Here is a 41,451-nt window from a genome sequence, read left to right on the forward strand (position 1 = left end):
CGCCCGAGGACGGCCTCGGCGAAGACGCCCTTGGTTGCGATGGCGACGGTGTTGGTCACCGGCGTCCCGAAGGTGTTGTCGCTTGCCTGGCGGGTCTTGGTCCACGCCTCGCGTTCCTGCTCGCTGGCAAAGTTCCACCGGAAGCCGAGGTAGTTGCCGGTGGCGGCGATCGGCTTGGGGTCCAGCAGCATGCCGAGCGGAACCGCCGGCGCGGTCGAACCGGACGGCGTGTAGGAGTAGTTGGCGAGGATGCGGCTGAGGGTGAGCTCGTCCGCGTTGGCCCACACGGCCTGGCTGTAGTGGCGGCGGTTGTCGTTGAGGTGGTCCAGGACCGCCTGGGAGACGTTGCCGCCGCGCACGTAGAAGCCGAGGGACTCGATGTAGGTGCGGCTGCCGAGCTTCACCGTCGTGCCGAAGAGTCCGCAGATGGCCGAGGCGCCGCCGGCGTCCTCGGTCAGATCGGGGGCCACGGTGGTGGTCTCGGCGATTCCGAAGTTGGCCACCCCCGAGGTCATCGTCAGGCGCAGACCGGCGAGGCTGCCGCGGGCGGCGGTGCCGGACCAGGCGTCGACGGAGATCAGCTTGTCCGCGCCGCCGAAGGTGTAGGACGCGCGCTGCTGGACACCGGAGCCGCCGGTGTCGCCGAAGCGGAACGTGTGGCCGGGGAAGACCATCTGGATGCTGCGGATCCCGGCCTCGTCGTACCAGACGTCGATCCTGGAGGCGTAGGAGGCGTCGGCCTTCGGCTGCGCGTCGAAGGCCACCGGCGTCTCACGCGGCGTCGTCCCGGTGCTGAGGTTCCGGCCCAGCGACCCGTCACTGCGAAGCAGCCAGACATCCGCGCTGGCGGCCGAGGCAGCCTTCGTCGTCGTCACGACGCTGCCGGAGGGAGCAGTGCTGCCGGTGACGGCCCAGGCCGTTGCACCGGACGGCAGCAGCGCGGTCCTGCCGTCGGCCAGGGACGCCCAGAGCATGCCGTCGGCACCCGCGGACAGACGCTGCACGGTCGCCGGTGACGGGGACAGCTCCTGCCAGCCGGTCTCGGTGCGCTCGTACGTCTTCCCCTGGCGCAGGTACCAGACCTTGCCCCTGCTGGTCACGGCGACCTCGTCGGCCTGGGGAACGTTCAGAGGCTGCCACACGGTGTTCAGGGTGCGCTGCCAGAGCGAGCTGTCCCCGCCGACGATGTAGAGCGTGCCGTCCGGGCCGCAGGCGATCCCCAGCCCCTTGAAGCCCTGAGAGTCGGCCTTCCAGGTGGTCCCGTCGAAGTGCACGACCGTCCTGTCGGCCCGAAGCCCCCAGACGACGTCCTTACCGGGTGCGATGCGGTTCAGGCCGCCGCCCGGCAGTCCGGTGGTGGGTATCGGGTTCCACTGTCGGGCCACCGGATCGAACCGCACCGGGCTGCCGTCGGCCTTGCGCACCCCGTACACACCCATGGGGCCGCCGGCGATGTCGATCAGGTCCACCCCCTCGAAGACCTGGCCGCTCGGCGTCTCCGGTGCCACGCAGGCGTCGAGCTTGCGCACGGTGGTGTCGAAGGGGTTCGCCGCCCGGATCTTCGCCGCCCACTCGCCCGGCGCCACCGACGCGAGCACCTCCTTGTAGCGCTGCAGGCTGGAGTAGGTGAAGGTCAGTTCCTGCAGTGGGATGAACAGACACCGCTCCAGCTTGGTCGGCCTGGTCGTCACGGTGTACGCCTGGACGACCTCGTAGTACTGCACCGACATCGCGTGCATGTGGTTGTAGTTGGTGACGACCCGGGTCATCACCTGGTCCTTCTCCGCCTGCGACGTCTCGCGCACCACCGTCATGTTCCGGCTGCGCGCCGCCGTCGCCAGCTGCTGGGTCCGCGCGCTGATCCGTTGCGTCGCCTCCTCCGCCACCGACTTCACCCCGGTGGAGCGCGACACCGCGGTGGCGAACCCCGTGTTCTCCGAATTGCTCCAGTTCCCGCCGATACCTCCGAAACCGAGTGCGAAGCCCCCGCTGCCACCGCTGCTGGACGACTTGCTGAACTGCAACGCCTGGGAGTTGCCGTGCTGCTCCTCGCGGGCGATCGCGTTCGCGACCTCGTTGATCGAGCGGTTCTGGTCGCTGGTCGACGAGAGGGTATCGGCCTCGGCCGTCGTCTCGGTGCCGGTGGCCTTGGTGGTGCGCTGCCAGTCCACGACCGCGACCTTGGTGCTCTCGCCGGGGGCGAGGGCGAGGCTGTGCAGGAGGCGGCCGAGCGTGACGCCCTGGGCCGACCAGCTCTGCTCGGTGGTGACGATCATGCCCTCGGCCGGGCGGTCGTAGAAGGGGAGGTTCTCCTCGCCGAGGTCGATCGCGCCGGTCAGCTTGCGGGTCGGCTTCGCGTTGGGGATGTCGGTGAGCACCACCGAGCGGTACCGGACGATCTCCGTCGGGTAGTTGCCGGTGGACGGGAGCAGGTCCTTCGGGGTCGCGCCGTCGAGCATCGCCGTGTCCACCTGGATCGCGGGCGACGCGCTCGCCGGGGTGGTCGTGCTCGTCGGTGTGGTGCCAGCTGTTCCGGTGCTCGGGGTGGTCATCACGATTCCCGTCTGCGAGGAAGATGAGGGAGTGGCCGACAGGGCCGCCAGGGCGCGCACAGCGCCTGGCCCAAAAGCGAATGACGCTTTCCGGTTCGCGCTCGAAGCTACACAGCGCGCTCACAACAGCGACACGCTTTGGCGAACTTGGCCAGAAACGGTGCGCAGCTCAGCGCCTCCGCCTCATCCGCCTCATTCGCCTCACCCGGATCGCCCGGGTGGCCGGGACCGGATCCTCACGGACGGATCGGTCACGAGGCCGGGTCGGCGGTGCGGGTCTCGGCGGGCGCGGGTGGCCGGGGCTCGGCGTTGCGACGGTGGTAGCGGCGGTCGGTCGCGGTGCAGGCGGCGAGGACGAAGGCGGTGGCGGCGGCCGCGGCGGTGACGGCGAACGGGGAGCCGGGGGCGCCGTGGTCGGCTGCCCAGCCGGCGAGGAAGGTGCCCGCCGACTGCGCCAGGATCAGCGCGCTGACCAGGGCCGCCATCGCCTCGCCGAGCCGGGTGGCGGGCACCGTGCGCTCGACCAGGCCGAAGACGGTGATGATCTGCGGCGCGACGGCGACGCCGAGGAAGCCGATGGCCGCGGTGAGCGCCGCGAGACTGCCGTTCGTGGGGCTGTCGTCGATGAGGTCGCCGCTCGTGAGCAGCAGGACGCAGGAGGCGGCGAAGAGCAGTGCCGCGCCGGCCCGGAGGCGGGCCGGCAGGCCCCGACGGGCGGGCAGCGAGGCGATGACGACGCCCGCGAGGGAGCTGGTGCAGCCCAGGAAGCCGTACACCAGCCCGGCGGCGCCCGGCCGGCCCAGCGCCTCGGTGGTCGCGGTGACGCCGACCTGGACCGAACCGAAGCAGGCGCCCAGCAGGGCCGTCCCGGCCAGCAGGAGGACGTACGGCGTGCTCAACAGCCGCCCGACGGAACGGTCATGGGGGTGGGACGGCGCCGGGACGCCCGGTGCGGCGGTGGGGTGCAGCGCGAACAGGACGGCGCAGACGCCGGAGAGCACGGCTGCGGTGAGCAGGGCGACGGCGGGGGAGGCGGCGCCGGCCAGCACGCCGACCAGGGCCGGCCCGGCGGTGAAGGCGAACTCGTCGACGATCCCGTCCAGCGACAGCATCGCGGAGGTCAACTCCGGTTCACCGGCGGCCAGTCGGACCCAGCGGCTGCGCGACAGCGGGCCCACCAGTGGGACCGACAGACCGGTCAGCGCGGCGGGCGCGATCTGCCAGCCGAGCGCGAGCCCGCGCTCGGAGGCGGCGACCAGCACGACCAGGGCCGCCGCGTTGGCCAGGGCGGCGGCCAGCCCGACCGTCCGATGCCCCCGGCGGTCCGCGAGCCGGCCGACGATCGGACCGCCGATCGCCTGACCGCCCGCCAGCGCCCCCGCGACCAGCGAACCCGACCACACGCTGCCGGTGTTCCGGCTGACCAGCAGCAGGGTGCCGATCGGGCTCATCGCGGTCGGCAGCCGGCCGAGCAGCGACCACAGCAGCACCCGGCCGCCCGTCAGCTGCTTCGCCATGCGGAAGTTCCCGGTCACGGACACGGTCCACGCCCCTCTGCGGAGCCGGTCCGGGCGCCCGCCTCCCGCAACCGGCCCGACCAGGCGACAGCGACCTGCGGGTGACCCCCCGACCGTAGGGGCGGGGGCGGGGCGCGGGTAACCGTCCGATCGTCCGGCCGCGCGGGGCAGCGGGAAGGGGACGGTCGGAGGAGTCACCAAGGGCGGGGGCGGGCGGGTGCGGGGGAAGGGACCCGTCCGGGGAGGCGACCGGCGTCCTGCCGCCGCGGCCGCGGACGTCACCGGGAGTGCCGGGCGGCAACCTGATCGCAGTAGGCCCGGTGGTCGGATCGGTGCGCCGGGGCAGAGGGTGGTGCGGAGGAGGGTCGGGCCGCTGGGTGTCCGGCCGTGAGGTGAAGGCAGACCAAGATGTCACGTGGCCGCGGAAGGCTGGGGAGCACGTCGAATCGCACGGACCGCACGGACCGCACGGACCGCACGGACCGCACGGACCGCACGGGCTGCACGGGTCGCACCGGCCGTACGAGCCGGCGGGTCGGTGTCGCCGCCGTGGTGCTGGGCTGCACGGTGCTGGTGGCCGCCGGCTGCAGCTCGTCGAGTACGTCGTCGACCAGCTCGCCGTCGCGCCCGTTCTCGCCGAACGCGAGCTCCTTCTCGGGCCAGCTCCCCTCCTCGATCGCCTCGGCCAAGTCCTCGTTGCTGGAGTCGGCCTCGGCGGCGGCCTCCTCGGCGGCGGCCGCCGCCTCCCAGGCCGTGTCCTCGCTGTCAGCGGCGGCGTCCTCGTTCGAGGCGTCGGTCTCGGCCCAGGTGGCCGCGGGCCGCGCCAAGGCGCAGGAGGTGCTGTCGAAGACCCAGGGCACGGGCAACGCCCTGTCGGACGTCACGCTCACCGGCCTGCCCAAGGCGCAGGCGGCGGGATTCAACGCCGCGCTGGTGACGGTGGTGAACAGCACGAGCTCGACGGCGTCGTACGCGATCAAGGTGGAGTTCCTCGACGAGACCGGCAAGGTCGTGGACACCTCCTACCTGGGCGTCACGGACCTCGCCCCGGGCGCGAAGGCCACCCCGACCGCGTTCAGCCCGATCGACCGGGACCAGGCGCTGGTCTCCAGGGTCGCCCAGGCCCAGCGCTACTGACCCGCCCGCCGACCGGCGGGACCGTCCGGCTGCGTCGGGTGCCGCGGTCGGGTCAGAAGGTCCCCCGCAGGTCGGCGAGGACGGACCCGAGGCCCGTCAGGAGGCCGTACCCCTGCCGGACCAGGACCTCCCCGATGACGGTGAGGTCGTCCTCCCAGCCGAAGTCGGTCCGCAGGACGCGCCACCGCTCGCACACCGGGTCGGTGCCGGTCTCCGGCTCGTGGCCGAGCGCCCGCAGGCGTTCCTCCCACCGGCGCACGACGTCGCCGTCCGTCTCGCCCGCTCCCGGCCGCAGCAACTCCTCGACCTGGTCGCGCCGTACGTCCGCCACCGCTGTGCCGGACCCGTCGGTGAGGAGGTAGAACGCGGTCGCCAACCCGGCCGCCCCGTCGGCGATCTCACCGCGATGGGGGTCGCTCTGGAAGGCGAAGCGCTTGTCCGGCACGACGGGGACGAGCAGCTCCCGCGTCCGCACCCACGCCGCCTCCCACCCCGCCGGTCCGCCGGCTCCCTGCCACCGCCACGAACGCTCTTCCAGAATGGTCATGCTGCGCATCGTGCCACCGCCCGTCGCCACACTGAAGCCCCGGGCGCGGGCCCCGGGGCCACCAGCCGGGGGAGGGCGGCGGTCCGGTCAGCCGCCGTCGGTGAGTTGCCGCCCGGAGAGGTAGCGGAGGTGCCGGGTGAAGACGGCCTCGGGGTCGGCGCCGGTGCGGGCGATGAGGATCAGGGCGGTCACGGCGGCGTCGCAGGCCTCGGCGTGGACCTGCTCCAGAGTGTGGGACCGGCCCTTGCGCGGGTTCATCCCGAGCACGCCGATGACGGCCTCGGCGACTTCGCCGCTCTCCTCCGCGAGCTTCAGCGCCTGTCCGAGCATCACCTGTTCGGGTGGGCAGTCCGAGAGTGAACTCAGGCGTTCGGCAAGGGACTTGATGATCATCCAGGTGTCCGTCACGGCGTTGGATCCTGCCCCTGTTCGATCGGCTCGTTCAACCCCGGAGGTTCCGGGCGAGCCCGGGGCGAACAGCCCGTTTTCGATTCCGACGGGAAGTCGGGGGCGAGCGGTGTGGGGCCACCGTCCGCGCCCGGGGCGGCAACCGCCCGGGTGGTTGGCATCCCATCCACAAGAGCTCGGACGGCGATCGAAAATTAAGTGTCACCGATCAGTTGGAGACTGGTAGCGTCCCCGACGTGGCAAAGCTGAACCAGATCATCGCCGTTGAAAAGGGCGTCAAGTCCAAGTCCTTCCAGGAGCTCACGCAGGCCCACCAGGACCTGCAGAAGCCCGCGCTGCTGGCCGGCATCTCCCGGACCTACCAGCCCAAGGACGAGGAGGGCGAGCAGCTGCCGCCGGAGTCGACCCGGGTGCAGCTGAAGGCCGAGGACATCCTGCGCTCCACCGCGCAGACCCTCACCCGGCTGTTCGACGTGACGGCCACCAAGGACTGGGCCAACATCGGGGCCAGCGCGGATATCGTGGTGGACGGCCAGGTGCTCCTCGCCCGGGTGCCGGTGCCGTACCTGCTCTTCCTGGAGAAGCAGCTCACCGACCTGTTCACCTTCGTGAAGAAGCTCCCGGTGCTGGACGCCTCGGAGTCCTGGAACCTGGACCCGTCCACCGACTCCTGGAAGACGGAGCCGGTGCGCACCATCCGGACCAAGAAGGTGCCGCGCAACCACGTCAAGGCCGAGGCCACCGAGAAGCACCCGGCCCAGGTCGAGGTCTACTACGAGGACATCGCGGTCGGCTACTGGACCACGGTCAAGTTCTCCGGTGCGCTGCCGGCCCGCCGGGTGAACGAGCTCGCCGAGCGGGTCGAGAAGCTCCAGCAGGCGGTCAAGTTCGCCCGCGAGGAGGCCAACGCCGTCGAGGTCACCGACCAGCGGGTGGGTGACGCCGTCTTCGGCTACCTGTTCCGGTAGCCCCATGATCGCCCGCCCGGGGAGCCGGGCGGGTGCGCCGGGCACGTCACCTCGTCCGCGGAGTCGGACGGGTGCGTCGCACGGCGCGAAAAGCTGACACTGATGTTGAAGCTGACCCAGGGGTCACAGTGGAGGTTCGAATCCTTCCCCCGGCGCCACAGGCCGGGGTAGCCCAAGCGGCAGAGGCAGGCCCCCTGAATCTCAGACTCTCGCTCCAGTCTCAGCATTCGCCGCCGAACACCGGATCGACCGGGTGCGGACGAATATCGACGAATGCGGGTTCAAGTCCCGTCTGTGCCGCTCCGTGGCACGGTAGTTCAAAGGCAGAACGCGTCGGTTTCAATCTGATCCGCGACCCTTAAACGTGTCGGTGTGAACAATTGGGCGGCACACAGGGGCCCGGGAGCAGGCTACGCTCCCGGGTCCTCTAGCTTCCGCGATCACGACGAACCGTCACCTATGGTGATGGGGTGATTGCTGCACGTGGCCCGTCGGGCCGGCAAGGACCGCTGGGAGGGACGCGACCCCCGGCGCCCGGCGACGCGGTGATGTTCGGAACGGAGACCGCCCGGGAAGGCGAGCTGCGGGAGGCCCTGCAACGGCTGGCCGCCGGCACCTGCGCCGTCGTCCGGGTGCCCGAGCTGCTCCGGGCCGACCTGGCCGGCCTTCTCACCCGCATCGAGCAGACCGACTTCGAGGCCTACGACGAGGAGCGGCTCGACCCGCCCATCCTCAAGTTCGGTCCCGCGCTGTACGACCACTACACCCGGGGCCACGTCCGGGACGCCTACTGGGAGAAGGCGGAGCGGGCCGGGAAGGCCGTCCGCGACATCCACGGCGGGAACGACCCGGCAGCGGCCGTGCTGCACCGGCTGAGCACCGAACTGGGCATCCCGGTGCGCCCTGCGACCATCGGCGGGCGCCCGCTGCACGTCGGAATCCTCCGCGAGTTCCCGACCGGCTCGAAGATCCACTACGACGAGGTGGTGCGGGAGTTCCCCGGCCGCCTCGACGACCCGCCCATCGTGCAACTCGCCTTCAACCTGCACCTCACCGTCGCCGAGCACGGCGGCGCGCTGACCGTCTGGCGGCACCGCTGGGTCCCCGCCGACGACGCCCGCAAGGGGACGGCTACGGCTGGGCCCCCGAGGTCGTCGCCGATGCGCCCTCGGCCACCACGACGGCCGAGCCCGGCGAAGGAGTCTTCTTCGACTGCCGCAACTTCCACCGGGTGCAGGACTTCGAGGGCGGCCGCCGGATCACCCTCTCCTTCTTCCTGGGATTCACCATGGCCGGCGAGATGGTCGCCTGGTCCTGACGCACCCCGCCCCGGGCACGGGCACGGGTGCGGCCCCGGGCCGCGACCGCCGGCGGCCCGCTGCCGGTCTCTCCGCCGCCCGTCGTCCCCGGCGGCCGGTGGTCGGCGGGAACGACGGAGGGCAGGGTGCCCGGGTCGGTCACTCGAAGCGCGTCGGGTCGCCGGCGCCGATGCGGACGATCTCGGCCGTACCGCCGGAGAAGTCGACGACCGTCGTCGGCTCCGTCCCGCAGTCGCCGGAGTCGACCACGGCGTCCAGCACGTGGTCCAGCCGCTCCTTGATCTCCCAGCCCTGGGTCATCGGCTCGTCCTCGCCGGGGAGGGTCAGGGTGCTGGAGACGAGCGGCTCGCCGAGTTCGGCGAGCAGGGCCCGGGTGACGACGTGGTCGGGGATCCGGACGCCGACCGTCTTCTTCTTCGGGTGCAGCAGACGGCGCGGCACCTCCTTGGTGGCGGGGAGGATGAAGGTGTAGTTGCCCGGCGTCGCCGCCTTGACGGCGCGGAAGACGTTGTTGTCGATCTGGACGAACTGCCCCAGCTGCGCGAAGTTCTCGCACATCAGGGTGAAGTGGTGACGGTCGTCGAGCCGCCGGATCGTCCGGATCCGTTCGATGCCCTCGTGGTTGCCCATCTGGCAGCCCAGGGCGAAACAGGAGTCGGTCGGGTACGCGATGAGGGCCCCGGAGCGGAGGCTGTCGGCCACGGTGCTGATGGTGCGGGCCTGGGGGGTCTGCGGGTGCACGTCGAAGTACTTCGCCATCCGCCGACCCTACGGGATCCACCCGGCTGGGGCACCGCATCGCGCACCGGTGCGGTGTGGGGCGGCCGGGCGCACCGACCGTTCGGGGTCGGCCCGATGGCCGGCGCACCGCACCCGGGCGCCCTCCGACCGGGCTCAGATCCGGGCGATCACGGCGTAGCGCTCGTCGTCCACCGGACCGCCCCACAGGTCCGCGTTCCCGCTGAGCGGCTCGATCCGCAGATCGGCGACCAGCGGACGCACCACGGACGCCAGGTGCTCCGCGGCCACCCCGCCGTTCCACGGCAGGAGTTCCGCCCCGGCCACGTACGGCACGCCGGCCTGCCCGGATTCGCGCCACCGGCCCTCGACCAGCACCAGTCGGCCGCCGGGCCGCAGCCGGTGCACCCACTCCCGCAGCGCGGCCTCGGGGTCGGGCAGCGTCCACACCAGATGGCGTGACAGCACGACGTCGAAGGCCTCACCGCCGGTCGGCGGCGCAGCCGCGTCACCCACCAGGAAACGGCCGGACAGGCCGGCACCGGACAGTTTCCTCCCGGCCTGCTCGACCATCCGCGGAGACAGGTCCACGCCGGTCACCCGGTGCCCGGCCTCCGCCAGGAGGAGGGACAGCGAACCGGTTCCACACCCGACGTCGAGGACGTCGAGCGGGCCCGACGGCACCCACGTCCGCAGCAGCCGCGCCCACGCGGACCGCGTGTGCCCGGCCCTCAGCCCGTGATCGGGCTCCTCGTCGAATCCCGCCGCGGCGGCGTCCCAGTACTCGGCGATGGCGGCGCGCGGGTGCCGACCGGCGTGGTCACTCATGACCGGCATCCTCGCACCCGGCACTGACACACCGCCGGACGCCGGGCCCGGGACCGGGACCTCCGTTCCGCTACGGGACCGGCCCTCGGCGAACGGCGCCGCCGGTGTCCGGTGATCCGAACATCGGCAGGCAGGGCGGCAGACCACGGATCGAGACGGGGACCCGCCGGTGCGCCTCCCAGTGGGCACGCGTGAGTCTCAGGCGCCTGTTGACCGCCGGTCGGCCACGGACCACGTGGCGCTCGGTGCCGTCGGGTTCGTAGCCGTGCTTGCGGGACACGGCGAACGAGGAGGCGTTGTCCTCGAAGGCGCCCGACCTCGCCTCCCGCGCGTTCAGGCCGGCGAAGGCCAGGTGCAGGACGGCGGCACGCATCTCGGTGCCGATTCCCCGTCCGTGGTGCCGCGCGCCGAGCCAGGACGCGGTGGTGACCTCCCGCAGGACGGCGAAGTCGCGGGCGGCGACGGTCTGCAGGCCGACGACCCGGTCGTGCTCGAAGACGGCCAGGTTCAGGGCCCAGTCGTCCGGCGACCAGTTCCCCCGGCGCAACCAGTGGTGCTGCACCACCGAGCGCGCCCGTTCCGCCGGCGGGAGATCGGTCCACGGCACGATGAAGGGCATGCGGTCGGGCTCGTGGACGCCGTCGGCCGCCAGCGCGGCCAGGGCGGCCAGTTCCTCGCCGTCGGGCAGTCGGAGTTCCAGGCGGGCCGTGTTCAGGCGCAGCCCCAGCAACGGCCAGTGGTCGATCGGCATGCGCCATTGTCGGAGACGACGGCCGTTCCGGTCACTCGGTTTCCGGGCTCGGCCGGGCCCGGCCCTGTGCGTCCGCGCCCGGACGCAGGCAGCGTCCCCGCCCGACGACCCGCTACCCGGCGTCGCCCAGCGGTGGCCCGGCCCGGCGCCCGGCCGAGGTTCCGCCGCTCGGGTGGGCGCCGGTGGTCGGTGTCGTCAGTGGACCTGTTCCGTGGCGCCGGTCGCGGCGGCGCGTTCGATGGCTGCGAGCAGCCGGTGGTGGGCGGCGGCCGTGTGGAAGTCGGGGCGGGGCGGGCGTCCTTCGGCGATCGACCGGGCGATCTCCTCGTAGACGGCCGCGACGTTGGCGACCGGACCGGCGGCGGGGTCGAAGGGGACGGTCCGGCGGTCGGCGGGCACCTCGACCTGCTCGCCGTCGATCCTGATGTCCCAGTCGGTCCAGTGCATGTACGTGTCGGGCCGGGTGGGAGCCGCCGTCAACGTGCCCTCGGAGCCGACGAGTTTGACGAGGAAGCCGTCCGGGCTCCCACTGCCTCCGTGCACCGCGACGGACGCCGTCGCGCCGTTCTCCAGGATGCCGTGGACCAGCACCTGCGCGGGCACCCCGTTGGGCACCGTCCGCCCCGTTCCCTCGACTTCGACGCGGTCGTGCGGGCGGGGCAGCCTCGCGGAGACCTCGACCAGCCGGCCCGCCATCCGGTCCAGTGCGGCCAGGAAGTGGCCGGCCATGATGGTCAGGAGCGAGGTGCCCGCGGCCGGGTCGGTGGTCCACGCCAGGTCCGGTGCGATGCGGGCGCCGCCCAAGGGGGCGCCCGAGGCGATCAGTACGGCCGATTCGAGCCGGCCGATCCTGCCTGCGGCGACCAGGTCGGCCACGTGGCGGGCGTCGGGGGACTGGTATCCCTGCAGGTTGACGGCGTGGACGACGCCGGCGTCGGCGGCCGCCCGGGCGAGGTCGTCCGCTTCGGCGGCGTCGACGCCCAGCGGCCACTCGGAGAGCACGTGCTTGCCCGCCGCCAGCGCGGCCCTGATCACCGCGGCGTGGCCGGAGGCCTTGACCGACACCACGACGAGGTCCACGTCGGGGTGGGCGGCGAGCGCCGCGGCGTCGGCGAAGGCGAGTGGCACGCCGTGGGCGGCCGCCGCCCGGTCGGCGGTGGCCTGGCGGGTCGTCGCGACGGCGGTCACCTCGAACCCGGCGAGTCCGGCGAGTGCGGGCAGGTGTGACGCGTCGGCCCAGCCGCTTGCTCCGACGACCCCGACCTTGATCATGTGTCCTCCCTCGTTTAGTACCGATCGATACAAAACTAGAGCGGGCGGCAGGCGGAGTTCAAGGGGTAATGTACCGACAGGTAAAAAACTTGAGGAGGTACGGCATGCCAGGCGGTCGCCCGCGCGCCTTCGACGCCGAGGCCGCGCTCGACCGGGCGCTGGAGGTCTTCTGGCGGCAGGGCTACGAGGGGACGTCCCTCGCCGACCTGACCGCGGCCATGGAGATCAACAGGCCCAGTCTTTACGCGGCCTTCGGCAACAAGGAGCAGTTGTTCCACAAAGTGCTCGACCGCTACTTCACCAGCCCGGGAGCCTTCGCCACCGAGGCCCTGGAGGCGTCAACCGCCCAGGGCGTCGTCGAGCACCTGATCCTCGGGGCCGTCGAACTGACCACCGGGCCGCAGAGCCCCCACGGGTGCCTGAGCGTCAACAGCGTGCACGCCTGCGGGCCGGACTCCGAGCCGATCCGCCGGGAAGTGATCGCCCGTCGGATGGCCGGCGAGGCCGCGCTCCGCCGCCGCTTCGAGCAGGCGGCCGACCTGCCGGCCGACATCGATCCGCGCGTCCTCGCGCAGCTGGTGTACACCGTCACCGACGGCATCGCCGTGCAGGCGGCGAGCGGCTGCACCCGCGAGCAACTGCGCGAAGTGGCCGACCTGGCGATGCGCACGCTGTTCCACTCGCCGGGCTGATCCGGTCCGGGAAAGGACGAGCCCGGCTGTGTCGTGCGCGGGTTGCGAGTGTGGACTCGTGCGCGTTGACTGAAATTTCAGTTAGGGGCAGGATGTGGGCGTCCCGCCCGCCCTGCCCCGGGCGCGTGCCGACGGTCCCGCCCGATCGGCCGCAACCGACTGCCCGGGGCGGCCCGACCCCGCACGAGGCACCGATGGACAAGCCCGCAATCACCCGACGCCGACTCCTGCGCTACGGCGCCGCGGCCGTACCCCTGGTGGCGTCCGGCCCGCTGCTCTCCGGCGCCGCCCGCGCCGCGAGCCCCGCGCCGGCGCTGCGCATGCCCGCAGAGACCGACCCGCACACCCGCACCTTCATGGCCTGGCCCGAGCCGACCTCCGCCTGGGGCGCCCAACTCCCCGCCGTGCAGCGGGACATCGCGAACCTCGCGAAGGAGATCTCCCGCTGGGAGCCGGTCGTGATGGTGATCAACCCGGAGTCGGTGGCAGCCGCCACCCCGCTCTGCGACACCGGCGCGACCCCGTCGTCCCGGGGCATCACGTTCCTCCCGATCTCCAACGACGACCTGTGGATCCGGGACTTCGGCCCGACCTTCCTGGTCGGCCCGGGCGCCATCGCCGGCCTGGACACCAACTTCAACGGCTGGGGCAAGACCGGCACCGGCTACGAGCAGGCCTTCGCCAACGACGCCAAGGCGGCCGCCGCGCTGCTCGACCGGTACCGGATCGACCGCGTCCGGGCCCCGTTCACGGGGGAGGGCGGCTCGCTGGAGACCGACGGGCAGGGCACCCTGCTCGCCACCGTCAGCTCGCTGGTCAACCCCAACCGCAACCCCGGGCTGAGCCAGAGCGACGTCGAGCAGCGGCTCAAGTCCTCGCTCGGCGTGGAGAAGGTGATCTGGCTCGCCGGCCTGGCGGGCCAGGACATCACGGACAGCCACATCGACTGCGTGGCCCGGTTCAGCGCCCCCGGGCGGGTCATCCTGGACAGGCCCGGACCGGGCTCCACCCCGATGTGGGTCACCGTGTACAACCAGGCCAAGCAGGTGCTGCAGAGCGCCACCGACGCCCAGGGCCGCCCGCTGACGATCATCGAGCTGCCCGGCCCCGACCACGAGAAGATCCAGGGAACCGGATCCGCGTTCCTGGCGAGCTACACCAACCACTACACCGCCAACGGCGCCGTCCTGATGCCGCGGTTCGGGGACGCGGCCGCCGACGAGGCGGCGCGCGCGATCCTGGCGGCGGAGTACCCGGGCCGCGTGGTCGTCCCGGTGAACATCAACGCCATCGCCGCCGGCGGAGGCGGCATCCACTGCGCGACCCAGTCCCAGCCGGTCGTGCCCGCGGCGGTCTGACGCCCGCGACCCGGCCGGGACCCGCCCGCGACCCGGCCGGGGATCCGGCCGGGTCGCGTCGGGGTCAGGCCTGATCGGCCGCGGTGGCGATCAGGAGGGCCTCCAGGTCGTGGAGGAAGGCCGCGACCGTGGTGCGCCCGAAGTGGAGGGTGTCCGCGGTGAGCCGGAAGTCGATGGCGCCGTCGGCGTCCTCCAGGCAGAGGAAGAAGGCGTCGAACTGGCCGTCCGGCTGCTCGGGCCAGGACAGTTCGCTGCTGTCGCGCAGGGCCTCCAGGCCTTCGGCGGGGACGGTGTCGGGGGCGGGTCGGTGGTCGTAGCGGCGGTCGTTGAAGCAGTAGCGGAAGGTCTCCTCCCGCTTCCTGCCGTGGTCCAGGAACATCCGGTCCAGGGCGATCGGATGGCCACCGCAGTGGGAGTAGGCGCGGACCGTCGACTTCCAGGTGCGGTCGAGCACCTCCAGGGGGCTCGCGTCGGCGAGGTCGAGCGCGAAGAAGGCCTCCTGGAACTGGTTGCCCACCATCCGGCGGGTCCGGCGGTTCAGGCGCCGCCTGGAGATCAGGGAGAGCGAGACGACCTCGGATCCGGCGAGCGGGCCGATGAGCCTGCAGACCGTGCCCAGGATCACCGTGGTCGTGCTCAGGCCGGTGCGGCGGGAGATCAGGCCCACGGCGTGGTACGCGGCCCGGGAGCGGAGCCTGCCGCCGAGGAACCTCGGCGACTCCGGTCCGTCCGGATTGTCGGGGAGCTTCTGCAGGTCGGCCGACCGCAGGAGGCCCGACGCGTAGGCGACGGTCCTCGCGGTGAGGTCGGCGGCCTCCGCGGTGGCCTCCCAGGCCGCCAACTCGGCCGGCTGCCAGGCGTCCTCGGGCAGTGGCGGCACGGCCTCCGGGCCTTCGGTGAGGTAGGCCGTGAACTCGTCCATGAGCGGGACCCAGCCGGCGCCGTCGATCGACATGTGCGAGATCACCAGCAGCATCGACCGGACGCCCCCGTCCGCCACCACCAGGCCGCAGCGGACCGGGAGTTCGTCGTGGTAGTCGAAGCTCTCCCGCATGAACTCGTCGACCAGGCGGTCGGTGGCGGCCGGGACCTCCTCGGCCGGGACGTCCACCCGTACGGCGGTCACCGCGCCGGTCCGCGGGGCGCGCTGCAGGAGGGTTCCGTCGGGGGCGGTCTCGAAGGTCGTCCGCAGGGACTCGTGGCGGCCGGTGAAGAAGGCCAGCGCCTGGACGCAGGTCTGCGGGTCGACCCCGTCGAGCTGCAGGACGGAGTGGTTGTTGAACGCCGCGTCGTGGGGGGCGGTCTTCCGGATGCAGAGCCAGAACTCCAGCTGCCCCCAGGTCGCCGGCGCCCGGACGGCCCGTTCGGCGGCGAATTCGGCGCTGAGGAGCGTTCTGTTCACGTGGTCTTCCTGTTCGACGTCGGTCGGAGCGGTCGGAGCGGTAGGGGCGGTCGGAGCGGTCGGAGCGGGGCGGGCGGAGCGGTAGAGGCGGGCGGGGCGGTCGGCGGTCAAGGCCGTCGGAGCGGCGGTCAGCGGCGGTAGGGCTTGCGGTAGACGGAGTCCTCCAGGATCAGGAAGTCGAGGTCCATCGCCCGGAACGCGCGGAGCGCGTCGTCCGCGCTGTCGACGATGGGCTCGCCCTTGCCGTTGAACGAGGTGTTGAGCAGCACCGGCGGCGCACCCTGCCGGTCCAGCTCGTCCAGCAGCGCCCCGACCACGGGCGCCTCGTCACCGGCGAGCAGTTGGGGCCTGGTCGTGCCGTCCACGTGGACCACCCCGGCCGCCGTCGCGCGGCCCTCGGGCGTCACGGGGGCCGCGCCCAGCATGTAGCGGGAGAGGTGTCCGACGTCCCCCCAGAAGCGCGGGCCGTGGGCGGCCCGGGTGACTCCGGCGAACGGCCGCCACCGCTCCCGGTCCTTGATCCGGTTCACCCGGTCCGCGACACCCGCGTCCCGGGGCACGGCGAGGATGGAGCGGTGGCACAGCGCGCGGGCCGACCTCCGCCCGCCCCTCGGCGATCGCGCCCACCTGCCCGTCCAGCAGCAGGCCCGCGACCTGCTCGACCGACAGCTCCGCGCGGACCAGGCCGTACGCGGCCGGCGCGGGGCCGTGCGGGTCGCGCACCGGGCTGCCGAGGTACGGGTCGAGCGGGGCGGGGGCGGCCGTGGGCGGGCGCACGCTCCAGGCGGCGCCGAGCGCGACACCGGCGTCGTGCGGCACGGGCGGTACGAACACCGGCCCGGGCAGCAGACCGTTGGTGGAGCAGTTGAGCGCCACGCCCCCGGCCAGGCACAGCTCCTCGACGCCCGCCGCCTTGCGGGCCAGCGCCGCCAGCGCGGTGACGCACTCCTCGACGGCCCGCTGGGCGGTGTAGGCGACCAGCACCGCGCGGGGGTCGTCGGCCAGCCGCTCCTCGGGGAGGTCCGGGCCGGTGGCGCCCGCGATCCGGGAGTACAGCCCGCGCCACGCGGCGACGGTCGTCTCGTACTCGGCGCGGATCTGCGCGGCGGTGGCCCGCTCGGAGCCCCCGAGCGGGCCGGAGCCCCCGAGCGCGCCGCCCGTCCCGAGCGCCCCGCCACCCCCGAGCGCCCCGCCGCCCCCGAGCGGTCCGGGGAGCGCCAGGCGGAACCCGTCGCCGTCGACCTCGGCCAGCGGGCCCGTGGACAGGCCCGCCGCCCGGCCGTACGCGGCCAGCCCCATGGTCTTGCCCGCGTTCAGGAACGAGAACCCCAGCCAGGTGCTCGCCGCGTCGTACAGGTAGCCGAGGGACGCGCTGCGCGGCCAGGCCCGCTCCAGGCGCGGCGGGGCGTCGCGCGCGAAGGTCCACACGCTCGACGACTCGTTCTCCCCGTTGCCGTCGACGACCAGGACCGCGGCCCTCTCGTACGGCGACGCGTGGAACGCCGAGGTCGCGTGCGCCAGGTGGTGCGGCACCCGGACGACCTCCGGGAGCCGGTTGCCGAAGGCGAGTCCGACGGTGTGCTCCAGGAACTCCCGGTCGTCCCGGAACCGTCCGGGGAAGAGCTGTTCGGCGTCCCAGCCGATCGCGACCACGTCCAGGTCGGCCGCGGTGATGCCGGCCCGGGCGAGGCAGGACTCGGCGGCCAGCCGGGGCTTGCGGTAGATCGAGTGGCGGCGCCTGCTGAGCCGTTCCTCCTCGCAGAAGGCGACGACCTCACCGGAGCCGTCGACCAGGCATGCCGCGGCGTCGTGCCAGCCGGTCGGGGGCGCGTTCACGCCGAGGATCCACATGGCTGCCCCCTAACCGGCGTCGCTCTGGAGGGCGTGGCTGTTGGAGAAGCCGCCCATCGTGTAGTTCACGGTCGCGCGTTCGGTGCAGACCACCTCGACGCCGGCGCGCGCGAGCTGCAGCGCGAAGACGAAGTCCTCCGTCCACTCCAGCTTCTGGCGGGCCGGCGAGAAGGTCTCGGGGAAGCCCGTCCCGGCGTGGAAGCGGCGGCGCACGAGGTACTCGCTGGTGTCGATCCGGGCCAGTACCGTCCCGCCGGAGGCGAACCTGTCCCGGACGACGTTCGAGCCGGGCGTGAAGACGCCGTGCTCGCACAGGTAGCGGTAGCTGAGCGCGCGCCGCTCCGGGTCGGGGTCCGGGTGCCAGGGGTCCTCGCCGTCCGGGACGTAGGGCTGCCCCGCCGGGTCGACCAGCAGCCGCCAGCTGTGCGCCACCTCGACGTGCGGGTTGTCCGTCAACGCCCGGACCAGGCTGCTCAGGTGGTCGGGCGCGAAGGTGTTGTCGTCGTCGAGCTGGCCCACGAACTCCCCGGTGGCCAGGGCGATCCCGCGGTTGCGCAGCCGTCCGAGCCGGGCGGAGCGGTACTCGGGCGCGGCGGGCCTGGCGACGTTCTCGATCACGATGCCGGGCAGCACTGCCCGCAGCTGCGCCAGGTGGTCGGGGTCGCGCAGGTGGTCGGCGTCGTCCCCGACCACGATCTGCTCGACCGCGACCCCGGTCTGGGCGGCGACGGAGCGCACGGCCCGCAGCAGGGCATCGGGACGGTCGCGGGTCAGCGTGACGACGGAGACTTCGGGGAGGGTCATGGTGCGGTCCTTCGCATCGGGTGGGGGGTGGTCGCCTGCGGGCCGGGTGCGCGCAGGAGGGAGATCGCCCGGTCGGTGGCCCGGAGCACCCGGGCCACGGCGGCCCGGCTCATGCCGATCTGGCGCATCCGCAGGACCGCCTCGGCACGCAGGAGTTCCGCGACCGCGACGACCTGCGCGCGCTGCTCGGCCGGCATCGGCTCCTCGGCCTCGACGCAGACGGCGAGCGGCATCGCGGTGACGAGGACGTCGGTGATCGCCTCCTCGTGGCCGCGGCTCAGGCCCTCCCGCAGGGCCTGCATCCCGAAGGCCACGTGGCGGGACTCGTCGCGGGTCATCGCGACGAAGCCCGCCCGGATCCCCGGGAGCGTGCCGCCCGCCCGCAGCGAGCCCACGAGCGTCCGCTGCGCGTGCAGGGCGAGAATGCCCTCGGTCACCAGGTGGAAGACGGTGACGGCGCGCAGCCAGTCCTCGTAGCCGGGCATCGGCCGGGCGATCCGGCCGATCAGCTCGGCCTCCAGCGTGCTCAACTCCCTTTGAGCTGGTGAGAGTTGACTCCATCCCTCGGGGAGGGCCGCCTCCAGGTCGGCGGGCATGCCGAGCACGTCGACGGCGATCCGCCGGACGAGGTGGGTGTGCCGGGACTCGTCGGCGAGCTGGGTACCGACGTACACCAGGGAGTCCTCGTCGGGGCAGCCGGTCAGGATCGGCCCGAGGAGTTCCAGGCCGGTGTACTCCCCGATCAGGAAGTTGACGATCAGCTTGTGCACCCGCTGCCGGACGGGGTCGGGCAGCCGCGACCAGTTCGCCGCGTCCCGCTCCAGCGCGATCTCGTCGGCGGCCCAGTGCTGGCGCTCCCAACTCCGGTACAGGGCGCGGCTGCTCGGGCGGGTGTCGATCACCGAGTCGGCATGCCCGAGCACCGCGGGCAGCGGCAGGTCCGGCATCGTGCGCAGCTCGGCCTCGTCGAGCAGCATCGGACTCCAACGGGTCATGACCACTCCGCCTCTCTCGATTCGTCCCCCGCGGGGTCGTGCCGCGCACCGGGCTCCGGTCCGGCGGGCACCCTGCCGTCGGGCGCCGGGCCGCCGGGAACCCTGCCGTCGGGCGCCGGGCCGCCGGGCACCCTGCTGACCACCAGGGAGGCGTAGTTGCCGTAGAACCCGAAGCCGTCGACCAGCACGTGCCGCGCCCGGCCGGTGCGCACCGGATCGACCGCCACGTGCATCCGCTCGGCGGCGATGGGCTCGGTCAGCCCCGGTGTGCCGGGGGCGATCCCGGTCCGCAGGAAGCCCACCGCCGCCGCGACGGCGGGCATGGTCGAGGCGTGCAGCAGGTGCCCGATCGCGCCCTTGTGCGAGCCGACCGGCACGCCGGACCAGCCCAGGCGGGCCGCGGTGGCGTCGAGCGCGGCGAGCTCCGCGGCGTCGCCCTGCGGAGTCCCGGTGGCATGGGCGTGGACGTAGTCCACCTCCGTCGTCCCGGCCTGGTCGAGCGACTCGGCGACGCACGCGCCGATGGCCTCCGCCTGCGAGTCGGCCACGCTCCCGCCGCTGATCAGGCAGGCCGCGCCGGTCAGCGCGATCCCGGGGTCGATCCCCCTGGCCCGGGCGTGCGCGAAGGTCTCCAGGACCACCGCCCCGCCGCCCTCGCCCAGGGTCATGCCGTCCCGGCGCACGTCGAACGGCGCCGCGCCGCGCCCGCTCTGCGCCCGGACCAGATCCATGCTGGAGAAGTCGTACGGGTTGAGCGTGACCACCCCGACCACCAGGGCGACGTCGGCGCCGCCCGACAGCAGCCAGTCCCGGGCGAGCGCTAGGCCGAACGCGGAGGAGGCGCAGGCGTGCGGCACCTGCACCACCGGGCCGGTCGCCGCGCCGGGCCGCGGGCTCTCGAAGTCCCGGGCGAAGGCGGTGGGGGAGGCGCTGACCGGGGTCTGCCCGGCGATCACGGTGAGCGCGCCGTCCGGGAGCCGGGGCAGCCGGGCCCGGCGCAGCGCCTGGGCGACGACCGTCTCGGTCAGCCGGCTCTTGAGCCCCCCGACGGGCGCGCCGCACACCGACCCGTCGATCTGCGCGGCGACGCGCTCGCGCGGGTCGCCGGCCCGGGCCGGATCGGCGAAGCGGGTCAGCGGGCCGATCGCGGACGCCCCGGCGAGGAGCCCCGCCCGGAAGGCGCCCGGCCCCACCCCGAACGGGGTGACGAGTCCCAGCCCGGTGAGGGCGACCCCGGTCACGACCCGGCTCCCAGCACGTCCGCGTACAGGGCGCGCAGCCCGCGCCGTTCCACCTTCCCCGAGGCGGTGCGCGGGAGTTCGGCCGCCAGGTGGACGGCCCGGGGCCGCAGTTGCGGCGGCAGCGCGCCGCGGCAGGCGGCCAGCACCCGCGCCCGGAGCGCCGCCCGGTCCGCGGCGCCGTCGGCGGGCTGGACGAACGCGTGGATCTCGTCCCCGCGTGCCCGCCCGGGCCGGCCGAGCACGACGGCCTCGGCGACGCCGGGGACGGTGCGGATGACGTCTTCGAGGATCGCGGGTGCGACCGTCTCGCCGTGCACGATGAGGACCTCCTTGATCCGGCCGGTGATGGTGAGGTGGCCGTCCGGCGACACGGCTCCGGTGTCCCCCGTGGGGAGCCAGCCGTCCTCGGTGAACGGCGCCGGGAGCAGCGCACCGGTGGCCGGGTCCACGTAACCGGTCATCAGGCTGGGGCTGTTGACCTGGACCTCGCGGTCCGGGCCGTGCACCCGCGCCCTCGTCCCGTCGAGGAGGCTGCCGACCGAACCGGGCCGGATCCGGCCGGGCACGTTGATCGCCACGTTCGGGCCGGCCTCGGTGAGCCCGTAGCCGTCGTGCAGCCCGACCCCGGTACGGCCGACGAACCGCTCGTGCAGACCGGGGGCGAGCACGTCGCCGCCGCAGCCGCGGATCCGCAGGCCCGCCAGGGCCGCCCGGGTCTCCGGGTGGGAGCCCGCGTCGGCCGCGAGGGCGCGGTACATGGACGGCACGCCGTCCATCGAGGTGATGCGGGCGTCCCTGATCCGCCGGATGATCCGGCGCACCTGGAACCCGCTCTCGACGTACAGGTGGGCGCCGGTGCTCCGGCACACCTGCAGCACGCTGTAGGCGTAGGAGTGGTGCAACGGCAGCGGCAGAAGGAGCCGGTCCCGGGCCGAGATCCCGAGGTGGGCCGCGGTCGCGTCGCCCTGGTACGCCAGCGCCTGCCGCGACAGGGCGACGGCCTTGGGGCGGCCGGAGGTGCCGGACGTCCACAGCACCGCGGCGGTGCGCTCGGGCAGCGGGCCGCCGGGGCGGTCGTGCGCGGCGCGCACCCGCGCCGTCGCGTCCACCACCGCCCAGGCCGGCTCCGCGTCCGTCGCGGCGTGGCCGCCCAGCAGCACCGGGGCGTCCAGGCGGTCGGCCGCCAGCATGGTGGCCACGGTCGTCACAGGATCACCCGTCGCGGGCATCACCGCCCGCCCGGCGCCCACGCCGTGGCCCGAAAGCTCCGCCGTCAGCCGGTCGGTGAGTTCCACCAGGTGGGCGCGCGGGACGTCGGCGCCGTCCACGGTCAGCGGGAAGAAGGTCATCACGGCCGCTCCGGGGAGTCGGGGACCAGGACGGGGGTCGAAGCGGAGGCCGAGCCGAGTGCCGAGCCGGAGGCCGAGTCGAGTGTCGAGTCGAGTGTCGAGTCGGGGGCCGGGTCGAAGATCCGGCGTACGGCGGTGGGCACGTCGCTGTCGTCGACCCCGATCGTCAGCAGGGCCATCCGTCCGTCGACGTTGAGCCGGCGGGCCTCGTCGAGGGCGGCGACCAGTTCGGCCGGCGTCGTCGGCCGAGCCGTCCACCCGCCGAGTGCGGCCACCGCCGCGGTGGCGTGGGAGGGCGCCGGGAACCGGGTGACCTCGGTGGAGGCGCCTTCGAGGTCGCGCAGGTAGCGCGGCCAGCCGAACCCCCGGTTGTCGAACACGAGCACGGTGAGGCCGCAGCCGTTCTCGGCGATCGTCGGCAGCGCGGCCAGGCTCATCTCGAAGGCGCCGTCGCCGCAGACCAGGACGGTCGGCCGCTCAGGCCGGGCCACCGCCGCCCCGAGGGCCGCGCCGAGGCCGAAGCCGACCATGGTCTGCTCGCCGGGCACGACCAGGGTGGTGCGGTCGCTGACCGTCAGGACCGGGTACTGGTAGCCCCAGATGTCGTGCAGGCCGTTCTCCTGCACCAGCGTCAGATCACGTCCGAAGACCTCGGTGAGGGCGCCGAACGCGTGCCGCGCGGTGAGGCGCTGCGGCTCGTCCGTCGGGGGTTCGTCCGTCGGGGGTTCGGCGGACCGGGGGACGGTCGGCTCGGCCACGGCCACCGGCCCCGCCGCCGCCGCCGCGACGAGTTCACCGAGCCGCCCGAGCGTGAGGGCGGCGTCGCCGAGCAGCGGCACCGCCGGTTCGACGACGGTCGAGAAGACCGCTGACTCGCAGTCCACGTGGACGAACCGCTTGTCGTCCAGGCGGGTCCAGCCCGTCCTGGCCGTCTCCTCCAAGCGGGAGCCGACCAGCAGCACCACGTCCGCGGCGTCCAGGATCCGCTGCGCCGACGGGCCGGCGTAGAGCCCGACGAGCCCGCGGGCCAGCGGGTGCTCCTCGTCGATCACCCCCCGGCCGGACGCCGTGGTGAACACGGGGGCGCCCAGCCGCTCCGCCAGCGCGCGCAGCGGCGCGCCCGCCCCCTTCGCCCCGCCGCCGGCGACCACCACCGGGGCGGTCGCCGCGCTCAGCAGCGCCGCGGCCCGCTCCAGCGACGCGTCGTCGGCGACCGAACGCACCCGGGCGACGGGCTCGCCGGTCGGCGCGTCGTCCACCGGCTCCGCGGCGAGCACCTCGGCGGCGATCTCCACCAGGACGACGCCCGGCGTCCCGTTGACCGACAGGTGGACCGCCCGCCGCAACGCCCAGCGCAGCTGCTCCGGGCTCTCCACGAGTACCGACCACTTGACCAGCGGGCCCGCCATGGCGGCCTGGTCGAGCTGCTGGAACCCGCCCCGGCCGAGCCCGGCGACCGGGATCCGCGTCGTCACCACCACGACCGGACAGCACAGGGAGGAGGCTTCGAGCAGCCCGGTGAGCGCGTTGCTGAAGCTCGGCCCCGAGTCCACGGCGACGACGGCCGGACGGCCGGAGACCGTCGCATGGCCGATCGCGGCGCAGGCGGCGACCCGCTGGTCCCGCACCGGCAGGGCGGTCAGCCCCGGCCGGCGCCCGGCGGCGTCCAGCAGGCCGGGTTCGTCGGACGGCAGTCCCGTCACCAGGGCGCAGCCCGCGTCGGCCAGGACGGCGGCGACCGCGTCCCACTGGCTGCGGTCAGCCATGACCGGCCTCCTTCGTCGTGAGGGTGGTTCGGGTGGTCCGGGTGGTTGGGGTGGTTCGGGTCGTTCGGTGGGGGACGGCGCCGAGCGCCGCCGGGGCACCGGCTGCGGTGGCGAACGTCGTCAGGGCGCTGTCCGGGGGTATCGCGTCCGGCGTGCAGGAGTCCGCCGCCCAGGGGTTCGGTGTCCAGGGGTCGGATGTCCAGGGGTCCGCGGCCCAGGGGTCCGCGGCCCAGAGGTCCGGCGCCCCGGAGTCCGGTGCGCAGGGGTCCGGCGCCCGGGAGGTCGCCCGGTCGGTCGGTGCCGCGGGGGGCGCCGCTGCGCCGCCCCACAGCCGGACCGCGACCGCCCAGTAGGCCCCGTGCTCGTCCCGGGGCAGGTCGCAGACGACGACCGAGGGCGCCCGACCCGCTCCGACCAGGGCGGTCGCCCAGCGCAGTGCCTGCCCGGCGGCGTCGTCCCGGCTGGTGACGAGGTGGCAGCGGCCCTGCCAGCCGGAGGCCGTCAGGAACGGCTGGAGCACTCCCGAGGGTTCGAGCCCGGTGGAGTCGGAGGGCCGCATCCGGTGCCCGGGGTCGTCGTGCCGGCCGGTGAAGCGGTCGGCCGAGGCCCGGGCGTACTCGGTCAGGGCCACGATGACGGGCACCGCGCTGTCAGCCGTGCCGTCGAACGCGCGGGTCAACGCGCAGGCCAGGGTCCGGGCGGCGGCCGGGTCGACGATGCCGAGCCGGACGGCCGCGGGCACCTCGAACGGGCCGGTCGCGCAGGCGTGGCCGGGAGCGGCGGTGTGCAGGGAGGTCGCGCGGAGGTTCATCGCCGGCCCGTTTCCGCGGACACCAGGAGCGGCCTCGTCTCGATGCGGCCCCCGCGCCGGACGCTGTTGGCCTGCCGGCCGTACCCGCCGAACGGCTGGTTCCCGTCCTCGATGTCGAAGGTCGTCCGCTCGTGGCAGGTCACCGAGGTCCCGATGCGCTCCCCGCGCAGCCCCGGCTCCCCGAAGACGGAGACGTACATGCCGCGGGCCAGCTCGGCGGGCGAGTTCAGCCAGGCCTCGACCTGTTCGGCGCGGTCGTACTCCATGAGCACCAGGACCGGGGAGAACAGCTCGGGCGGGTGGAAGGCCTCCTGCCAGGGCAGGCGCAGCAGCGTCGGCTCGACGGCGCCCGTGGCGGGGTCGACGCGGCCGCCGCGCAGCACGTGTTCCCGGTGGGCGTCGAGGAACTCCGCGGCTCCGGCGACGGCGTCGGGGTACACGAGGGGGGCGACGACCACCTCCGGGTCCCGGCGGTCGCCGACCGGCAGTTCGGCCAGGGCGGTGCCGAGCCGGTCCGCCGCCTCCCGGGCGACCGACCGGTGCACGAAGACCAGGTCGGGGGCGAGGCAGTCCTGCCCGGAGTTGTACGTCCTGGCCTCCAGCACCGCGCGGCAGCCGCGATCGAGGTCGGCCCGCGGGCCGAGGACGATCGGGTTGGGGCCCGAGCCGAAGGCGAGCAGGGTCGTGCCGGGGCCCAGGGCGGAGCCCACCGCCTCGGCGTTGTCCGGCTGCCCGGTGAAGACCACCAGGTCCGACCGGGCGCATTCGCCGGTGAAGGCCCGCTGGGAGGCCCCGGTGAGCTCGACCCGGCCGGCGAGCCGCGCGAGGTGGGGGCGCAGGATCTCGTGAACGGCCGCGGCGGTGTCGCCGGTCCGGGCCGAGGGCCGGATGAGCACCTCGTCGGTGTAGAGGGACGGGATGATCCCGAAGAGGACGTAGGAGTAGAGGACGTTGTTGGACGGCAGGAACGTCGCCAGCCGGTTCAGCCGGCGGGGCGCGTACTGCTGGAGTTCCCACGCGGCGCCGGACAGCGCCCGCACCGATCGGAAGATCTCGTCCTCGGCGCTCTGCCGGACCGCGAGGTCCGTCAGCACGTCCGCCAGTTCGTGGCGGGCGCCGAGGAAGGCGTGGGTGAATGCGGCGACGTCGGCCGTGCGGGCCACGGTGGTCGCGGTGGTCGCGGTGGTCGCGGTCAACGGAGTTCCCCTCCCCGAGGTGTCGTCGGCCGGTCGGGCACCCCGGCCGGAACGGCCCGGGCCAGGGACTGCTCGACCCAGGAGACCGTCGCGGCCAGTCCTGTTCCGAGGTCCACCCCGGGCTGCCAGCCGAGTTCCGCCCGGGCCCGGGAGATGTCCGGCCGCCGGATGTACGGGTCGTCCTGGGGCCGGGGGACGAACGTGATCCCCGAGGCCGTCCCGGTGATCCGGCGGACGAGCTCGGCGAGTTCGAGGATCGTGGTCTCGACGGGGTTGCCGAGGTTGACCGGCCCGGTGGCGGTGCCGTGCACGGCCCGGACGAGTCCGTCGACCAGGTCGTCGACGTAGCAGAACGAGCGGGTCTGCCGGCCGTCCCCCGCGACGGTGAGCGGCTCGCCGCGCAGCGCCTGGTGGATGAAGTTGGGGATCGCCCGGCCGTCGCCGGGGCGCATCCGGGGGCCGTAGGTGTTGAAGATCCGCACGATGCAGGTGTCGCCCCCGAGTGCCCGCCGGTACGCGGTGGTGGCGGCCTCGGCGAAACGTTTCGCCTCGTCGTAACACGACCGGGGGCCGACGGGGTTGACGTTCCCCCAGTAGGACTCCGGCTGCGGATGCTCCGCCGGGTCCCCGTACACCTCCGAGGTCGACGCGAGGACGAACCGGGCGTCCTTCCGCACGGCCAGCTCCAGGCCGTGGAAGGTGCCGAGCGATCCCGCCCGCAGCGTCTCCAGCGGGAGCCGCAGGTAGTCGGCGGGGGACGCGGGCGAGGCGAGGTGCAGGACGGCGTCGACCCGGCCGGAGATCTGCAGCGGGTGTGCGACGTCGGCCTCGACGAAGGTGAAGTTCGGGGCTCCCACCAGGTGTTCGACGTTGGCCGGGGAGCCGGTGGAGAGGTTGTCGACGCAGACCACCTCGTGCCGGTCACCGACCAGGCGGTCACACAGGTGGGAACCGAGGAAACCGGCACCGCCGAGCACGACGATACGTGTACGCATGATCCTCCTTGTCTCCAGTCCGGCCCGTGTGCCTCGGCGGCACCGGACCTGGCCGTTGCGGTGTTTGCTGTGCGTGCTGTTGCACGTGTTGCGTGTGTTGCCGTGTGGGCGCGTGGGGCCGCGCGTGTTGCCGTGGGTGTCGGCGGGACGGTGTCGCGGCGGCCGCCGTGCGCGGCCTACGGACGGACGAGCCGGTGCGGGAAGGCGTCCGTCCCCACCAGGTCGCCCTCCTCGACCAGGGCGAACCGCCCGTCGGGCCCCGGGCGCAGACCCGCGCGCAGGAAGACGTCACCGGCCGCCGCGTTCCGCCCGGTCGGGACGAACCGGCCGCCGACCCCGGGGCGCGCGCGGCCCGAGCGGTGCAGGGCGGCGGCCAGGAACACCGGCCCGATGTCGAGCCCGATGACCCGGCAGCTCACCGCCAGGCAGGTGACGTCGTCACCGGTGAGGGCCAGCACACCGGTCAGCCCGTAGTCGGCGAAGCGGTCCCGCACCCGGCAGACGAACAGCGCGCCGTCCGGGCCGCCGAGCAGTGCCTCCAGCTCCCGCGCACCCGGCCGCCAGGCCGTCGTCGTGTACTGGTTGGTGCGGTTGAACAGCTCGGCCAGCCTGGGCAGGTCGGCCGCGACCGCCTCCCGCACCTCGACCTCCACGTCGAGCTCCCGGATGAACTCGACCGGGTCGGCGGCCTCGACGCTCCCGCGGGCGAGCATCGCCCGGGTGGTCTCCGACCGGTTCCGCGCCTCCGCGCCGGCCGGGGGACGGTCCAGCAGCGGCGAGTCGAGGAGCTGCCGGCGGAAGGTGTGCGGCTCGCCGTCGAGGATCCGGACGTCCGGCAGGGCGCGGGCCACCTCCCAGCGCTCCACCGGATTGTCGTCCAGGAACAGCAGCGCACCGGGGGCGAACCCGAGCTCCGCCGCGATGTCGGCGACGTTCGCCGACTTGCGGCTCCAGTTGATGCGGTGCGTGACGAAGTCGTCCGGGCCGAGCAACATCGGGTGCTCCGCGGCCCGCCACGCGTCGAGGGTGTACCGCTCGGTGCCCTTGCTGCACGTCGCCAGCAGCAGCCCCCGCGACTTGAGCAGCCGCAGCGTCTGGTGCAGTCCGAAGTGGACCCAGCTGCTCGTCGAGTCGGAGTCCGTCCAGCCGAAGCCGTCGTCGGCCGCGATCCCGGGCCACAGCGTGCCGTCCAGGTCGGTCACCACGCACTTGATCTCGCCCTGCCGGGTCGCCGCCTCGTACAGGTCCAGGTACTCGGCCGCCAACACCCTTCCCAGCGCCGGGCGTTGGTTGGCGATCTCGATGCGCGGGTCCTGGTCCCCGCCGTGGTGCCCGAACGGCACCAGGTGGTCGTCGAACAGCGTCAGCGCGCCGTGCCGGGCGACGAGCCGTTCCTCGTCCAGGAGCAGCAGCCGAGGGTCGGCCCGCAGCAGCTCGTCCACATGGCCGTTGAGCTCGGCCAGCACCTCGCGGGTGTTGAGGTCGACCGCGTGCTCGAACCTGCCGTACGGGGACAGCGCCGACGGCGCGACGTTGTGCACGACGGCGAGGCCCGAGTCGGGAAGGCTCTCGGTCAGGGCGGTCACCCAGCGGGTGAACAGCTTCTTGATCCGGGTGAGCGCGACCCGGCGCTGGGCCGGATCCTGGGCCGGCGCGGCGTCCCACAGCCGGGTGAGGTGCGGGAAGATCCCCAACTGCAGGATCACCAGATCGGCTTCCACGCTGCGCAGCCGGGCCGTGCTGTCCGGCCAGACCGTCTCGAAGGAGATGTCGAGGCCGCGGGCGTATCCCTCGTGGAGGAGCTCGTCGCGCGCGAAGTCGAGCACGCAGCCGCCGAGGCCGACGACCCGCACGGGGCGGACGGCCCCGGAGTCCGTGCGCCCCAGCCGGGCCAGCGTCGGCGCGTCGAGCGGCCGTGCGCTCCAGAACGTCGACCGGTCGTACGGGCCCGCCTCGGGGAGGCCGTCCCGGAGGAAGAGCTCCCAGCGGCCACGCTCGTCCTCGTCCGCGTCCACGACCAGGTGGCGGGAGCGCAGCAGCCGCAGCAGCCCGGCGCGCTCGTCGTCCCGGCCGAACTCGGCGCCGCCGCGGGGCTCGCCGGCCCGGACGCACGCGTCGCCGTTGCCGGGCTCGCCGGCCCGGACGCACGCGTCGCCGTTGCCGGGCTCGCCGGCCCGGACGGACGCGGTGCCGCTGCCGGGATCGCCGGCCCGGACGAACTCGTCGTCGGTGAACTCCCGGCCCGCGAAGGCGTGCAGCCGCTCCGCGACCGGCCCCGGCAGCGAGATCCGGGCGGCGCTGACCGCGTGGGAGACGACCGTGAGCCCGGCGAAGCGGCTGAAGGTCGCGTAGTTGCTGAGCCTGTTCACAGGGCCGCCCCCGCGGGGATCCGGTACCAGCGCGCGGTGAGCAGCACCGGGACGGCGATGAGGGCCGCGGCGCAGACCGCCGCGGCGGACCCGGACCAGGCGGCGACCGTCGCGCCCAGCCCGGCCCCGGCGAACCCGAAGGCCTCGGTGAGCGGGATCAGCGCCGCGTAGTAGTAGCCGGCGACCTCCTCGGGCACCCTGGTCTGCGCCTCGGCGAAGAACACCGTCGTCGCGATCGACTCCAGCACGCCGGCCGCGCACATCATCAGCAGGGCCAGGACCGTGGAGCCGGTGGCGGCCACCGCGACCCAGGCGACGGCTTCGAGGACGTTCCCGGCGACGTAGAGGGAGCCGTTGCGGAACCGGGTCAGGCGCCCCGCGACCAGCCCGCCGACGACGCCGCCGAGCGCCATCGCCCCGGCGAGGTAGCCGTAGAAGCCGGGAACGTCGTGGAACTCCACCGCGCCGAGCTGGATCAGGGCGAACCGGCCGACCGACACCGCGCAGACGTAGGTGAAGGCGGTGAGGGTGAGGCCGCGCATGAAGCGGTCCTTGCCGATGGTGCGCAGCAGGCTCCGGGTGTTGTCGACGTACGCCTCGCGGGCGAGGGCGCGCCAGCCGGTGGGGCGCGCCGGGTCGCCCTCCGCTGCGGCGTCGCGGTCCGCCGCCGCGTCCGGTTGCGCGGCGGGGCCGGGCACGGCGTACATGAGGGCTCCGGCCAGCAGGCCGAGGAGGGCGGCGGCGAGGAACACGACGCGGACCTCGCCGAGGGCGAAGGCCAGGGCGACCAGCAGCGGGCCCAGGACGGAGGGGACCCGTTCTGCGGTCACGATCAGGCCGTTCCCGCGCAGTTCGTCGCCCTCCTCGATCACCGACGACCGCAGCACCAGCCGGACCGGGCCCTCGATCATCGTGGCGATGCCGACGGCGACGCCCAGCACCTGCAACTGCCAGAGCGCGTCGGCGAACGGGATGACGGCGACCAGGACGGCGGAGCCCACCGCGCTCACGACGGCGAGCCGCCGCGGTTCGAACCGGTCGATCATGCTGCCCGCGATGGGCCCGAACAGGACGCTCGGCACCACCTGGAGCGCCAGTGTCAGGCCCACCGCCACGGAGAAGCCGTAGTCCTGGACCAGGAGCAACGGCAGTGCGATGGTGCACATCGCGGCGCCCAGGTCGACCAGGAACAGGCTGCCGACGAGTGCCGCGAGGCCCCGCGACCGTGGTTGTGCGGACACAGCGCCGCCGTTCATCGAACCCCTGCCTTCGTCTCGGCCCATTGCGATGGTGGCGAGCATGTCCCTATCTGAAATTTCAGTCAAGAACTTTCCGGGTATGGATCTCCGAGATCGACTTCGACGGGCCCTCAACTGACGAGATCGGCAGTACAGATGGGCCGGAACGACGAAAACCGAAGCTGCGACCCGCTGCCGCCATCGGATCGCTTGACGGCCTGACGTGAGCTCAGCAATGATCCACTCCAGCCGGGTTCGCCCTGCGCTGCGGACATCTCCGTCCCGCAGCGGCAGGGCTGACATGTCGTCAGAATCGGACGAAGCCGTGTCGTCGGGCGCGAACGGCCCGGTGGCGGGGTCCAGCGGGCTCGGGGGCGAGGTCCGCCGCGCTCGGGGGCAAGTCGCTGTCGCGTACGGTTCGTCCACGCCCCGTTGTCCTGAACGGCGCGTGCCGGGCCCGCCCCGGCGCGCCTAGGTTCACCGCCATCCGCACGACCGGCGACCTCAGGAGCGATCCACGTGAACTGGCTGATCCACGACTACCGCGAGGACGACCTGGCCGCCGTCGTCCATCTGATCGACAGCACCGCCGGGCTCGGGCAGGAGTCCGTGTTCTCGCTCGCCGAGTGCATCGCCGCGCTCACCGCGCGCCAGCCCGCGGTCGTCGCGGTGCACGACGGCGCGCCGATCGGGGCGGCGCTCGCGCAGGTCGCGGCGGCGGGCGAGCGGGCCTGGGTGATGCGCGTGGCGATCGCCCCGGCCTGGCGCGGGCGCGGCCTGGCCAGCGCGCTGCTGCGGGAACTGGAGCGCCGGCTGGTCGAGGCCCGTGTGCGGCGGATCGCCTACGTACTGCCGGAGGAGGAACTGCTCGGCGAGGGGCTGCGCAACGCCGGGTACGAACGGCGGCCCGCCGCCGCGTACTTCGAGAAGACCGAGCCCGCCGCGGGGCCCGCTGCCGGCACCCTGGACGAACTCGGCGGGCGCGTGCTGAGCGGCGACCTGTGGGACCGGGTGGCCGGGATGACCGCAGAGAAGGAACTGATCGAGCGGCGGGTCGTCCTGCCGCTCGCGCAGCCCGAGCGCGCGGCCCGGCACGGCGTCCGGCCGCCGCGCGCGATCACCCTCTTCGGGCCGCCCGGCACCGGCAAGACGACCTTCGCCCGCGCCATCGCCTCCCGCCTCGGCTGGCCGTTCGTCGAGCTGCTGCCCTCCCGCCTCGCCGACGAGGGCAACCTCGCCGCCGCGCTGCGCAGCGCGTTCGCCCGGATCGGCGAGCTGGAGCGGGTGCTGGTCTTCATCGACGAGGTGGAGGAGATCGCCCCCGTACGCGGCGGGGCCGGTTCGGCCGGCGCGATGCACGGGGTGACCAACGAACTGCTCAAGCTGATCCCCGGCTTCCGCGAGCGGGACGGCCGGCTGCTGGTCTGCGCGACCAACTCCGTGCGCTCGCTCGACCCGGCGTTCCTGCGCACCGGCCGGTTCGACTACGTCATCCCGATCGGCACCCCCGACCCGGACGCCCGCGCCGCGATCTGGTCGCACCACGCCCTCGACACCGACCGCCTCGACGTGGACATCCCCGCCCTGGTGGCCGCGAGCGAGCGCTTCTCTCCCGCCGACATCGAACACGCCGCACGCCTGGCGGCCCAGACCGCCTTCGAGCGTGACGACGCCGTCCCGGGGGCGACCACCGCCGACCACCTCGCCGCGATCGGCGCCAGCCGCCCGACGGTCACGGCCGCCATGATCGAGGACTTCCACACCGACATCGGCACCCACGCCCGTCTGTGACCCCCGGCCGGGGGCCGGGCGGAGCCGGGTCAGTCCTGCGGCTCGGGACCGTCGGAGTGGGTCCGCGTGGGGTGGGCCCGAGTGGACGTGGGCATGGACGTGGACGTGGACGTGAACGTGGACGTGAACGGCCCGGCGGCCCAGGGCGGCGCCTGGCCGGGCGGGGCGATCGGCCCGTCCGGGATCCTCACCTCGGCCACGTCGTCCAGCGGGGCGACGGTCAGGGCGACGCCCTCGTCGTGGACGAGCGCGCCGAGCTCGTCCGCCGCCAGCCGGTAGGCCACCGCGTCGCCGACGGTGTGCTGGTAGCCGAGGACGTCGGTCAACTGCCGTGCCCGTTCGGCACGTTCGTCCCCGAGGTGCTGCCACAGGTCCGGCGGCAGCAGGACCTTGGACTTGGCGAACCGCTGCCCGATGTCCACGAAGTTCCGGATGCAGGCGTCGCGCTTGTCGTAGAGGTCCTGGGAGTAGCGGTACTCGTGGCCGCTGAACTCGATCCACGTCCGGTCGTCCGCCGCGCCGAACGACGTCGACACCGTCGCCGCGACGTCCAGCTGGTACGTCTCGTCGTCCGGCCGGTTGGTCAGGCGCAGGCGCGACCCGGCGGCGATGGGCTCGATCGCGTAGGACACGACGACCTTGCGCGCGGCCGTCTGCAGGTCGAGCCGGGGGTTCGCCACCTCCACCACCTCGGTGAAGGTGTGCTGCCCGGACGCTCCCGTGAGCGGCACGCCGTCAACGGTCCAGGTCACCGTCACGGGTACGCCGCCGGGCGGGTAGGTCGCTTCGAGGACGGCCTGCTGCCGCCGCGCCAGCTCGCGGTACTCCCAGGTGCCCTCGACGCACAGCTTCTGGCCCGGCCCCCAGGTGGTCGCGCCCGTGCTGCGCACCTCCTCGCCCACGGTGTCCGTGCGGTTGGTGAACCCGATCGGCACCGGGCCGACCCTCCCCGGGCGCAGCCGGATCGTCACCGTGTGGTCCTCGGGGGACCGGCCGACCACCTCCATCCCGAAACCCGGGCCGTTGAAGACGCTGCCCCAGGACCCGAAGGCGACCGGCAGCCGACGCAGCCCCAGGTAGGTCGTCGCGAAGGTGCCGGGGTAGTGCGTGTCGCCGCTGCTGCCGCGGCCCCGGGCGACGATCAGGGCGGGCGACCCCTGGCCCCGGTCCCAGTCGGCGTCCTCCCGGTACTCGATGACGTAGTTCGTCCCGTCGGCCGCCAGCACCTCCACCGCCTGCGGCGCCGTCCGGGGGACCCTGCCGAGCCAGTGCCTGCTGCGCAGGGTGAACTCGGCGGGGCCGGAGGCCGCGGCCAGGTTGTAGGTGTCGGCCTGGATCCAGCCGCGGCCCAGCGCCGTCGTCGCGTTCAGGCTCGGGCCGAGCGCCGAGTACTCGGGTCGGCCGTCGCGCGGGGCGGCCGGGAAGTAGGGGCCGCCGATGTTGCCGTAGGCCATCGCGCTCATGATGCAGTACGGGTGCGCGTAGCCCCCGTAGTCCTCCCCGGGGTCCTTGAACGCCGGGTCGCCGAACGAGTGGGACAGGCCCAGGGCGTGGCCCAACTCGTGTGCCAGGAAGTCGAACCGGTCGCCCTGACGGGTCACGATCCCGTGGTGCTCGCGGTGCCGGGAGGTGGCCCGGGTCGACCCGCCGTCGGTCGGGTAGCCGTTCCGGACGCCCAGCACCACGACGACCACGTCGAAGGACGAGAAGTCGATGTTCCGGTCGTCCTCCATGGCCCGGATCACCATGTCGACCGTCCTCGTCCGGCTGGACAGATCGGGCGCCGGATCCTCGAAGACGGCCCAGTCGAAGACCTCTCCGTCGAGCAGCATGTCGTTGTCGGTCTGCTTGAGCCAGTACGCCGCCTGCCCGTGCGTCGGGCTGAAGAGGTAGGAGACGTACCAGGGGGCGTCACCCGGCACGTTGATCGGCTGTCCGGCCGGGAACATGGCGAGCAGGACGGCGGTTCGGACGACGGGCACGATCGCTCTCCCTCGGCGCGGGAACGAGCGCAACTGTCGCACGGGCGGGGGGCCATGGCTTCACACCGGAACCGTCCGGCGTGTTGCCGGGCCGGGCACCGGGCGTGGTGCCCGGCCGTTGTCGGGGTGGTTCAGCGGGCGCTGCCGAGGTTTCGGTCGCCGTCGGTGCCTTCGAGCATGAGGGTGGTCTCCTCTATGCGGCGGAAGCGGCCGTCGGGGGCGAACTCGCCGAAGAGGTAGACCTCCATGCGGACGGTGGTTCCGTCGGTCTTGACGACGGTCATGGTGTGGCGGTCGGCGTAGAGGTTGCCGGCGGTGAGTTCGTCGTGGACCTCGACGGAGCCGTCGGCGACGACGGTGCGCAGGTGGGCGATGTGGTCGAGGAACTCGGCGCGGTCGGCCCATTCGCCGTCGGTGCGCTGGCGGTAGTCGGGGGCGAAGTGGCGGTCGGCGGCTTCGTCGAGGTCGAGGCCGGGGGTGAGGAGGAGGTCGGTGAGGGCGGCGCGGACGTCGGTGTGGGTCACGGGGATTCCTTCGGTTGGGTGCGGGGGCGTCCCGCTGCGGATCGAACGAAGATGCGTGCCTGAAGCACGCTTATGACTGTAGCGGAAAAGCGTGCTCGGCGCACGCTAATCTGGTGGGGTGAAGCACTCGCCCTCGCACTCGACCGGACACGACATCGCCGACGCCCTCGGGCTGCTCCTGCGGCGCAGCACCCGCGCCCGCCTCCACACCCACCTGACCGAGGGGCTGGGGGAGGCGATCGACGACCTCACCTACCCCGTCCTCAGCGGTCTGGCCCGCACCGGCGCGTGCAGCGCCGCCGACCTCGGCCGCGAGATCGGACTCGACCGCACCACCGTCACCCGCCGCGCCGACCGCCTGGAACAGGCCGGCCTGCTCCGGCGCCGGCCCGACCCGGCCGACGGCCGCGTCACCCTGCTCGACCTCACCGACGACGGCCGCGCCGTCATCGAGGCGACGAGGCAGCGGCTCGCCGCCGGCATCGAGGACGCCCTCGCCGACTGGCCGCAGGACGACGCCCGGACCTTCGCCCGCCTGCTGCGCCGCTTCGTCGACGAGGGGCCCTTCGCCGGGGACCACGACTGACCGGCGATTCCGGTTCCGCCGGTCTTCCGCCGGCGCCGCATAGGATCACCGGCATCCGGCGGCCCGAGGTGCCCGCAGCCCTCCGCCGTCTGCCCTCTGTCCTCTGTCGTCTGCCCGCCGGTCGTCCGCCGTCGGCGTCACCGAGAAAGGATCCGCCGTGACCTACGCCGTGGACTTCGAAACCGTGTCGACCGTCGGCCTGGAGTCGTCGCCCGTCGCGGACGCGCTCGCCGGTCTGCGGGCCAACGAGGCCCGCTACTTCAAGAACAAGTACGACCACGTCTTCACGGTGGAGCCCGCGGCCGACGCCGCCGAGGTCGTCGACTGGGTGCATAGGATCCTCCGGGAGGAACGCGAGATCGTCATCTCGTCCCGGCCCCTGGAGGCCACGGCCTTCCAGGTGGAGAACATCCGCATGGCCTACGTCTTCTACGAGAGCGGCCTGTCGATCAACGTGATGTACACCGTCGACGACGGCGGGAAGCGGGCGGTCGGGTTCAAGCTCTCGGACGGGATGGAGGTCCCGGAGGAGCTCGCGTCGCGGTTCAAGTTCGCACGGCAGAAGTCCAAGCTGGCCGGCACCATCCGCGGATCGTTCTTCGTCATCAAGAACGAATACGGCAGCCTGTAGGGCGTCGGATGGGCCTGGGGCGACAGGAACGGCGAGGAATGGGTCGGTGGGCTCTGGCGGGTTCGGTCAGGCGAGTTTGACCGAGGCGTTCATCAGGGTGAGCGCCGGTCACCGTCCACAGGCGGCCGTTGGACTGAGGCTGGCCGAGTGCAGGTCGCGCAGACGTCGCTCCAGCGGTCCTGCGGAGTCTCGCGTACCTGAGGAAGAGACCGGGCAGCTCGATCACGCGTCCGGTGAGTCAGTTCCGAGGCGCACAGCTTGAGCGAGTTGTGGTGGAACTTCATCAGCCCATCCGGTGAGAGGGTGTTCGATACCGTTTTACGCTGCCGCGGACGGTTTCGGGCGGAGGTATTGCCCGGTTCTGTCCGGGCTGGCGGTCAGGCGGCTGGTCATGGAGTTCACCATGGCCCACTGAATCATCGAGTGTGACCGGTTCGGCAGTTCCTCGTAGTCGCGGTGGAGCTGCCGGTACCGGGACATGATCCCGAAGGTCTGCTCCACGCGCCAGCGGACCGGTTGGACGACGAAGCCCTTCTGCTCCTTGTCCCGGGCCACGACCTCGACGTCGATGGCGCGTGCGGCGCCGTGTCTGACGACGGCGTTGTTGTAGTCGGCGTCCACCCAAGCCTTGGTCACCGTGGGCCACTGGGCGGCGAGGGCGTCCAGGACCTGCTTGCCGCCGTCGAAGCCCTGACTTGCGGCCGGGGCGTTGGGCGAAGCCTTCACCGACTGGGCGTCGATGATCGCCGCTGTCGGCAGGATCCGGCGGCCCTTCTTGGTCCGTAGCTGGTCACGGAGCGTGTCATGGATCCGTTCGGTGGTGCCGTCGCGTTCCCACTCCTTGAAGTAGCCGTAGACGGTGGTGTGGGGTGGGCGGCCGCCAGGCGGAGGTGGCCGGTCCGCCGTCTGTGTTGCACCCGGAGCTCAGGGTCCGCTGGGCTGGGGAGGGCTTGTCGAGTCTCGTGTTCGGGCATGTGTGCCAGAGTTCAATCGGATCAATGCTGACCTCTTGCCGACTTTTTCTGGCGAGTCGTCGGGCTTGGCGTGCTGACCGTCCGGCTGTCGGCATCGAGGCCAGAGGCCCATGCCGATGAGCCGATTGCAGTGTGGCGGACCCAGAGCCGCGTCGGTCTCGGCCTGCCGTAGCCGGGCACCAACCCCGCGATCTGGGACCGGTTGAACACCCACGTCTCCCATGCCATGCGCGATCTGATCAACGCGCGGGACTGGCTGACGGTGTTCATCCTGCCCGCATACGCGCCCGAGCTGAACGCGGTCGAGTACCTATGGGCCCGCGTCAAGCGCAGCCTGGCGAACCTCGCCAGCGTCGCTCTGGAGCGACTCGCCGCGCTCGACCGCAATCGCCTTGAAGCGCCAAGGTCAGTATCCGTGGCCGGTGTTCGCCGGCGGAGCGCTACATGCTCGCCACCGAGGTGGGCCAGGCGTTTCGCACGACACATCGTCATGCCGCCGATGCTCTGAGCGTGTGAAGACCCCGGAGCGGCTGGCGGACATAGCCGGAGAACAGTGATCAAGGCCATGAATCGGGCGGATGACTTGTTGGCGCCCGCACTGCTGGTAGCCCCCTCTCTCAGCTGGGAAGTTGGCCATTGACATGTCCTTCGACGGCTGGCTACTATCATGATCGTTTGTTAAGGGGGCGTAACGCCAGGTGTCAAACTCGCCGGAGATTCTCCGGTGAGGGCGTCTGGGGTGACGTGCGCCATATTAGGCGCTTTGTTTGCGTACATGCGTATGCGCATGAACGTTCGGGGGTGGGGAAAGTGGCCCTTTTTGAGGGTGCGGGTTTGAGTAGTCTTTCCGGTGTCGGATATGCCCGGGATGTAACTTTTCCCTGACGTCTCGTAGGCGTCAGAGGGTCTCTGTCGATAGCCAGGGTTTCATCAGTTCTCTGCGTTCGGCTGTCGGTTTGCTCGCTGACGTGACTGTTCGGCTTCTGGTCGGATGATGCCTGCTGCCGATTCACCCAGGAGATCTCTCCCGGGTGGCGCCACTCTGTGTTCTGGGTTGCGTGGAATCCCTTTGTCAAGCCGACTCTGCGGGCTGGATTTCGATTTGTTTTTAGTGGCGACTATTCTGCCTGCCTTGTAAAAATAGTCGGAATGGTTGGCGACCTAAATGAGATGTATGCGAATAGTGAGGTTTCATGTCTAGCCCGTTCGACGATCCCCATGGTCGCTTCTTCGTTGTGTCGAATGACGAGGGGCAACATTCGCTCTGGCCGGAGTTCGGGCGGCTGCCAGCCGGCTGGACTGTCGTGCACGGGGCGGCGGATCGCTCGTCGTGCCTTGACTACGTCAACGCGAACTGGACTGACATGCGGCCGCTGAGTCTTGTCGCCCACATGGCCGAGGCGGTTCCGCGCCAGGGCGAGGAGCAGGGCTGATGACTGCCGAGCAAAAGGCGAACGGCCAGTCAGGTTCTGGGCCGCGGAGCGCGATCCGAAAGCGGCTCGTTTCACAGTCGCGGCTGGACCAGATGTCCCCGGAGAAGCGGGCCCTCCTGGAGAAGCGGCTCGGCGGGCGTCGTCCCAAGCCGGCCGACGACTCCATTCTCCCCGTCCCGCGCACGGCCGAGCTGCCGCTCTCCTCAGCGCAGCGGCGCCTCTGGTTCATGGACCAGGTGAGCCCCGGAAGTGCTCTCTTCAATGTGTCGGTGGCGCTCCGCTTCGCAGGCCCACTACGGCTCGACGTGCTCGCGCAGGCGGTCCATCAGCTGTTCCTCCGTCACGAGTCGCTGCGGACGGTCTTCCCGCCCGCCGCGGACGGCTCCGACAACCCTGTGCAGCGGATCCTCCCGGACATCGTGGTGGACCTCGAGCCGGTGACGCTGGCCGACGGCTCCGAGGCCGGGATCCGGGCGGCCGTGGAGGCAGAGGCGGCCAGGCCGTTCTCCCTTCAGTCCGGACCGCTCTCGCGCGCGACCGTGCTCCACTGCGCCCCCGACGACCACGTGCTCGTCCTCACCATCCATCACAGTGTCTGCGACGGCTGGTCGATGGGCCTGCTGGTCGACGAACTGCTCGGGTTCTACACGGCCGCCGCCCAGGGCGCCGAGGCGGCCCTCACCCCCCTGACGCTGCAGTACGCCGACTACGTCGGCTGGGAGGCCCGCCCGGAGCGCGCAGAGGAGCTCGCCGCAGGCCTTGAGTACTGGCGCCGGACGCTGAGCGGTGCTGTCCCGGTCATCGAGCTCCCCGCCGACCGCGCCCGGCCGGCCGTTCAGAGCTTCCGCGGCGAGCGACACCGCTTCGCCCTTCCGCCGGAGATCTGGCCGGCGGTGAAGGAGATCGCCCGCGCGGAGCGCGCGACCCCGTTCAATGTGCTGACCGCCGGATTCGCTGCGCTGCTGGCGCGCTTCTCGGCCCAGGACGAGGTGTCGATGGTGACGCCGGTTGCCAACCGGCCACGCGTCGAACTCGAGAGCATGGTGGGCTTCTTCGCCAACTCGATTGCTCTGCGGGTCGATGTCTCCGGCTCCCCGACCTTCCGCGAGCTGGTCGGCCGGGTGCGCGACCTCACCCAGGAGGCCATCGCACACGGCGAGGTGCCCTTCGACCGCGTGGTGGAGGCGGCGGACCTGCCCCGGGACCTGAGCCACTCGCCCGTCGCCCAGGTACTGTTCGCCCTGGTCGAGGACCCGGCGCTGGATCAGGAGCTGGGCGACCTGCGGGTCACGGTCGTTGACCACCACAACGGCACCGCCAAGTACGACCTCAGCCTGGAGGTCTGGCCGGACGCGGACGACTTCCTGCACGGTGTCTTCGAGTACGCGACGGACCTCTTCGACGAGACGACCGTGCTCCGCACGGTCTCCCACCTCGGCATCCTGCTCGGGAGCTTGACCGGCGAACCGGACACCAGGATCGGGAACGCCTCCATGCTGTCCGAGGACGAGCTGCGGGACACCGTCGTCAACTGGAACCGCACGGAGAGCCCGCTACTCGGCGGCCTCCACGCCGTCGAGCTCTTCGAGCAGCAGGTGTGCCGCACGCCGGGTGCGACCGCGCTAGTCTCCGGCGAGCGAACCCTGACCTTCGCCGAGCTGGACCGGCTTGCGGACCGTCTCGCCGCCCGGCTGCGCCGCGAGGGCGTCGGGCCGGAGACACGGGTCGCGCTCTTCCTCCAGCGTGACATCGAGCTCGTGGTCGCCGTGCTGGCCGTGCTCAAGGCCGGCGGCGCCTACGTGCCCCTCGACCCCAAGGACCCGGCCGAACGCATCGCGTACATGCTGGCCGACGCGGACGCGCGGGTCGTCCTCAGCAGCAACCGCCACACGGGAGTGCTCCCGGCGACGGACGCGCATGTCCTCACCGTGGAGGACGTGCTGCCCACCGAGGAAGGCGGCGAGCTGTCCGAGGCCGAGCGCGGCGCTCGACCGCAGGCGGACAATGCTGCCTACATCATCTACACCTCCGGATCGACCGGCCGCCCCAAGGGCGTTGTCATCACGCACGGCGGTCTGGCGAACTACCTCGCCTGGAGCCTTGGTGCCTACCGGGTGGCTGATGGCGGGGACTCCGTGCTCGTCTCGCCGCTGCGGTTCGACCTCTCGGTGACCACCCTGTTCTGCCCGCTCCTCGTCGGACGCTCGCTGACCCTCGTGCCCGAGGGCGAGGAACTCGACACCCTCGCGGGCGTCCTCGGCGACAAGCTCGACCTCGGTCTGCTGAAGCTGACCCCGGCCCACCTCGACGCACTGGACACGTCGATGCCGCAGGCCGGGATCGAAGCGGACGGCTACCTGGTCGTCGGCGGCGAGTCCCTGCACGGGAGCACCGTCGCCGCCTGGGGCAGGCGCGCCCCCGGCTTGCGCGTGGTCAACGAGTACGGGCCCACCGAGACGGTCGTCGGCTGCTGCGTCCACGAGGTGACCGAGAGCACCGACCTCTCCGGCACCGTGCCGATTGGCCGACCCATCGCCAACACGCAACTCTACGTACTCGACGCGCACTTGATGCCCGTCGCTCGCGGTGTGGTAGGCGAGCTGTACGTCGGCGGCGCGGGCGTCGCGCGCGGCTACTGGAACCGGCCGGACCTCACGGCGGAGCGGTTCATCCCCGACCCGTTCGGCGCGCCCGGCGGGCGGCTCTACCGGACCGGGGACCTCGTCCGACTGCGGCCGGACGGCGAGTTGGAGTGCCTCGGGCGGGCCGACACCCAGGTCAAGATCCGCGGCTACCGGGTCGAGCTGGAGGAGATCGAGGCCGCCCTGACCCGGTTCCCGACCGTTCGCGAGGCCGTGGTGCTGCTCCGTGAGGACACACCCGGCGAGCGCAGGCTCGTCGCGTACATCACGGCGGCGGATGCCGGGGAGGTGCCGGCGGCCGAGGAGCTGCGGGCCGAGCTCCGGGCCGACTTGCCGGAGTACATGGTCCCGGAGCTGTTCGTGGGGATGCACGCCCTGCCGCTGGCCCTGAGCGGAAAGGTGGACCGCCGCGCGCTGCCGCGCCCGACCGTGGAGGCTGCGAGCGGCGCCACAGGAGGCGGCCTCGGGTCGCCGGTGGAGCGGGTGGTGGCGCGGGTGTGGGCCGAGGTTTTGGGTGTGCCGTCGGTGGAGCGTGATGTGGCGTTCCTGGAGTTGGGCGGGCATTCGTTGTTGGCGGTGCAGGCGATGGCGCGTCTGCGTAAGGAGTTGGAGCTGGACCTGCCGTTGTCGGTGTTCCTGCAGGCCACGTCTGTCGCCGATCTCACGGCGCGGATCGAGGGTGCTGCGGTGTCGCCGGTGGAGCGGGTGGTGGCGCGGGTGTGGGCCGAGGTTTTGGGTGTGCCGTCGGTGGAGCGTGATGTGGCGTTCCTGGAGTTGGGCGGGC

Annotated in this window: 32 protein-coding genes and 2 pseudogenes (1 of these 34 cut by a window edge); 10 read left to right on the top strand and 24 right to left on the bottom strand. The window is 72.8% G+C overall.

Features of this window, described 5'->3' with window-relative positions:
- Both ACIRST_RS20395 and ACIRST_RS20400 read right to left on the bottom strand, forming a co-directional pair.
- Nucleotides 1-2,552, bottom strand: partial view of a hypothetical protein gene (locus tag ACIRST_RS20395; RefSeq protein WP_402803345.1) — the 5' portion only. The gene continues 526 nt to the left of window position 1, outside the view; 2,552 of the gene's 3,078 nt are visible here — the first part of the coding sequence; the start codon lies at nucleotides 2,550-2,552; the stop codon falls past the left edge of the window.
- A gap of 251 nt (nucleotides 2,553-2,803) precedes the next feature.
- Nucleotides 2,804-4,069: an MFS transporter gene (locus ACIRST_RS20400; RefSeq protein ID WP_402803347.1), complete on the bottom strand. Its 1,266-nt coding sequence runs from the start codon at nucleotides 4,067-4,069 to the stop codon at nucleotides 2,804-2,806.
- A 549-nt stretch (nucleotides 4,070-4,618) separates the two neighbouring features.
- On the opposite strand from ACIRST_RS20400, the gene ACIRST_RS20405 reads away from it, so the two are divergent.
- Nucleotides 4,619-5,206, top strand: a complete 588-nt coding sequence (locus ACIRST_RS20405) for a hypothetical protein (protein WP_350520457.1) — start codon at nucleotides 4,619-4,621, stop codon at nucleotides 5,204-5,206.
- Nucleotides 5,207-5,258: 52 nt separating this feature from the next.
- Here ACIRST_RS20405 and ACIRST_RS20410 read toward each other — a convergent pair whose 3' ends face one another.
- Both ACIRST_RS20410 and ACIRST_RS20415 read right to left on the bottom strand, forming a co-directional pair.
- Nucleotides 5,259-5,753 (bottom strand): hypothetical protein, encoded by a 495-nt coding sequence (locus tag ACIRST_RS20410; RefSeq protein ID WP_402803349.1) that lies wholly within the window; start codon nucleotides 5,751-5,753, stop codon nucleotides 5,259-5,261.
- A gap of 87 nt (nucleotides 5,754-5,840) precedes the next feature.
- Nucleotides 5,841-6,161, bottom strand: coding sequence for a MazG-like family protein (locus ACIRST_RS20415; RefSeq protein WP_350520459.1), 321 nt, complete (start codon nucleotides 6,159-6,161; stop codon nucleotides 5,841-5,843).
- A 236-nt stretch (nucleotides 6,162-6,397) separates the two neighbouring features.
- On the opposite strand from ACIRST_RS20415, the gene ACIRST_RS20420 reads away from it, so the two are divergent.
- Nucleotides 6,398-7,129: a hypothetical protein gene (locus ACIRST_RS20420; RefSeq protein WP_402803351.1), complete on the top strand. Its 732-nt coding sequence runs from the start codon at nucleotides 6,398-6,400 to the stop codon at nucleotides 7,127-7,129.
- Between the two features lie 1,457 nt (nucleotides 7,130-8,586).
- On the opposite strand, the gene ACIRST_RS20425 is transcribed toward ACIRST_RS20420, so the two are convergent.
- From ACIRST_RS20425 to ACIRST_RS20440, 4 genes are all read right to left on the bottom strand, one after another.
- Nucleotides 8,587-9,207, bottom strand: a complete 621-nt coding sequence (locus ACIRST_RS20425) for an L-threonylcarbamoyladenylate synthase (protein ID WP_350520462.1) — start codon at nucleotides 9,205-9,207, stop codon at nucleotides 8,587-8,589.
- Nucleotides 9,208-9,342: 135 nt separating this feature from the next.
- Nucleotides 9,343-10,014: a class I SAM-dependent methyltransferase gene (locus ACIRST_RS20430; protein WP_350520463.1), complete on the bottom strand. Its 672-nt coding sequence runs from the start codon at nucleotides 10,012-10,014 to the stop codon at nucleotides 9,343-9,345.
- A gap of 70 nt (nucleotides 10,015-10,084) precedes the next feature.
- Entirely contained in the window at nucleotides 10,085-10,765 is a 681-nt protein-coding gene (locus ACIRST_RS20435; RefSeq protein WP_350520464.1) for a GNAT family N-acetyltransferase, read from the bottom strand.
- Nucleotides 10,766-10,960: 195 nt separating this feature from the next.
- Nucleotides 10,961-12,037 carry a Gfo/Idh/MocA family protein gene (locus tag ACIRST_RS20440; protein WP_402803354.1) on the bottom strand — a complete coding sequence of 359 codons (1,077 nt, stop codon included), beginning with the start codon at nucleotides 12,035-12,037 and terminating at the stop codon, nucleotides 10,961-10,963.
- 104 nt (nucleotides 12,038-12,141) lie between these two features.
- On the opposite strand from ACIRST_RS20440, the gene ACIRST_RS20445 reads away from it, so the two are divergent.
- Together ACIRST_RS20445 and ACIRST_RS20450 are read left to right on the top strand one after the other, a co-directional pair.
- Nucleotides 12,142-12,729 (top strand): TetR/AcrR family transcriptional regulator, encoded by a 588-nt coding sequence (locus tag ACIRST_RS20445; RefSeq protein WP_350520466.1) that lies wholly within the window; start codon nucleotides 12,142-12,144, stop codon nucleotides 12,727-12,729.
- Between the two features lie 194 nt (nucleotides 12,730-12,923).
- Complete coding sequence (locus ACIRST_RS20450) at nucleotides 12,924-14,087, top strand: agmatine deiminase family protein (protein WP_350520467.1); 1,164 nt, start codon at nucleotides 12,924-12,926, stop codon at nucleotides 14,085-14,087.
- Nucleotides 14,088-14,151: 64 nt separating this feature from the next.
- Here ACIRST_RS20450 and ACIRST_RS20455 read toward each other — a convergent pair whose 3' ends face one another.
- From ACIRST_RS20455 to ACIRST_RS20515, 13 genes and pseudogenes are all read right to left on the bottom strand, one after another.
- Nucleotides 14,152-15,489: a condensation domain-containing protein gene (locus tag ACIRST_RS20455; RefSeq protein WP_402803356.1), complete on the bottom strand. Its 1,338-nt coding sequence runs from the start codon at nucleotides 15,487-15,489 to the stop codon at nucleotides 14,152-14,154.
- A gap of 128 nt (nucleotides 15,490-15,617) precedes the next feature.
- The gene (locus tag ACIRST_RS20460) at nucleotides 15,618-16,292 is read right to left on the bottom strand and encodes a carbamoyltransferase C-terminal domain-containing protein (protein WP_402803499.1); all 675 of its coding nucleotides are present in this window, start codon (nucleotides 16,290-16,292) and stop codon (nucleotides 15,618-15,620) included.
- A 40-nt stretch (nucleotides 16,293-16,332) separates the two neighbouring features.
- Nucleotides 16,333-17,340 (bottom strand): annotated as a pseudogene (locus ACIRST_RS20465) (carbamoyltransferase N-terminal domain-containing protein); the annotation flags it as partial.
- Between the two features lie 9 nt (nucleotides 17,341-17,349).
- Complete coding sequence (locus ACIRST_RS20470) at nucleotides 17,350-18,144, bottom strand: glycosyltransferase family 2 protein (protein ID WP_402803358.1); 795 nt, start codon at nucleotides 18,142-18,144, stop codon at nucleotides 17,350-17,352.
- Nucleotides 18,141-19,139 carry a ribonucleotide-diphosphate reductase subunit beta gene (locus ACIRST_RS20475; protein WP_402803360.1) on the bottom strand — a complete coding sequence of 333 codons (999 nt, stop codon included), beginning with the start codon at nucleotides 19,137-19,139 and terminating at the stop codon, nucleotides 18,141-18,143. Before ACIRST_RS20475 ends, ACIRST_RS20470 begins: the two co-directional genes overlap by 4 nt.
- Nucleotides 19,136-20,380 carry a beta-ketoacyl synthase N-terminal-like domain-containing protein gene (locus ACIRST_RS20480; protein WP_402803362.1) on the bottom strand — a complete coding sequence of 415 codons (1,245 nt, stop codon included), beginning with the start codon at nucleotides 20,378-20,380 and terminating at the stop codon, nucleotides 19,136-19,138. The genes ACIRST_RS20475 and ACIRST_RS20480 overlap by 4 nt, the downstream gene beginning before the upstream one ends.
- Nucleotides 20,377-21,729, bottom strand: a complete 1,353-nt coding sequence (locus tag ACIRST_RS20485; RefSeq protein WP_402803364.1) for a class I adenylate-forming enzyme family protein — start codon at nucleotides 21,727-21,729, stop codon at nucleotides 20,377-20,379. Before ACIRST_RS20485 ends, ACIRST_RS20480 begins: the two co-directional genes overlap by 4 nt.
- Entirely contained in the window at nucleotides 21,729-23,495 is a 1,767-nt protein-coding gene (locus ACIRST_RS20490) for a thiamine pyrophosphate-binding protein (RefSeq protein ID WP_402803366.1), read from the bottom strand. The genes ACIRST_RS20485 and ACIRST_RS20490 overlap by 1 nt, the downstream gene beginning before the upstream one ends.
- Entirely contained in the window at nucleotides 23,488-24,306 is an 819-nt protein-coding gene (locus ACIRST_RS20495) for a hypothetical protein (protein WP_402803368.1), read from the bottom strand. The genes ACIRST_RS20490 and ACIRST_RS20495 overlap by 8 nt, the downstream gene beginning before the upstream one ends.
- Nucleotides 24,303-25,502, bottom strand: a complete 1,200-nt coding sequence (locus ACIRST_RS20500; RefSeq protein WP_402803370.1) for an aldehyde dehydrogenase family protein — start codon at nucleotides 25,500-25,502, stop codon at nucleotides 24,303-24,305. The genes ACIRST_RS20495 and ACIRST_RS20500 overlap by 4 nt, the downstream gene beginning before the upstream one ends.
- Entirely contained in the window at nucleotides 25,499-26,497 is a 999-nt protein-coding gene (locus ACIRST_RS20505; protein ID WP_402803372.1) for a UDP-glucuronic acid decarboxylase family protein, read from the bottom strand. The genes ACIRST_RS20500 and ACIRST_RS20505 overlap by 4 nt, the downstream gene beginning before the upstream one ends.
- 176 nt (nucleotides 26,498-26,673) lie before the next feature.
- Nucleotides 26,674-28,866 carry an HAD-IIIC family phosphatase gene (locus ACIRST_RS20510; RefSeq protein ID WP_402803374.1) on the bottom strand — a complete coding sequence of 731 codons (2,193 nt, stop codon included), beginning with the start codon at nucleotides 28,864-28,866 and terminating at the stop codon, nucleotides 26,674-26,676.
- The gene (locus tag ACIRST_RS20515; RefSeq protein WP_402803376.1) at nucleotides 28,863-30,107 is read right to left on the bottom strand and encodes an MFS transporter; all 1,245 of its coding nucleotides are present in this window, start codon (nucleotides 30,105-30,107) and stop codon (nucleotides 28,863-28,865) included. Before ACIRST_RS20515 ends, ACIRST_RS20510 begins: the two co-directional genes overlap by 4 nt.
- 516 nt (nucleotides 30,108-30,623) lie before the next feature.
- On the opposite strand from ACIRST_RS20515, the gene ACIRST_RS20520 reads away from it, so the two are divergent.
- On the top strand, nucleotides 30,624-31,895 hold the full coding sequence (locus tag ACIRST_RS20520; protein WP_350520480.1) for a GNAT family N-acetyltransferase: 1,272 nt from the start codon (nucleotides 30,624-30,626) through the stop codon (nucleotides 31,893-31,895).
- Nucleotides 31,896-31,924: 29 nt separating this feature from the next.
- Here ACIRST_RS20520 and ACIRST_RS20525 read toward each other — a convergent pair whose 3' ends face one another.
- Nucleotides 31,925-33,877 carry a hypothetical protein gene (locus ACIRST_RS20525; RefSeq protein ID WP_402803378.1) on the bottom strand — a complete coding sequence of 651 codons (1,953 nt, stop codon included), beginning with the start codon at nucleotides 33,875-33,877 and terminating at the stop codon, nucleotides 31,925-31,927.
- Between the two features lie 131 nt (nucleotides 33,878-34,008).
- Nucleotides 34,009-34,401, bottom strand: coding sequence for a nuclear transport factor 2 family protein (locus tag ACIRST_RS20530; RefSeq protein ID WP_402803380.1), 393 nt, complete (start codon nucleotides 34,399-34,401; stop codon nucleotides 34,009-34,011).
- 118 nt (nucleotides 34,402-34,519) lie between these two features.
- On the opposite strand from ACIRST_RS20530, the gene ACIRST_RS20535 reads away from it, so the two are divergent.
- Both ACIRST_RS20535 and ACIRST_RS20540 read left to right on the top strand, forming a co-directional pair.
- Complete coding sequence (locus tag ACIRST_RS20535) at nucleotides 34,520-34,987, top strand: MarR family transcriptional regulator (protein WP_350520483.1); 468 nt, start codon at nucleotides 34,520-34,522, stop codon at nucleotides 34,985-34,987.
- Between the two features lie 157 nt (nucleotides 34,988-35,144).
- A complete protein-coding gene (locus ACIRST_RS20540) occupies nucleotides 35,145-35,618 on the top strand; it encodes a phage tail protein (protein WP_402803382.1) in 474 nt (157 codons plus the stop codon).
- 318 nt (nucleotides 35,619-35,936) lie between these two features.
- On the opposite strand, the pseudogene ACIRST_RS20545 reads toward ACIRST_RS20540, so the two are convergent.
- Nucleotides 35,937-36,434: pseudogene (locus tag ACIRST_RS20545) on the bottom strand (transposase); the annotation flags it as partial.
- Between the two features lie 360 nt (nucleotides 36,435-36,794).
- Between ACIRST_RS20545 and ACIRST_RS20550 the strand changes: the two are divergent.
- From ACIRST_RS20550 to ACIRST_RS20560, 3 genes are all read left to right on the top strand, one after another.
- On the top strand, nucleotides 36,795-37,100 hold the full coding sequence (locus ACIRST_RS20550) for a transposase (RefSeq protein ID WP_402803384.1): 306 nt from the start codon (nucleotides 36,795-36,797) through the stop codon (nucleotides 37,098-37,100).
- 685 nt (nucleotides 37,101-37,785) lie between these two features.
- Nucleotides 37,786-38,025, top strand: coding sequence for an MbtH family protein (locus ACIRST_RS20555; RefSeq protein ID WP_350520485.1), 240 nt, complete (start codon nucleotides 37,786-37,788; stop codon nucleotides 38,023-38,025).
- Nucleotides 38,026-38,117: 92 nt separating this feature from the next.
- Nucleotides 38,118-41,451, top strand: a 3,334-nt coding sequence (locus tag ACIRST_RS20560) for an amino acid adenylation domain-containing protein (RefSeq protein ID WP_402803386.1), incomplete at its 3' end; no start/stop codon positions are given.

Origin of the sequence: Kitasatospora sp. NPDC101447 (assembly GCF_044767225.1) — a bacterium.
Classification (GTDB): domain Bacteria; phylum Actinomycetota; class Actinomycetes; order Streptomycetales; family Streptomycetaceae; genus Kitasatospora.

Coding starts and splice junctions, on each gene's coding strand:
- ACIRST_RS20495 (WP_402803368.1), bottom strand. CDS start 24,306: ATGAACCTCCGCGCGACCTCCCTGCACACCGCCGCTCCCGGCCACGCC.
- ACIRST_RS20445 (WP_350520466.1), top strand. CDS start 12,142: ATGCCAGGCGGTCGCCCGCGCGCCTTCGACGCCGAGGCCGCGCTCGAC.
- ACIRST_RS20400 (WP_402803347.1), bottom strand. CDS start 4,069: ATGGCGAAGCAGCTGACGGGCGGCCGGGTGCTGCTGTGGTCGCTGCTC.
- ACIRST_RS20490 (WP_402803366.1), bottom strand. CDS start 23,495: ATGGCTGACCGCAGCCAGTGGGACGCGGTCGCCGCCGTCCTGGCCGAC.
- ACIRST_RS20485 (WP_402803364.1), bottom strand. CDS start 21,729: ATGACCTTCTTCCCGCTGACCGTGGACGGCGCCGACGTCCCGCGCGCC.
- ACIRST_RS20440 (WP_402803354.1), bottom strand. CDS start 12,037: ATGATCAAGGTCGGGGTCGTCGGAGCAAGCGGCTGGGCCGACGCGTCA.
- ACIRST_RS20410 (WP_402803349.1), bottom strand. CDS start 5,753: ATGACCATTCTGGAAGAGCGTTCGTGGCGGTGGCAGGGAGCCGGCGGA.
- ACIRST_RS20555 (WP_350520485.1), top strand. CDS start 37,786: ATGTCTAGCCCGTTCGACGATCCCCATGGTCGCTTCTTCGTTGTGTCG.
- ACIRST_RS20430 (WP_350520463.1), bottom strand. CDS start 10,014: ATGAGTGACCACGCCGGTCGGCACCCGCGCGCCGCCATCGCCGAGTAC.
- ACIRST_RS20425 (WP_350520462.1), bottom strand. CDS start 9,207: ATGGCGAAGTACTTCGACGTGCACCCGCAGACCCCCCAGGCCCGCACC.
- ACIRST_RS20450 (WP_350520467.1), top strand. CDS start 12,924: ATGGACAAGCCCGCAATCACCCGACGCCGACTCCTGCGCTACGGCGCC.
- ACIRST_RS20505 (WP_402803372.1), bottom strand. CDS start 26,497: ATGCGTACACGTATCGTCGTGCTCGGCGGTGCCGGTTTCCTCGGTTCC.
- ACIRST_RS20435 (WP_350520464.1), bottom strand. CDS start 10,765: ATGCCGATCGACCACTGGCCGTTGCTGGGGCTGCGCCTGAACACGGCC.
- ACIRST_RS20475 (WP_402803360.1), bottom strand. CDS start 19,139: ATGACCCGTTGGAGTCCGATGCTGCTCGACGAGGCCGAGCTGCGCACG.
- ACIRST_RS20470 (WP_402803358.1), bottom strand. CDS start 18,144: ATGACCCTCCCCGAAGTCTCCGTCGTCACGCTGACCCGCGACCGTCCC.